Origin of the sequence: Bacillus sp. UMB0728, assembly GCF_002858875.1 — a bacterium.
Lineage (GTDB): Bacteria > Bacillota > Bacilli > Bacillales > Cytobacillaceae > Bacillus_AB > Bacillus_AB infantis.
This window is the reverse complement of sequence record NZ_PKLA01000001.1, coordinates 744,644-797,415: the sequence shown is the minus strand read 5'-3', so window position 1 is coordinate 797,415 and position 52,772 is coordinate 744,644. Positions and strand designations below refer to the sequence as shown.

Below are 52,772 nucleotides of genomic sequence, written 5' to 3'. Positions count from 1 at the left end.
CGGTTCCAGCCCAGAGAGCTAGGACCGCTATTTCTCTGAAAAACCAAAATAACGGTTCCAGCCCAGAGAGCTAAAGACGCTATTTCACTGAAAAACCAAAATAATGGTTCCAGCGGAGAGAGCTAGGACCGCTATTTCTCTGAAAAACCAAAATAACGGTTCCAGCACAGAGAGCTAGAGCCGCTATTTCACTGAAAAACCAATATAGCGGTTCCAGCCCAGAGAGCTAGGACCCCTATTTCACTGAAAAACCAAAATAGCGGTTCCAGCACAGAGAGCTAGGACCACTATTTCACTGAAAAACCAAAATAGCGGTTCCAGCCCAGAGAGCTAGGACCGCTATTTCACTGAAAAACCAAAATAACGGTTCCAGCACAGAGAGCTAGAGCCGCTATTTCACTGAAAAACCAAAATAATGGTTCCAGCGGAGAGAGCTAGGACCGCTATTTTACTGAAAAACCAAAATAATGGTTCCAGCGGAGAGAGCTAGAACCGTTATCTCAATAAATATAATAGCGGCCCCAGGAGAGATTGTTGTTAATTTAAATTTTTTAGCTCCTGGCGTACTTTTTCCCTGAACTTTTCATCCTTCAGCAGCTTCAGCTGGAAGCTGTTCATATTACGTGTGAGTTTTGCCTGCTCTTTGGGACTTAGATTGTTTGAGAGAAAAGCAATTTCAGTCTGATTGTTATCTGTATCTGTCGCATACATGGCCATTGTTAGGACAAAAGCAGTTGAGCCGCCTTTCTGGCCTGCGTGCAAAAGCCATTCCTGATTGCGGGAGTCTTCCATCAGCTGTTCGAGAACCGGGTCAAGATATGTATGTATGTCTTCTGCCAGGTAAGATTTGCTGTTCAGTTTCTCCATAAGAGAAGCATAATCTGCAGCCGTCGATCTTGGGAGCCTGTCAGACCAGACCTGCTGAAAGTCCATATCAAGCTTTTTAAGGAGCTGCGCTTTTTCTTCAGATGTTGGGGGATCGGACTGCCAGGAGCTGTGAATGTCAATTGCCATATCTCTGTATTCACGTAATGGCATTACCTTCAGTTTGGCCAGTGCTTCTTTTTTTGACAGATTATTTTCTTCCATTAATTTTATTGGAATGAATAAGGAACTGGCGAGCGGGTAAAGAGGTTCATGATTTTGTAAATTCAAGCTTTCCAGATTTGAGTTGATTTTGTGGAGTCCAAGCAATTCAATCAAATAATCTGTGTTCGCATTCGAGCTGTACGCGATCATGCCTTTCGCCACCTGCTGCAGTGAAGCACTATTAGCTTTTAATTCAGATAGCCATGCTTTATGGGCGCCGCCGTCTGTTTTGGGTACATAGTATCTTTCAAGCTCCTTCAGGCTGACTTGCTGTTCAGGGTTGATTTTTCCAGCGGCTGCTTGTTTCGCGTATTCTACTGCTACAATGAATTTCACGGTGCTTGCCAAAGGCAGAGCTTCGTCAGGATGAATTTTCGCTAATATTTCTTTATTATGGCTGATTAATAGTGAAACATCTTTTTTATCCTTATTCTCTTTAATGAATTTAATCAGGTAATCCGGTTCGTCTTTCTTTACATCCTTTATGTAGAGCCAGGCTCCTGTAGCAATTACTATACAGGCGGCAAGGAATACGGCGCCGCCGATCCACAGAAATATTTTCAAAAAACTTCCCTCCTCTTATCATTTATACGGAAAAAATAGGAATAAGTTTCAAAAATAGGATTGTTTTATAGAAGGATATGTAAAAAAATAGGGTGAACCTATGATGAAGTTGCGATATGATGGAAATGTCCAGAAAATCTGACAAATTGATTAAAAGAGGCTTATCATATGTTCAATAAGAAATTTGCAATCCAAGCGGCAAAGTATCTATTGCCGGTTATTCTCATTTTGTTCATTTACCATGAGGGGAAAAACGAGCTTAGAAGGATTGACCCCTCCAGTTTGCTGATAGATATAAAAAGTTTGTTGCCTGCACAGCTGCTGTCAATTCTCCTGATAGGGCTGATAGCGGTATCTGCACTGACAGCATATGATGCTATTCTCGCAAAAAAGCTGAACCTGGAGATCTCTTTGCCGGCTTTAGCCAAGGTTTCATGGATAGCCAACTCGATCAATAATGTAGTTGGGTTTGGCGGAGTGGCTGGTGCCAGCCTGCGCGCTTTTCTGCTCAAAGGCTATACAAAAAATTCGAAAAGCCTTCTCGGCGGCATTATTTGGCTGACTCCATTTATGCTGACAGGATTGTCTGTAATGTCTTTGATTTCAATAATTTCTTTCCACGGCAATGGAGCCGTGCTGGAAGCTTATCCATGGCTGAATGCCGGCTTTTGGGGAATGGCTGCTTTTTTGCCAATCTATCTTATCTTCCTTTATGTCAGAAGAAATAATAATACGGCTTGGGAAGGAAAATGGGCAGGGATGGCGGTTCTGGCTTCCGTGCTTGAATGGTTTTCAGCGGCTGCCTTTCTTTGGGGAATAGCTGTTGTTTTAGGCTTTAGCCTTCCTTTTAATCTGGTGCTAGCCATATTTGTCGCTGGTGCAGTCACAGGTTCTTTGAGCCTTGTGCCAGGAGGGGCAGGCGCCTTTGATATCATTGTGATGATCGGCCTTCAGCAGGCCGGGCTTGAAGATGGCAGTGTTCTGCTCGTATTGGTGTTTTACCGGATATTTTATTATATAGTTCCATTTATAATTGGACTGATATTGGCATCTACTGAAGTAGCCGTCCAGACGAAAGAACTGTTTATGGAATCCAGGGCAGGCCGATTCATAAAAAAATACAATTTGATTTCAAATTACTTGGTGGCAAATCTTAGCTATTGGTCAATATCCGTACTGGTGTTCATTAGCGGGGTACTGCTGCTTATATCTGCCGGGGCTCCTGCAGGTTTGGAACAAATGCTGTTTGCAGAAAAACTTTTCTCTGAATCACTGCTGAACCTGTCATTTCAGCTATCCGTTACAGCTGGGATTTCTCTGCTTCTCTTATCAAGGAGCATTTATCTGAAAGTGAGAGCATCTTATATACTTACTTATATGGTACTTGTAAGCGGAGCTGTTTTTACCTTTTTTAAAGGAATCGATCTGGGCGAGGCCTTATTTCTCCTGGGGATGGCTGCACTGCTGCGGGGCTCCAAGAAACAATTTTCCCGGGACAGCTCTCCGTTTTCATGGAAGGCATTTTTTATAACCTGGTGCTTAACCTTGGGAACTGTTGCCTCTTATATTATGATAGGATTTTTTGACCATCCGTATGGGGGAATGGTGATTCCCGCTCCAGTCAGGGATTTACTTGTCAAAAAGCCCAGCGAGCTTTTTGTATCAGCTGTGATAGGCACTTGCCTTGCTGTGGCATTTAATAAAATGGGGTTTCGTTTTATGGCTGAAAAAGAAACACATCCTTATATGTCAAAGACATTTTCAAAGAGACAGAGGAATTCGGCTTCATAATTAATAGCTTGGAGGAAATGGGGGAAAGAAGATAATGATTATGACAAAACCGCTAGTGAAGGAAGATTATGAGCTGATCCAGGCCGCTGAGGAAGTCATAAAGAAAAATTACCGGTATGGCCGCCATCATATCGGTGCTGCTGTCAGGACAACCACTGGGAAAACCTTTGCAGCTGTCCATGTGGAAGCAAATGTAGGAAGGATAACGGTTTGCGGGGAAGCGATAGCGATCGGCAAATCTATTTCTGAAGGAGAGCATGAATTCCAGACGATTGTAGCAGTCGCCCATCCTCATCCGCATGAAGACATGGAGGACTGCTGGGTGGTTGCTCCATGTGGAATGTGCCGGGAGTTGATCAGTGACTATGGAAAAGAAACGGATGTTATTATTACTTATCAGGGAAAACTTGTTAAATGCAATGTGATGGAGCTGCTTCCTGAAAAGTATGGTATGCAGCAGGCTGATTGAATTTTGAAGCATATATTATCGGCTTTCCAGCAATAAAATGATAGAAATAAATGCACCTTCAGTGTAAAATAAAGTTGAAATTCATCAGAGTTTCATAATCGGCTTCCAGTAAGCCAGCATACACTATATCAGCGGTTCCAGGTTTTGATTTATCAAATATTTCAGAAATTTAAAAATTGAATAAGAGGACGATGAAAGTTGAAAATAGATGCAAACGAAACTCATGTAAAAGAACAGACTATTTTTGATCATATTGGTAATAAAATTAAAACGGAAGATAGAGAGATTCATATCATTGCCAAAATAGAGGAACCGCTGATTGTCATTTTGGGTAATGTGCTTAGTGAAGAAGAATGTGATGGATTGATCAGGATGTCCGAGGATAAGCTGAAGCGTTCAAAAATCGGAAACACCCGCACAGTGGATGATATCAGGACGAGCAGCAGCATGTTTTTTGAAGAAGGCGAAAATGAGCTGGTGGCAAGGATTGAAAGAAGGCTGTCGCAAATTATGAACATTCCTGTGGAACATGGTGAGGGTCTGCAGATGCTGAATTATCACATCGGGCAGGAATATAAGGCTCATTTTGACTTTTTCTCTTCCACCAGCAGAGCGGCAAGCAATCCAAGGATCAGCACGCTTGTTATGTATCTGAATGATGTTGAGGAAGGCGGGGAAACATATTTCCCTAAGCTGAATTTTTCAGTGAACCCGCAAAAAGGCTCGGCAGTTTATTTTGAATACTTCTATGATAATCAGGATTTAAATGATCTGACTCTCCATGGCGGGGCGCCCGTAATTAAAGGAAGCAAGTGGGCAGCCACCCAGTGGATGAGAAGGAAGAAGCTATAAAGCGGAATAAATCGATACTGTGAAAAATAAAAAGAATTGCACCAAACATATCATGAAAAAAAGACTTCCTTTTAGAAGTCTTTTTTTCAATATTATCTGTGGACTGCTGCAGTAAAATCCTTACGCCTATATACGCTGAGGGCGATGCCTATGACAAAAGCATTAAGGATTGCGGGTGTTAGTCCATAGCTTATGAACGGCAATGAAATAGAGATGATAGGGAGGACCCCTAATGTCATCCCGATATTATAAAGAAACTGGACAGAATAGAGGGCGATTGCCCCTGTGACAAGCTGTTTGCCGTAAGAGTCCTTAATCTGGCCGCCGACAGATACCATCCTGGCCAAAAGAAGGGCAAGAATGACAATTAACAGGCCAGCCATCAGCCATCCGTAAAAATAGGTGATATTAACAAAGGCATAATCGGAATGCAAATTTGGAATGGATGCTGTTTTTTCCGGATTGCCAAGCCAGCCCCCTTCAGCCAGCATTTCTCTTATCTTAATATACATAAATCCCGAAGTCTCTGAGTATTCACTTGGGTTAAGGAAAGCGAATAAGCGGACTTTTTGATACTCGTTGCTTGTGAACCACGCTAATATGCCCAATAAGACTAGGATGCCTCCGACAGATGATGTGGTTGCGATGATGGTTTTCCGTGTTACAGCGCTTCTGAAAAACAAGATCATGACAAGGAAGCCGTACATCATGGCAATCGGGAAGCCCGGCAAAGATAAGAATAGAAATAAAGTAATAGCAAATATAAGCCAGCCTATCCATAGATTTGGTTTTTCTCTTGAAAAAAAGCTTGCCCAGAAAAGGTAGAATAATGGCAGTATCGACATTCCGCCGAATGCTCCAATTCCAGGGATCATGAAATATGGGAAACCGTTTATTATGGCCCTGATAGAAAATGGAGCTATAAGCAATAAAACCAGGTATAAAACCCCAATTGTAAGCAAGTGCCAGCTCCACTTTTGAAGTTTCCGATAGTCAAAGAACATGAAAGCAAGTGCAGCCAGCAAACCTAGTCCAATATAGACAATTTGATGGGCAACGAAATTACTGTTATACACATTCTGTATACTTATTAAAGGCAGGAGCCCCATCCCAAAAGCTGCAGCCAGCAGTCCGATCAGCAACCAATCCACCCTCGGCTTATGGATTTTATTCAGCTGCATCCCAAGCTCTGCGGGACTGCCCATCTGCAGGACTGCCTTTTCTTCCGCCTCTGTTTCTTCGATTCCCTCTGACATAAGCTCTGTTTTGGTTTCCTGGAGATGGTGCTCCAGCTCTTTATGGATAAAAACCTTGGCTTCTTTGGATTTTATATGCTTTTTGACCTCCGAGAGGAAGCCTTCTTTCTCAGCTGCCATTTTTTCAGCCCTCCCATAATTCCTGCAGGGCTGTACGCCTGCCGGCCGATTTTTTCTCTGACTGCTCCAGGAGCTTCCTGCCCCTGTCATTCAGCTGGTAGTATTTGCGTGAATCCTGCCAGTTGGACTGCAGATAATTTTTACGCTCCAGCCGGTGGAGCAGGGCATAGAGGAAGCCTTCGTTTTTTTCAAAGTTAGAAACTCCCCTTGCGATGATGCTTCTGGTCAATTCAAATCCTGTCTTTTCATTGACAAGCAGCTGCAGGACGGCAAGGATGATATCTTCATCAGTTTTTATCTGAAGATTTCTTGCTTTTGCCTTCACCTCTTCACGGGTTTTGCCGGTAAATGACAGGTCCTGGAAAATGGTATTTTCCATCGCTTTTTTTAATCTCTTCAGGCGCTCTTCCATCATAGCTCCTCCAGTCTTTCTTTTAATAGCTGCTTTGCCCGCTTCAGGCGTGTCTTGATTGTATTTTGGTTGATGCTGGTGACGGCCGCTATTTCCTTCATGCTCATTTCCTCGAAATAATGAAGGTAGATGACTTCGCGGTAATGGTCCGGCAGATCCATGACCGCTGAAGCAAGCTGTGAATCATCATCTTTTCTGATCACGGCTGCTTCGACCTCATCCTTCAGGCTGCCGCCTGACTTTGCCTGTTCTTCCGAAAGGATAATATGACGGTTGTGCCAGCTTCTGAGATAGTCTTTGCAGTGATTGACTGCAATCCGCCAAAGCCAGGTTTTCACCATCGATTTGCGGTTGTATTGATGGAGGTTTTTATAGCATTTAATGAAGATTTCCTGTGTCAGGTCTTCTGCTATATCCCTTTGCTTTACATATGTATAGGAAAGCTGGAGGATATCCTGGCCATATAGCTGCATGATCTGGTCGATGGCAGCTTCCCTGTCCATTGCCAATAATATTTCTGATAAAGTTTCTTCCACGGTCTTTTGCTCCCTTCCAACCATTAGACGGGGCACCCGCTGTTCAGGTTTGTGTTTTTATAAAAAAGTTACATTTCATTTTAGCTTTTAAAAGGTAAATAAGAAAACCCCCCCGGATTATGGAAGGGCAAGACAGTTATTAATCTTTTTCCAGCTTTTTCAGCAATCTGATGATTTCATCCAGCTTGGCATGCAGCTCCTGATCTGAAGAATAGGAGGCCGCTGAACGGGACACCATCCTCCTTATAAACAGGGTAAAAGAGAATACACCCAGCAAAGTCAGCAAAACAATGACTATCATAATCAGCCAATCTCCTATATACATACTATACCTCCAATGCTGTTCAATTCGATATAAGGGAAATTATGGTATAATACTATCAGTCAGCAGGAGGGATTGCAATGTTCAAACATATACAGCCATTTCAGATTATAATAGGCTATTTTATTTCTATTGTTTCTTTTTCACAGGCATACAGCAGCTATTCTGAAGGAAGGACTGCTTCGTTTTATCTGTTTCTAATCAGCGGGGTCCTGATCATAATCCTTTATACGGCAGCCTGGATATCAATTTCATCCAGAAAAAAGGCAAATAATGTAGCAGAATAAAAAGGAATCCTGCTTCCGGATGGAGAATCTCTGTATATACTGAATTTTCCAGGAGGGGTTCTCATGAGCAAAAAGATTTGGAGAGTAGGTACTGCTTATATTCCGGTTAAGGATGTGCAGACATCTGCAGATTGGTATGCCGGGAAACTTGGGGCAGAGCTGAATTATATTGATGAAGACAAAGCCATCCTTAATTTGGCAAACCAGAGTTTTTTTCTTGTTAAAGCAGCAGAATCGCAATCTGCCAATTTCACAGATGCTTCCGGAACGGAAAGATTTTCGCTGACGTTTGAAGTGGACGGTGTGGATGCCCTGGAAGCTGTTCACCAGGAGCTCAGTGAAAATGGAGTCCATACAGGCGAGATCGAAGAGAGGGGACATGCTGGCAGGAACTTTGTCTTTAGAGATCCGAACGGCAATCTGTTCGATGTATGGAGCGAGCTGAGTCCTTCATTTAAAGAGAAATTCATCGTATCGCAGTAAAAAAAAGGGCCTCCTGGTCCTTTTTTTGTCTGATTTCACGAGTGGAGCTGAAACTATGAAACGATTTGTAATCATGACCGTCGGGAAGACGCACAGCGGAAAAAGCACATTTGCAGGAGAATTGAAGAAAGAGCTGAAAGGCTCTTTTGTGATGGACCAGGATAACCACGCGGCATTTATCCATACATATTATGAAGCTCTTCAGCCTGTAAGCGGGCCGAATACCTTAAAGCACGGGCTATCAAAATATATTATCGAGTATGCGAAAGAAAATACCAGCCTGCATATGATCATCTGCAATTCAAATCTCAGCAGGAAAGACAGGGCCTATCTGTTGAATGAATTATTTCCAAGTAAAGATTTCTTCCGGATTATGGTTCATTTCCGAATCCCGGATTCCATTCTGGAAGCAAGGGCTGCAGAAAGCACCAGGAGCACTAATATATTCAGGAGTGCAGCCACCTTTAAAGATGTGCTGGAGCGGCAGCAGGCTTCCCGTAAGGAAGACCCCGTTGAAGATGAAGCAGATTATCTTTTTGTTATAAAAAATAATGAAAAGGCTGGTTCTGTCATTAGAGAAATTGTTAAGCTTACTGAACAATTTTATTGAAGGGGAAGTAGAAAAAAATGAGAATTTGCGGCAGGGCAGTAATTGTTAATGAAGGGAAGCTGGCACTCATTAAGCGGATCCGGGAAAGTGAAGAATATTATGTGTTCCCCGGCGGAGGGGCAGAGCCTGGAGAGCTGCCTGAGGAGGCAGCAGCACGTGAAGTCCTTGAAGAACTGGGAATTAAAGTGAAGGTTGGCAGACTGCTGGTCTGTCATGATTATAATGGACCGCAATTTTTTTATTTTGCAGAGATGATGGCTGGTATTTTTGGGAGCGGGTCAGGAGAAGAATTCGATCTGGCAAGGGGCCGCGGCACATATGAGCCGCTTTGGGTGGATATCGGTTCATTGGCAGATTTGCCTGTAAGACCGGCTGAAGTGGCAAGACTGGTTAGGGAATGGCAGTTTTTTAAAAATTGAAAGCAAGCCGGGTGAACCATCAACCGATCCTCAAACACCTCTAAAATAGCAGACTTAAGGTATAATTGAAACCAAATACAATATAGAGGTGTGCCACTTGGAAGAACTTATAACATTAAAGAAGGGCCATAAAAAGCTTTCCAGGCTCAAGATTATCCAGCGCATGGTATTTATAACGCTTGGTGCTTTGCTGATGGCTACCGGGCTTGAGATTTTCCTGATCCCCAACCAGGTAATCGACGGCGGGATCACAGGTATATCCATTATGCTTTCCCATATAACAGGAATCAAGCTGGGATTATTTTTATTCGTTTTGAACTTGCCTTTCATCTATCTGGGCTACAAGCAGATGGGTAAGACATTTTCGCTTTCTGCCATCTACGGCATCATCATGCTCTCCCTTTTCGCTTCATTCTTTCACCCAATCCCTCCTTTTACAGAGGATATTCTTTTAGCCACAATTTTCGGCGGCATTTTTCTCGGAATTGGCGTAGGGCTTGTCATCCGCAATGGCGGAGCGCTTGACGGGACTGAAGTTCTGTCCATCGTCATCAGCAAGCGTGTCCCTTTTTCTGTAGGGGAAATCGTCATGTTCATCAACTTTTTCATTCTGGGCTCTGCAGGCTTTGTCTACACATGGGACCGGGCCATGTATTCTATACTTGCCTATGTCATCGCTGCAAAAGCGATTGATATTGTCGCTGACGGCCTCGAGGCATCTAAATCAGTCTGGATCATCAGCGAAGAAGCTGATATTATCGGCGATACCATCAATGACAGGCTGGGGCGCGGCGTTACGTATTTGAAAGGGGAAGGCGCTTACACAGGTGACGATAAGAAAGTAATCTTCTGCATCATCAACAGACTTGAAGAATCCAAGCTCACCAGCATCCTTGAGGAACTTGATCCGTCCGCCTTTTTAGCGATTGCTGACATCACAGAAGTTAGGGGCGGACGATTTAAAAAGAGAAGCATACATTAAAAAGCAGAACAGGCCATTTTTTTACCTGCTATGCAAAAAGGCGGACATAAAGTCTGCCTTTTCATTTTGCACGTGCAGAAATACTAATAACCGATAAACAGGAAATGCATGCTGTGGCTGCCACAATCATTCCGAATAAGAAACCAATGGTCCGCATAAAGGGGTCGTCCCCAGGAAATTCAGACTCTGCTGCTGCAAACTGATAAAGAAAGAAAATGAATAAAAATAGATAAAAGCTGCTTCCAATCAGCCCCACTTTTAAACGTCCCTTTTTAGAGCCTTTCCATGCCAGTTTCATATTGAGCCATAAACGGATGCTAAAGGCTGTTGCCAGGAACATGATTACCAGGTGTATATAAGGTATATTAATAAACAGCAGCAAATACAAAATCAGCAGTGTTGCTGAAAACAGCAGCGCATTGGAAATAAATAAAAACAAACCAGCTTTCCATTGGATTTGGTACCAGGAAGTATTACTCAATAAATTTACCATCATCCGATTGGCTGCCCTCCCCTCAAGTGAAGGGTTCTTTTTGAACAAAATAAGCAATAAAGTAATTCCGATGATTCCCAAAAACAAAATAGATGTCATAATGAACCGCCCCTAATATTGATATTTAGTAATAATTTATCGTGAATCAATAAGTAAAGTCAACAGTTTTATATTAAAAAACATTGAATTTTTGCTGAAATGTATTTGATTTTTATTGAAATACGATAAAAACTGTATTACTATTAATATAATAATTCTTAAACCGGAGGTACCTTATGAACAAAGCTATAACGAGTTTTCTGAAAGCCGCCATCCTTGTTATGGGATTGATCGTGGCCATCCTCTGCATTTTTCTTCTGCCTGAACTTGCAGGGGATGCAGCTGCAGAGAACCCTGATTTTGCTTATTTGAAATGGCCGGTCCTTTTGGGCATGTATGGGGCTGCCATTCCATTTTATATAGCCCTGTACGAAGCATGGAATCTACTAAGATATATTGAAGGACAGACTGCTTTTTCCGATCTCTCTGTTCAGTCGCTCCGCCGCATCAGGAACTGCGGCATTGCTTTGGGACTGATTTACGCTGCCGGCATCATCGGAGTCGGAGCTGCCGGTGCTCTTCATCCAGGAGTCCTGCTGATGGGTGCAGCCATTGCTTTCTGTTCTTTTGTCATCAGTGTATTTGCAGCTGTCCTGAAGGAGCTGCTTCGGAGCGCGCTTACTATGAAAAATGAAAATGAACTGACTATCTGAGGTGAAGGAATGGCGATTATCATTAACATAGATGTTATGCTGGCAAAAAGGAAAATGAGTGTTACAGAGCTGTCCGAGCGGGTGGGAATCACCATGGCCAATCTCTCAATACTGAAGAACGGCAAAGCAAAGGCAGTGCGGCTTTCCACACTTGACAGTATCTGCAGGGCGCTGGACTGCCAGCCGGGCGATATTCTCGAATACCGTGGAGAAGAAGAATAGCAGAAGTATGAAGAGACAGGGCGAGCCTGTCTCTTTTTTTGGCAGCACGTATTATCTGAAGATGGAATATATATTTTACACAAAGGAATATATATGTTACATTTTGTTTGGAGGAAGAATATATGAAAAATAATGTGAAGCTGGCCCGGCTGCAGGCAGAGCTGACCCAGCAGGAGCTGGCGGACCGGGTGGGGATTACCAGGCAGACGGTGAGCTTAATTGAAAAGGGTAAGTATAATCCTTCTTTAAAGCTGTGCCTCCAGATCTGCTATGCAGTCCAGTCAAAGCTGGACGAATTATTCTGGGTTGAAGAGGAGGACCTTTAATGAAAAAAATTACGGATGAACGTTTGAAGCAGAGGAATTTAGAGCATGTACGGATAGTCTATATCATCCAGACGCTAGGAATCCTTTGCATTCTTGCATACGATTTATTGCAAGGCGGCATGGAAGCTATGCGTGAAAATCCGCTTTGGTTTGTTTTTATCGGAACCTCGGTTGTATTTGCTTATCTATCCATGAGTGTGAGTGTGGAGCATGAAAGACAGGGAAAAGATCCGAAAAAGCCATTCATTGTAAGCATAACAGCCATCCTGGCAGTGGCTGCCATCATTTCTTATCTGATCAGTATAACACCGGGCTATGGATGGGGTGATGGTCTGCTCTTCGGTTTTATTGCCGCTGTGTGCGGAGGAATACCTTCCTTTTACATTTACAGGCTGCGGCTGAAACAGGCAGATTTGCATGATGAGGAAGACGAATAAAAGGATTTAACATAATCACAGTCCTCCTGAACATATATATACAAAAAATGCGGAGGAATAACGATGGAAAAAAATCAGTTTTTCAGGACGGTAAGGGTTTTTATCGCCAGCCCCTTTTTTAATGAGGAGCAGCTGGAAAGAATCGGGAGGCTGGAGAATGCGCTGAAGAAGAATCCTTATGTGGCTGATTTCTTCTCGGCGAGATTTTATCAGTTCCCGCAGCTGACTTTTGCATCTGATCCCTGGAGGAAGACTGTTTTCCAAAATGATTTAAGGTTTTTGCGGCGTGCTGACGTGGTAGTTGCCATTCACGACTATGAAGAAAACTCTGTGGACAGCGGAACTGCCTTTGAACTGGGCTATGCGTATGCAATGCAAAAGCCGATAATACTGATAAAAGAAAAAGAAGCGAGCATTCCGAATTTAATGCTGGTGGAAAGCCTGCATGCTTACCTGACTAGGGCAGATGAGATTGCCGCATATGACTTTATCAATATGCCTAAAATTCCTTATAAAGGCCCGCTTATTTAAGAAAATGATTCCTTATGTGAATTTATAATCTAAGAGAGGATAGACCGAAGTTCCAAGAAAGCAGAAAAGATATTACAGAATGAGCAGGGAAAGAAAAAAGTTGGCAAAAGAAACCTACAGGGTGCCTAAACTGCTGGGATTTATTTCTTTTGGAGTTATGGTCTTGATAAACTTTACCGCAGGACTTTTCTATTTCCTCGCATCGAGGGGATTTACGGCAAATATTTTAACTGAACTGATCAGCAGCGATCCAAGGTTCCGGCGGGAAATGGCAGGGCAGGATGGAACTGCTGCAGCCCGGGAGATAGCGGGCGGGACTATGAATTTTGTCGAGGCAGTGCTTATTCTATTTCTCGTTTTTTGGCTCCTTATGCTGTTCCTTAACCTGGCAGGCATTTTAACTCTAAAGAAGAATCCGAAAGCTGCAGGGATCATTTTTATTGTTATTGGTGTTTTGAGTCTGCCCGCATTAATTATTCCAGGCCTTCTTATATCCGCCGGAGTTTTGATCCTCTCAGCCAATAAGAGAAAAGGTCCTTCGTATCCGGATTACTAAAAAGGGGCCGGATATCTGGAAATATGGAAAGGAAAATCAGATGTTTATAATCATTCCATTGGCTCTTGGCTTTCTATTGTTCGCAATAGAGCCGCCTTTTAAAATACGCGAAAATCTTTTCGCCAGATTGGGCCCGGTGGCAGCCGGGGCATTGGCAATCATTGTCCCTTTTGCAGTATGGCTGTTTCTTACTGAGCTTGTACCCATAGAAGACGAGAGAATCTATACTTTTTCCTGCATCATGGTCACTGTATTCTATATTGCTGGAGGCGGGAAGAAGTACAGCAAAGGCATAAAGCAGAGAACCAACTATGAGGAATAATAATCTTAACTTGTCCAAGCTGTCCGCCGCTTTTTATTGATGAAAGCGGCATTTTTTATTTATAAAACTTTGTTTAGGTACGCATTTAATACCAATGGATGTATTTATTACTCCTTTGAAGCATGAAAGCAATCACCTTGGATATACAGGCCAGTATCCTGCTCTGCTATGAGCGGATGGCTGGGAAGTTGAAAAATGTGGCCCATAAGGAATTCGTTGTTTGCGAATTTTTTTGGATTTGCTGCAGCTATTGACAGGTCCGATATAGGCTGTAGGCTGCACTTGTGCAATCGTGTCTTTCCATTGGTTTTCATCTATACAGTAGGTGTTTGCCATAATATTGGCAGGTGTAAATTTCAGTATATCAGAACCTAATATGACTTCAGGTGTCGAAGCATTAAAAATGGCTAGAAGATGCGTGTTATCCTGCAGGGCTACTTCATAATGCCACCAGCCATGAGGAACATTGGCAACCTGTCCTGGGCCGATCGTATAATTTTGTATATTTTTTGTAAAAGGATTCAGCAGGGAAACAGTGGCAGATCCGGATATGCAATAGACCAATTCTGCAGCGTTCTGGTGGTAATGGGGTTCTACAGCATTGCCGGTGCTTAGAAAAATATCAAGCAGGGAAACATTTTCAAGGGTATTCAGCTGGGCAATCCCAAGAATATTGATAAAGTTCCGCCTGTCTTTTTTTGTAAGGGGGCTTTTATTTACATCAAAAGCATACGCAAGTGACGGAGAAGTATAATCCAGATAAGCAGTCATGTTCATTTCTCCCTGGGTATATTTTTCCAATAAACTATGCAGTATTGCGATTAATGTGCAGGTGCCACTCTGACAGTATAATGTCGAAATGTATTGAAGCCTGCCAGAAAGGAATTGTTTCCTGCCTGTTGAATATAAAAAAGGGACAGAAGTAAAAGGCAGCGGGGAACATTCGATTAGGGAGGTCGAAGAAATGAACGGAAAGCTGGTTATGAGGGAAGAGGGCAATAACCTTGTAATGGAGTGGAGTTTTGATGCGCCGAGGGAGGCAGTATTCAAAGCATTCTCAGATTCCAAACTGCTGGAAAGCTGGTGGGGTCCAGAGGGCTGGGAAACGAAGAATAAGAAATTCGAATTTGAACCTGGCGGGACGTGGCATTATGCTATGACCTGCAAGGACAAAAGCCAGGGCGAGTTTTATGGGATGGAGTCGTGGGGTCTTGCTGTCTATAAGGAAATTGATGCGCCAGAGAAAATTGTCCATACGGATGCATTCTCAGATGAAGAAGGGAATATAAATGAATCTTTGCCTCAAACATTAATAACGGCAACCTTTAGTGAAGAAGAGGGGAAAACGAAGTATGTGTCCGTCACTGAATTTCCTTCCAAAGCAGCTATCAGGCAGATCATTGATATGGGGGCGGCAGAGGGATTCTCTTCCCAGCTGAAAAAACTGGATGCACTCTTGTCAGGGGATAAAGTTTAAAAGTGAGCGGGGCCGAATCATGGGATTTGGCCTATTTGCATGAATGGCAGCATCAAAATATGAACCTGCCCTCCCTTTATAATCAGATTAATAATTTTTGCAAAAAAGTTAAAAATAAAGAGCCTCCTGCAGCTGCCGATCATGAAGCTTTGGCTAAAGAGTAATATTTCAAGAAGGCAGTATAATGCTTTTGTGCGGCGTTCAGAAAGTTGTCTGGGGCTGGGAAAGATAATTCAAGAACCAGCTCCAAAAGCAAGAAACAGGTTGACTTTTTCAACTGTAAATATTAAAATTACAGTAAGGAATCTGATATCTTTACTTATTTTTTTGTTTTAACTGTAACATTTTATTTTACACTTCAATATAGATAAACTAAAAAATCACCTTATAACAATAAATCTTCTTTAAAGGAGTGCATGAGTAATGGTCAATCTATATGTATCATCCAGCTGTACATCCTGCCGCAAAGCAAAGGCGTGGCTTGAAGAGCATAATATTGAGTATACTGAGAGAAACATCATTAACGAGCCGCTTACAGTTGAAGAAATTAAATCCATTCTGCGCATGACGGAAAACGGGACTGAAGAAATCATTTCAACTAAATCAAAAGCTTATCAGCAGCTGGATATGGAGATCGATTCTCTTCCTCTTAAAGAGCTGTACCAGTTGATTGCTGACAATCCCCAGATGCTGAGAAGGCCGATCATCATGGATGAAAAAAGGCTTCAGGTGGGATATAATGATGAAGAAATCAGGAGTTTCCTTCCGCGGAAACTGCGCACATTCTCATTCATGCAATTGCAGCATATGGCCAACTGATCTGCTGAAATATAAAAGAGCAGCAGGGCCGGGAACACTGCTTAGTTAGGAGGCTATCCATGAACAGCGACTTTACACTAGCCATTCACAGCTTAGCCTATCTTGCACTGCAGCTGGACCGGATGTCTACAAGCGAGGCAATCTCCAAGAGCGCCGGGGTCCATCCTGTACGGATCCGCAAAGTATTGAGCCTGTTAAAAAGGAATGGCTTCATCAAGTCCAAGGAAGGCACCGGAGGCGGATTTATTTTTGCAAGGGAGCTGGATGAGGTCAGCTTATGGGACATCTATAAGATAACCTCTGAGGGCGCATTGCAGCCAAAATGTCCGGAATCAAATGAGCAGTGCATTGTAGGAGCCAACATGCAAAAAGTTCTCTTCAGCATTTTCATCGGTGCAGAAGAGCATCTTGGAGTATATTTGAAAGATTATACTATTAAGGATATAGTCGGACTTGTTAATCAGGAAGATGGTTGCCGATAAACGTTGCGACAGTGGAAGGACCGGATGCTCCAAGGGGCAGCCGGTCTTTTTGTGTACCAATTAGGAGCTGTGGCTCTCATTAAGGCATTTGCGCCGGCAGTTTTAATGCACTATGTTAATGATATTCTCAGGGGCAAACCACCTGCAATTTGGAAAGAGACTGAAGTGCAGGGGAAGCTGACCGGCAGTATCGAAAGGTTCTGGTAATAGTTGGAGGGTGTATTGGCACTTGGAAAAAATAAATAAGCAGAGGGTATTCCTCTGCTTATTTTGCATCTTTCTAATAGTCCATATGCTATTTAGTGTTTGTAAAACCTCCATCAATACGGATCACTTCACCATTGATATATTCTGCTCTTGAAGTTAATAAGAAAACAACTAGCTCTGCAACTTCTTCTGGTGTTCCTAATCTTTTTTGCGGTATGCCGCCGGTGGCATTCGCCTTCATTTCCGGATTTGCAGCGTAAAATTCTTTCACCATGGGAGTTTCCGTGGGTCCTGGAGCAATGGCATTCACTCTCAAACCGTCTTTTGCATACTCTGCGACCATACTCTTCGTAAGGCCGACAATTCCATGCTTGGTAGCCGAATATGTTACAACAGAATCTTGCCCGATCACACCTGCACTTGAAGCTGTATTAACGATTGAACCTCCGCCGTTCCTTAGCATCGCTTCGGCAACATAGCGCACTCCATACAGTGCTCCCATTAAATTGATGCCAACAATTTGCTCAATTTCCTCTACGCTTGTGTTAAGAAAAAATTGTCCGCTTCCGGAAATACCGGCATTATTAAAGAAATAATCTATCCTGTCGAATTCTTCAAGGGTCTTGTCTACATAATTCTTTACTTCTTCTTTCCTGGAGACATCTGCTTTAATAAAGATAGCATTAGCACCCAGCCCTTTAACCATCTCGACTGTTTCATTTCCGCCTTTTTCACTAATATCGACAACTGCTATATCGACACCTTCTTTTGCTAAACGAACGGCAGTGGATTGTCCTATTCCGCTTCCTGCACCTGTTATGATAGCTGCTCTATTGCTGCTCATGAATATTCCTCCTTGCTGTATAAAGAACTTTGACTTTTTATGTGTACTCTCTAATTTTTCTCTAATTAAAAGCATTTAAACATGTCATCTGACTTTTACGGATGCATGGCTTTTTTTCTGCCATAAGAGGGCACTGCTTAACAGGGTGCCCCCATAAGTTTTAATTACTGGATGGCAAACTGCTCGAGGAATATTTTTGAAAATATTGATTGATATTATAGTTATGGTGAACAGATTAATTAATTTTGTAACAGCAATTTAAAAATATTTAGTAAGCATTCATAAGGATGATTTGTGATGGAGAAGAAAAGGGTCGAAGAATTCGATAATATTGTAGAGATGAATGAAAAAGGGCAGGATGCCCTCAATTCGTACTGGATGGATTATTCGCTGTATACATCCTTTGAGTACTGGCTGATGGCGGCATTTTTCTTTGTTCCGCTAATTGTGCTTTATTTCAAAATAGATCGAAGCAAGATTTTTCTGCTTGGTTTTTACGGTTACAGTATCCATGTGTTTTTCAATTATACAGACTGGTACGGTAAAAACAGCGGTTTTTGGAATTACCCGTTTCCGCTGATTCCGGTGACTCCTGGAATATCCATTGATTCGAGCTTAATACCTGTCATTTTTATGCTTGTCTATCAGTGGACTTTGAACAAACGAAAGAACTATTATGTGTATACCATCCTCACAGCAGTATTTTTAGCATTTGTCTTCAAGCCATTCTTAATTGCAATTGGCCTCTTTCGAATGTATGGAAATACTCATTATCTTCATTTGTTTGGAGGATATTTAATTGTCCTCTTGGCAGCAAAGATTATCACGAATGTTTTTTTGTGGATGGAAAAGCGAAACAACAATCGGCTGGAAAGAAAAAAAAGTCCCCGCTCCTAAAAGGGAGGGGACCTTTAACAGTGATGCCGGGAGAATAATACTGTAATCAAGAGGATTGTCTGTTAGTTCAAAACCGTTTCAAGCGTTTCTAAATTGCGCTCCATTATAGAGAAATAGCCTTCATTATTTTTAATATCTTCCTCGGTGACCGCTTCAAGATTATGAAGAGTCAAGCTTTCGGCACCGATTTCATCCTGAATGACTTTTGCAACACGGGATTCAACATTCTGTTCAAACAGGATATAATTCAGTTCATGCTCCCGGGATTCTTCTATAATCTTTGCAAGCTGCTGCTGGCTGGGCTCCTGTGTAGGGGATAGGCCTGCGATCGCGATTTGTTCAAGACCATACCTCTCCTGCCAGTAGCCATAAGCCGCATGGGATACAAGAATATATTTTGTATTGCTTTCTGCTATCGTTTGTTTAAACTCAGCATCCAATGAAGTAAGCTGTTCTTTCAGAACCTTAAAGTTATCCTCAAACTGTTCTTTTGCTTCAGGTTTTAATTCAGTCATACTGTTCTTTATATTTTCCGCTAGTGTTATAGCCTTTAATGGATCAAGCCAAACGTGAGGGTCATGATCGCCGTGGTGGTGCCCGTCATCATGGGAGTGGCCCTCTTCAGAGTGGTCATGGTCTTCTCCTTCATGGGAATGGCCCTCTTCAGAATGCTCATGGTCTTCTCCTTCATGGGATCGGCCCTCTTCAGATTTCTCATGGTCTTCTCCTTCATGGGAATGGCCCTCTTCAGAGTGGTTGTGTTCTTCTCCTTCATGGGAGTGGCCCTCTTCAGAGTGCTTATGGTCTTCCTCATCATGAGAGTGTTCTTCTTCATTATGACTGTGCTTATCCGCCGTTTTTAAAAGTTCGATTCCCTCAGCCGCTTTAATAATTTTCACTTTTTCGCCTTGCAGTGTTTTTTCAGCTTTTTCTGCAAATCCTTCAACACCGGCTCCTGTATAGATGAACAGGTCGGCGTCTGCTATATTTGTCATCGTTTTAATATCCGGCTCATAAGAATGGGCATCAATATTCGGCGGATAAATGCTCTCAATTACAACTTCATCCCCGCCGATTTTTTTTGCAAAATCCTCAAGAGGGAAAATTGTGGTGAAAACTTGAAGTTTTTCTCCGGTATTTTCCTCACCGGACTTGCCTTCATTATCTGCACTTGAACAGGCTGCCAGGAAAGCAGAGGAGACAAGCATAGTTCCGAGCAGGACATTTTTCCATTTTTTCATTTTCATCGTTTTATCTCCTATTCTTTAAACCTATTATGTAATGTAAGTAGAAATCATTACGATTTAACCGACAAAAAAATAGCTGCGCAGCATGGTAAAACGTAATGATTACTATTTGTATTCTAATGCAAGAATTTTAAAATAGCAAACAAACATTTTAAGATTTTTAAAAATTATGTTTGACCTTAAACTAACTTTAAGCTTTAGTATTAGGTATGGAAGAACTTACCGTATTTTAATGGAGGAGGACTGCATAGTGACATTTCGTTGGGATGGCGGCTTTATCATGGTTTCATGGGATGGATTCGAGGAAGGGGTGGAATGGTACACAAAGCATTTTGGCTGGAGCTGCCTGGATAAGGTGATTTCGCCGGTCGGCAAAAAAGCCTTTATGAAGATGCCAAGACTGGGGGTTGTCACACTGAAATCTTTTGAAGGGAATTATGAGCACTTTCAAAAGGGGTGCGGCATTGAAGGTCAATTGAGGCTATGTTTTGAAATATTGGATATTGAGAGGTCCCTTTCTTATTTTAAAAAAGAGGGGATTGAAGCAACTCCGATAGCTGAGCTTCCTGGAGGACTCAAGAGTTTTGATATAATTGCCTATGAAAAGGCGAGAATCACAGCTGTGTATAATCCCGATGAAGCAGGTCATTTTCCGGATGCGAGAATTACAGGATTCGGTCCTGTTAATGCAAGAATTGCCGTGAGAAATCTTGATGATGCAATTTCCTGGTATGAGGAGCACTTAGGATTTAAACTGGCCAAACGCTTTGGCAGCGAGTTTGCTCATATGCAGCTGGAAGATGCCTACGATTGGATTCAGCATAAACAAGTATTCCATGATAGTGTATGGCTGGAAATGGCTGCCGGCGCTGTTTTTGAAAAAGGGAACCCTTCAGTGAGGAATTATTTTGATCTAAGGCCAGATGAGTTTTATCACACATATGAGCTACTGTCGAATAAGGGTTTGAGCCCATCTGAAATTGCGGGCAATCCAGCAACGGGGTGGGGCGGGTTCCACTTCTTTGACCCTGATGGGAACATGATCAATGTCTGGTCATATCCCTCATAAAAGAGAGCAGGTACTTCATTGGAAATGAATATACAGAAGTTTGCTGAGCGGACTGGGCTTGCTCCGAGTACTCTCCGTTTTTATGACCGGAAAAAATTGATTGAGCCAGCAGGCCGCAGCGAAAAAGGCTATCGTATTTATACAGAAGAACAGATACACAAGGCAATGGTCATCCATTCTCTCCGGCAGGCTGATATAAAAATAGAAGAAATACAATCCTATTTGCAGGGTGAAGAAGAAGAGAAGATGAATTGGATATCCGGATGGAAGCGGGAATTAGAGGAAAAGCTTGCGTCCATGAATATCGCTAAGCAGTACTTGAACTCCATGGATGCTGAAGAGCGGCATCTGCACCTCGTTAAATGGGAGGGGGACAGCTCCTTCATCTGGTTCCGGCGCACTGTCCCAAGAACCTTCCATCCCTTTCAGAATGAGATGTCTGAAATAAGCGAAAGAATGAAGATGTTAAGGATTGAAACAAAGCCTGGGGTATATGTAAGAACTTTAGAATCAAAGGGAGATACAATAACCGGTGAAGTGGGCTGCCTTTTACAAAACCAGCCCTGCAAAGAAATTGGCTGTTATAGAGACATGTATACTGAGCGGACTGGCCCAAGTTTATTTGCTGCCGTGGAATGCAATGTGTATGATCCTTTCACCTGCTTCCACTTTATGAGGCAGATTCAGAGGTTTGGATTCAAGGCAGAGGGTATTAAAATGGAAAAATATGAATCCCCGGAAAGCCGGACGTTCAGTTATCTCATTCCGCTAAAAAAATAAATTAAATTTTATGGCGCCCGTATGTTTTTACAATTGAATCCCGTCTTACAGATTAAATAGATAAAAAAGGGGGATTTTTGTGAAGAACCATAATGATTTGTCTTCCATCAGTAAAGATATGGAGGAGCTTGCATCTTCATTTGAATACATCGTACAGCCATACAGGGATCAGCTGTGGCATTATTGCCGGAAGCTGACGGGATCACCGTGGGACGCGGAAGATTTGCTGCAGGACTCACTGTTAAAGGCATTTTCTTCTTTAACAAGGGTCGGGCAGGCAATGAATGCAAAAAGCTACCTGTTCCGGATTGCGACGAATACTTGGATGGACCATTTCAGGAAAAAATCGCCTGAGCTGCTTGGTATGGAGCTGGAAAGAATTCCGGATGGCGATATCGTGTCTTATTCAGAAGTGCTTGAAAGTGTTGAGATACTGATTCATCAATTGCCGGCAAAGCAGGCAGCGGCCATTCTTTTAGCAGAGGTATACCGTTTCACCATCCGGGAAACCGCTGAAATCATCGGTTCAACAGAAGGAGGTGTCCAATCCTTGCTAAGCCGGGCAAGAGCTAATCTCAAAAGGCAGAGAGCTGTGCCAAACCTTCCGTTCCAAGAGGCATTGCTGACAGATGAAAAAAAACAAGTCATCCAACAGTATATGGACTATTTTGTGAGGGGCGATTTCCAGTCTATCGGCCAGCTTCTTGGTGAATATGCGACAAATGAAGTGGTCGGACAAGGCATGGATATCGGGAAAACACAGATACGGAAGAACTCTATGGGTGACTGGGGCGGCAATACAGCTGGTCTTTCCGCAATGCTTGCTGTCTTATGGGGACGGTATACAGTCATCTATACCAGGGATGCCGGTTCAGGCCCTGTTTTATGGGACATTGCCACAGTGGAAATTGAAGAAGGAAAGCTCATCCGGCATAAAAGCTATTATTTTTGCCGGGAATTTCTGGAGGAGGCTGCGGCTGAACTTTCATTAAAGCTTGATACAGAGAAAGACCTGTTTGGACAGGAATGGGAGAGGATCACGGATTATGGAAAGCGTGAAACTTACTAATCAGAAGATCCCTGTTTGATGCAGGTTCAAGGCTGTCTTCCTGGTTCACACAAATTCAGCACAGCCAACCATTAGATCTACACAAAAAAAGCAACCAGCCGGCGAGCTGATTGCTTTTTTGCTTTACTGCTGCCCTGCACCATTCTTCACGGATTCAGCAATCCCGATAACACGTTTTGCCTGATATTTGATCGCGCTCTTATAAGCATCCTTATCGCCAACTATTTCATTGTTTTGGTCGACAGTGACGCTTGCTCCATAAGGATTGCCGCCAGCAGGGAATAAAGACTGATCTGAATATCCTGGTGTTACGACAATCGCACCCCAATGGTACATGGTTGTATAGAGTGAAAGGATGGTTGCCTCCTGCCCGCCATGGGGGTTTTGGGCAGAAGTCATGCCGCTGACAACCTTATTAACTGTTTTTCCCGAGCCCCAGATGCCGCCGGTTGTATCGAGGAACTGCTTCATCTGGGCTGCCATATTCCCGAAACGGGTAGGTGTACTGAAGATAATGGCATCCGCTTCAGCGATATCATCAGGCGTCACTACAGGAACATCCTTTGTGTCTTCCAAATGGGCTTTCCATGCAGGCACACCTTCAATCACGCTTTCTGGAGCAAGCTCCTGAACTTTGTAGATTGTGGCTTCAGCGCCGGCTTCCTTTGCGCCCTCAGCAGCCCACTGAGCCATCTGATAATTTGTTCCGGTTGAGCTGTAATAGACGATTGCAAGTTTGACAGTCATAAAAAAATCCTCCATTCAAAGCTAAATTAAAATAATTATCCTTCATTGTTTACCCGCTCTTTGAGAGATTATACCTTCAATTTTCAATAGGGAAACTTAGGTTTGTGGGTTTGTTTTCTTTTGTTTTCAGGAGGGAAATTTTTGAATAATATCTCACGGAAATTCTTATTTTAATGATATAATTTGAATAATTTAACTATTCTGACGCCTGTTTTATTCCAGCCCTTTCACCTAAAGAGCCAGGATAAGCTGAATGAGGAGCTATTATTTGTAAAATAGTGCCTGGGATGGAATTAAGGCTGTCTATGAAAAAAGGGGTGTAAAAGTGAAAAAATCAGCGGTATTCCGGGTGCCAGAGTCCATTTTTTACGGGAGGGGCTCCTTTGAAAATTTAGGATCGCAAGCGGCTCTTAAAGGGAAGAAGGCATTGATCATTAGTGATAAAATAATGGATCAGCTTGGATATGTGACCGAAGGCAGAGCTTTGCTTAATGATGCAGGTGTTCAAAGCGCAGTCTATCTGGGTATTGCATCTGAACCCACCGATAAATATGTGTCAGAAGCATTGAATCTTTTTAAAAGTGAGCAGTGCGACCTGGTGATATCCATCGGGGGCGGCAGCTGTATCGATACCGCAAAAGCAATTGCAGTCCTTGCTGCAAATGGCGGCTTTATCGGCGATTATATGGGAGGAAAGAAACTGGCTCTTCAAACACCTGTCCCTCATATTGCTATTCCAACTACAGCCGGTACAGGTTCAGAGGCAACAGATGTAACCGTAATCACCAATACATCCAACAATGTTAAAATGATGATCAAGCAGCCCGCTTTTTTGCCGGATGCTGCGATTGTGGATCCCCTGCTGACAGTATCTTCGCCAAAGAATATCACCGCGGCTACAGGAATTGATGCTCTAAGCCATAGCATTGAAGGGATACTTATCTAAAAAAGCACATCCCATGACAGACACATGGCCATCTCAGCCATGAAGCTCATTGCGGAAAATATTTTAACCGCTTACAATGATGGCGGAAATCTAGATGCACGAGAGAGGATGAGTCTTGGCTCACTTCAGGCGGGAATGGCATTCTCAAATGCTTCAGTCTGCCTTGTACATGGGATGAGCCGACCGATCGGCGCCTTATTCCATGTGCCGCATGGCATCTCAAATGCCATGCTTTTGCCTGCTGTATTGGAATTCACACAAGGAGCTTGCGTTGAACGTCTTGCTGATATAGGCAGAATCTTTAGGCCTGATATTAATAAGGGTGCCAATGGGGAGGCAGCTGAAGTAGCTGTTCAATCTGTAAAAGAGTTATGCAGAAAATTAAATATACCCAACCTAAAAGAGTGGGGGATCGACGGGGAAGCCTTCAAGCAGGCCGTTGGGAAAATGGCAGCAGACGCTATTGACAGCGGCAGCCCGGCTAATAATCCCCAAGTGCCCAGCCAGCTGGAACTGGAGGAACTCTATCATATTTGCTATGACTATGATTTTTCCATTGAAACTGAGAAGGTGTAAAGGCAGAATGTCACTAACGTTGAGAGGAGCTTTTTAATGGCAATGACATCCCTAAATGTTTTAAGAAACTTTATCAATGGCGAGTGGGTGGATGCAAAAACAAAAAGGTTTGAAGCTGTCCCCAACCCTGCTACCGGCGAGGAACTGGCGCGCACACCGATTTCCACCAAGGAAGATGTGGAGGATGCCGTACAGGCAGCCAGGGAAGCCTATAAAACATGGAGCAAGACGCCTGTCCCTAAAAGAGCAAGAATTCTATTTAAATATCAGCAGCTTTTAATAGACAATTGGGACGAACTTGCAAAACTGATCACACAGGAAAACGGGAAAAACTATAAAGAAGCGTATGGAGAGGTTCAGCGGGGTATCGAATGTGTGGAGTTTGCTGCTGGAGCCCCATCTCTTATGATGGGCAAGCAGCTGCCAGATATTGCGACAAATATTGAATCCGGCATGTACCGCTATCCTGTAGGCGTCATCGGCGGCATCACGCCTTTCAACTTTCCGATGATGGTCCCTTGCTGGATGTTCCCGCTGGCAATTGCATGCGGAAACACGTTTGTGCTGAAGCCTTCTGAAAGGACTCCGATACTCGCAAACCGGCTGGCAGAGTTATTTACCGAAGCGGGCCTCCCGGGCGGCGTTTTCAATATTGTTCATGGCGCCCATGAAGTCGTAAACAGCCTTATTGACCACCAGGATGTACCGGCCATTTCATTTGTAGGCTCCCAGCCTGTTGCCGAGTATATATATAAATCCGCTTCTGCGAAGGGGAAGCGGGTCCAGGCTCTGGCCGGTGCAAAGAATCATTCGATTGTGATGCCGGATGCGGACCTTGAAGTGGCTGTTAAAGAAATTATTGGTGCTGCATATGGGTCAGCAGGGGAAAGGTGTATGGCCTGCTCTGTTGTGGTGGCCGTAGACTCCATAGCTGACGAACTCGTGGCAAAGCTGCAGGAGGAGGCAGACAGCCTGACAATGGGAAATGGGTTGGATGAAGATATTTTCTTAGGCCCTGTCATCCGCCAGGAAAATAAAGAACGGACAAAAAGCTACATTGAAATCGGCGAAAAAGAAGGAGCAGTCCTTATACGTGATGGGCGGAAGGATGAAGCTCACCATGAAAATGGGTATTTTATCGGACCGACCATCTTTGATCACGTTGATCCATCCATGAAGATTTGGAAAGAAGAAATCTTTGCTCCCGTTCTCTCCATCGTCAGGGTTAAGAGCCTTGAGGAAGCGATTGAGCTGACAAATCTATCGGATTTTGGCAATGGAGCCTGCCTGTTCACCGACAGCGGAACGAATGTCCGCTATTTCAGAGAAAACATTGAAGTTGGAATGCTCGGCGTCAATATCGGCGTACCTGCACCTATGGCCTTTTTCCCTTTCTCCGGCTGGAAAAATTCTTTCTATGGAGACCTTCATGCCAACGGCTCTGACGGAGTCGAGTTTTATACCAGAAGAAAGATGCTGACTGCCCGCTGGTAAACGGAATGATGGCTCTCTTAAGACACCCAGAAAGAAAATGGGTGTCTTTATTTATGCTCTTTATTAATGGAGGCGATCTGCCGATAATGGGAAAAATTATTAAGATGATGTATTGAGCTGGCTTGCCTTTCTTGCTGATACTGATTCATGGAAATTATATGTATATTATAGATAATTCTACGGACAATAAGAGGAAAAGCTCTAAAGATAGGGCTAGAAATTCATGTCATGGAGTGCTGCAGATGAGCTATAACGAGTATTGGGATAAAATTTTTCAGCTGAGTGAAGAGATGACTTCCTTGGTTGATTCTTATTGGAAGAACTATTCCGGTCCTGGTTCATGGCAGTTCTGGGCTGTAGCAGTCCTTCTGGTGCTGCCGCTTGTTTTATTGTATTTTACAGTCGACCGCATGAGGATCTTTGAGGTGTTCTTTTTTGGATTTATTGTCCACGCGCTTTGGACATATACAGACATTGTGCTCGGTAATTATACCTTGCTCGTTCATACATACTATATGTTGCCGATTTTCCCGCATGCTTTTAATGTAACGATGTCAGTGCTGCCTGCAGGATTTATGCTGATTTATCAGTATTGCACGAGGAATGGAAAAAGTTTTATCCTGTATACCGTTATTCTCAGTGCAATGTATTCTTTTGTGTTTGCTTCCATAGAGAAGGCGCTCGGCATGGTCGAGCTGAATAAGGGAATGAACTTGTTTTACTTGTTTTTGATTGATCTTGGCATTGCTTTTATTGCTTATGTTGGCACAAGGCTGGTGAGGAGAGCACAACTGGGTGCCGATGCAGAATAAAAAAAGGAAATGGGCAGCTGCCATTTCCTCTACAAATATTAATTTTCCCCGTAATACTCATCAATGGCCCTCAGCCAATTGGTTCGTGCTACATCCGAAGCTTTATGGGTATTTTTTTCTTCAAAAGCTTTGATGATTTCCTCATGCTCATCAATTGAGCGGGGCTTCAAAATGATTGTTTTATTATAATAAAGCCTCATTACATGGGCCTGCAGGGAAGATACATAGCTGGTGATGTAAGGATTGTCCGCTTTTTCAATAATAAGATTGTGCAATTGTTCATCTTGTTTCAGTGCTGAAAAGGTATCGCCCCTTAAGAGGGAATCCGCAAAGGAACGGTTGATGGACCTTAATTTCTCAATCGTCGCGCTGTCCATGGATGGTGCTGCAAGCTCTGCAGCAAGCGCCTGCAGGGATCCAAGCGGCGGAAGAATCTTTGTGATATCTTCCGGATTGACGGTAGTGACCTGGGTGCCGACGCCTGGGAACATTTCTACGAATCCCTGGACGCTGAGCAGCTGCAGCGCTTCCCTGATCGGTGTGCGGCTGACGCCGAGCGCTTTGGCAAGGTCGGCATCGTTCAATTTTTCCTGCGGCTTTAAGGTGCCGTCAATGATCCATTCCTGGATTTGCAGGAAAGCGCGGTCTTTGGCCGATACGCGTGCAGGAGAAGCAAAATTGGCAGGGATGGGCATCTATCTTCACCTCTAGTATTTTCATAGGTTTCTATAAATTTTTACTGGATTATACAATTAGTATAAAGAATTAGAAAGAAAAATTCAATATATTGCATAATTCGACAATTTTCTTTATGCAATATATTGCATACGGTCGAATCGTGTGTTATCTTGAGTTATGCAATATATTACGTAACTATTAAACTAAACTGCTTTTATCATTTTCAGAAATTTGCAAGTTGAGAAAAAACTGAGCAGCGAGAATCTTTAGCATAAAGGAGAATTTGATGGGATCTAAAATACCGTTTTCTTATGTAGTCGCAGTAGGCTTTATGTTGTTTGCACTTTTCTTTGGGGCAGGTAATCTTATTTTCCCTGCGATGCTCGGACAGTCTGCAGGAACCAGTATCTGGTCAGCCAATGCAGGCTTTATAGTAACTGGGGTAGGGCTGCCGCTATTAGGGATATTGGCGCTTGGCTTTTCCGGCAAAAGCGATCTTCATTCGCTGGCAGGAAGGGTGCATCCAGCATTCAGCGCGGTATTTACGATGCTATTATATCTGTCCATCGGGCCATTGTTTGCCATTCCCCGGACAGCAACCGTTTCATTTGAAATGGGCGTAAAGCCGTTTTTAACTGGTAACAGCACGATTGGACTCATTATCTTTTCTGTACTGTTTTTTGCAGTTACAGGCTTCTTTTCTTTAAAATCTTCAAAAATCGTTGATATTGTCGGTAAATACCTGACGCCGATCCTGCTGATTGTAGTGGGCATTTTGATCATTGCCGCTTTTTTCAATCCTATGGGTTCTTTTCAATCACCAGGTGAAAATTATTTAGCCAACACCTTTTTTAAAGGATTCCAGGAAGGCTATCTGACAATGGATGCACTTGCCGCATTTGTATTTGGGATCATTGTTGTGGATGCAGTAAAAGAAAGAGGGGCTGCATCAAGAAAAGAAATCATGATTTCAATAGCTAAAGCTGGCCTTATTGCGGCAGCACTTCTTGCTATTATCTATACCTCGCTGTCTTATATTGGCGCATCGAGCGTCGGTGAGCTCGGCAGGCTTGATAATGGCGGAGCTGTACTGTCCGGTGCATCAGAATATTACTTTGGTTCATTCGGCGCACTGCTTTTAAGCATCATTGTTCTTGGGGCATGCCTGACAACGAGCATCGGACTAGTGACGGCTTGTTCATCTTATTTCCATAAAGTGTTCCCTTCTGTTTCGTACCCAGTTTTTGTTGTCATACTGTCTGTATTCAGCGCTGTATTCTCCAATATTGGACTTAGCCAGCTGATCAGCATTTCCGTCCCTGTTCTTACAGGAATCTATCCTTTAGCCATCTGCCTGATGTTCCTTACTTTCCTGCATCCTCTATTCAAAGGAAAAAAGGAAGTCTACCAGGTAAGCATGCTGCTCACTTTCATCGTCAGCTTATTCGACGGATTGAAGGCTGCCGGCCTAAGCTTTGGACCGGTTGAAGAGGTATTCAGCGTAATACTTCCATTATATGAAGTCGGACTTGGATGGATTATGCCGGCTGCAGTGGGTGCAGTGATCGGATTCTTTGTTGCTGCCATTCGAAGCGGCGGTGTAACGCAGGCGAAAGAAAGCCTTTGATAGATTGAAAGACCTCCTTCGCAGGAGGTTTTTTGTTTTGAGAAAAGCTGGAACTATTATTTCATGAGGAAGAGAGAATAGTGGTTGCAGAGGAGTGAACTGGAACCACTATTTCAGGAAGAAGAGAGAATAGTGGTTCCAGAGGAGAGAGCTGGAACCACTATTTCAGGAAGAAGAGAGAATAGTGGTTCTAGAGGAGAGAGCTGGAACCACTATTTCAGGAAGAAGAGATAATAGTGGTTCCAGAGGAGAGAGCTGGAACCACTATTTCAGGAAGAAAAGAGAATAATGGTTCCAGAGGAGAGAGCTGGAACCACTATTTCAGGAAGAAAAGAGAATAATGGTTCCAGAGGCGATAGCTGGAACCGCTATTTCAGGAAGAAGAGAGAATAGTGGTTCTAGAGGAGTGAACTGGAACCACTATTTCAGGAAGAAAAGAGAATAATGGTTCCAGAGGCGATAGCTGGAACCGCTATTTCAGGAAGAAGAGAGAATAGTGGTTCTAGAGGAGTGAACTGGAACCACTATTCAAGATAGAGAGAAAATAATGGTTCTAGTAGTGTAAGCTGGGACAGCAGTTTCAGGGAAAAGAGAGAATAGTAGTTTCTGAAACAATGAACAGCAAAGTCCAAACCCCGCAGCATGGTAAAACATCCAAAGTATGGTAAGGTAATAGTATGACAGAAAAAGGAGTGTGGAAAGATGGTTAATGGGATACCTGAAGTAAAGCTTAATGATGGATTGTCCATTCCCGTGATCGGGCTGGGTACATATCAATTAAAGGGGAGTGCCGGTGCCGAGTCGATCCGTAATGCGATTGATGAGGGAGGATACCGCCTGCTGGATTCTGCCTATAATTATGAAAATGAGGGTACAGTCGGAGAAGCTGTAAAAAGAAGCTCTGTTTCGAGGGAGGATTTGCTCATCACTTCAAAGCTCCCAGGACGCTATCATGAATCTGCAAAAGGGATGATTGCGATTGAAGAATCCCTTTTCAGAGCAGGCCTGGATTATTATGATATTTATTTGATCCACTGGCCAAATCCTAAAAAAGAATTGTATGTTGAAGCCTGGCAAACATTAATAGAAGCAAAGAAAAAAGGGTATGTCCGTTCAATCGGTGTCTGTAATTTCCTGCCGGAGCATCTGGACAGGCTGGAGAAGGAGACAGGAGTTAAACCGAGCATAAACCAGGTCGAATTGCATCCTTATTTCAACCAGGAAGAACAGCGTGCCTATCATGAAAAGAACAATATTCTGACAGAGTCTTGGAGCCCGCTTGGCCGCGGCAGCGATCTTCTCGGAAATGAAGAAATCCAGAAGATTGCTGAAAAACATGGGAAATCCATTGCCCAGGTGGTTCTCCGCTGGCATTATCAGCTGGGAGCTGTTTCCATTCCTAAATCATCTTCTGCTGAAAGACAAAAAGAGAATATTTCTATATTTGACTTTGTACTGGACGGGCAGGATATGGCATCCATTTCAAGATTAAGCCACCCTGGCGGCAGGCTGCATGACCAGGATCCGGCCAATTATGAGGAATTTTAATCAAAGATGAGCTGGCTTCAGCTCATTTTTTTATGCCCAAATTTTAGTGAATTGGGGGGAATGCCTGCTTTCCTTGTCGAAATAAGATGTTAAAAGGAAGGAGCTGGCAGAATGCAGGCGAATTTGAAACATAAAAAAAGGATAGTTGAGATGGCGGAGGTTCATCTTATCGGCTTTCGCGTACTTTGTGAGGGGAGCCAATACATAGAAGAAATACCCAAGGCAGCTAAAAGGCTTCTGGAGCGGGTCTCCGAAATCCAAGGTGTCAAGGATGGCGGACGGCAGATTGGGGCATTTGTAGCAGAAGCTGCTTCAGAGCATGAAGATGGTTATTGGATCGGGGTTGAAACGGACCGAAACAATCCGGTACCAGAAGGAATGACGAGTCTGACTGTCCGGCCACAAGGGTATGCTGCCATCCATCATCATGGGCCGAACACCGATATCCGACAAAGCTATGAAATATTGCACAGGTGGATGGAAGCAGAGGGATATGAAAGGGCCAAAGACTGCTGGAATCTGGAGATTTATGAACATAATAGTGATCCTGACAATACTGAAAATGTGGACGTGGAGCTATTGGAATCCATTAAATAAAGAAAGCCCGGATTATTTCCAGGCCATTCCATCTTATCTTTTTATCGGGCGCTGCAGCGTCAGGATTTCTTCTTCCATTGAAGCAAATTGCTGTTCCACAACGGTTTTGGCATCTGAAACGGCACTATTATAAAAATGAGGGGCAAGTGTCTGTTTTATAAAATCGAGCACCCTTTCAGCCGCAAATTCTGATAAATCTTCGTCACGCTCCTGCAGGAAAAACTCCTGTATATCGGAAATCATGGTTTGCTGCTGTTCTTTCGTCAGTTTAATGAACATATTTATCACTCCTTCGGTCTGCACTTACTATAGTACAAGTGACGGAGCAAATCCAAGACTGTTATTTTCCTGAAATTTATGTACAGCAGGTAATTGATAAATGCATGGAATAGAATATTAGAGATTATAAACAGAAGGGGGAGTTGAGGAATGAATTTTAAGCTGATTGAAGCAATGGAAGTGCTGGAGCGGACACCGCGGGTCTTGGAACTTTTTTTGGAAGGGCTGTCTCCAGGATGGCTTGGGGCCAATGAAGGGGAAGGAACCTGGAATCCTGTCGAAGTGGTCGATCACCTGATAGAGGGAGAAAAGCATAACTGGGTGCCTCGCCTTAGGTTTATGCTGGAAAAAGGGGAAGAAGAGCCATTTCCTCCTTTTGACCGTTTTTCCCACTTGGAAAAGGAGGAACAGACTGTCGCCCGGAAGCTTAAAGAATTTAAAGAGATGAGAGCTGAAAACCTTTCTCTTCTGAGGGAACTAATGGGGAATGAAGACATGCTCGAAGCTGCAGGAAAGCATCCGGCATTGGGAACCGTGAAGGCTAGGGAACTGATTTCCACCTGGGCAGTGCATGATCTTACCCATCTTTCACAGATTACAAGGGTTATGGCAGAAAGATATCGTGAGGATGTCGGACCTTGGGTGGAGTATCTGGGTATACTCAGCAGAAATCGAGATGCCGGGTCAGGAGAAGAAAAGTGAGAATCCGAAGATTGTTCTTTTCGTCAAGCCTTCTATTTCTTTTGATTGCAGTATATCCAGGCATTGCTGGGGCGACCAAATGGGCGAGCAGCTTTGTTGTGTGGGAAGGCTATCAGTATACAGTACAGGAAGAATATATAGAAAAAAGTGAAATTGAGTCAGAAATCGGGCAAGTGACAGCTTATTCTGATATGGAGCCTTTGAGCGGTAATTTTTCCAATAAGTTCCGGAAAGGAAGCAAATACTTCTCGATAAAAGGAGTCAGTACCGAAGAATCGATTGCAGTGGAAGCAGGGAGCGGGACATATGCAAGAGCTGACAGAAGTGGAGAATATACATTTGTAAATGAGGAAAAAAATTCAAAGCTGCTGCTTATCCCTGGTCTTGTTGTTATTTTTGTTCTGGTGATGGCGGGTACAGTGATTGCAGAAACAAAGCTTAAGAAATAAGGAGGGACCATGGCTAAATATATCAGCATTTTTTTTCTGGGGATCGGGTCCAGCATCATCTTGTTTTTTATTTTTGCAAGCCTTTTTGCTGACAGTTCACCGGGAGAATTCGCGGCAATGACTTTTGGCTGCATAAACTTGATCTTATGTTCCTTTTTGATTGCACTCTTGTATTATGTTATTGATCTAATTAAAAAACTGAAATAGGCAACCATGCAGCTTAGATTCTGCGGCAGTTGCGATTATTAGGGCTGCTGCCGCAAACGAAATTTTCAAGGATGGTTCTGTCAATGTTTGGTCAACTAAAGCTTATTAAGACATTTTCTGCAATTGAATTGCCTCTTATGCTTAAGAGGCATTATCCAAAATAATGGAAACGAGCAGACCAAGGGAAGCGACAAGCCCTGTAACAGGACCGCTGTCTTCATAGGCTTCAGGCATCATCGTTGAAGCGATCATGCTGATGATGCCTCCCCCTGCAAAAGAAGCAATCCCTGCCATCACTTCAGCAGGGGCCCCGGCAAGAAGGCTGTAGCCTGAGAGTGATGCAATGGCAGAGATAGCGAGGACAGTGAACCAGAGCAGAAATATCTTTGCATAGGAATAGCCGCTTTTTTTCATGCCGGCAGTACTGGAGAGGCCTTCAGGAATATTGCTGATGAATATGGCGACGACTAAAAGGAAGCTGACTGACTGGCCCTCAATCAAACTGGCTCCGATCATGATCGATTCAGGAATTGTGTCAATTACGGTGCCGATAAAAATGGCCATTCCTCCGCTTCGCGCAGCCATATGGCTGGACCGTTTCCGTTTGTCTGCACCTCTCCGGGAAACAATGCTGTCCAGGATGGTAAAAAGGAGGGCGCCCGAGAGAAATCCTATGCTTGTGGCGAGGATTCCGCCTTCAATGACGGCATTTCCAATCAGTTCATAAGATGCTGCACCGATCAGGACGCCTGTCCCGAATGCCATAATCAGCCCGATGACCTTTTGAGGGATTTGCAGCAGCATTGATGCCATTGCCCCCAATAGGACAGCAGATCCTGATATTCCTCCCCACAACAATGCATTCCACATGCCGGCCCCTCCCCGTTATTGCAGCTCTCTTAATTCTCTTTATAGAGTGCACAGTTGAAGGCTAAACATGCCTATTAGAATTTCGTTTAAGATGACTAGGCACCGGCCAGTTTGTTATTGTGTCCCCAGTATCTATGCAAGGAAGTCAATAAAGTCCAAATATCTGTAAAATGAGAGGACGTTTCGGTGTCCAGCTCAAAAAGGATGAAAGCTTTCTTTTCGTATTTAATGATGGCATAGGGAATTTTTTGCTGATTTGAAAGGGTGAGGGTAATTTCGGTCTGCGGGTATCTCTCCAGTAATTCCAGTAGATTTATTAGGTGGCCTTCTTCCAATCTCAGGACTCCTTCATTTGAATGGCTTTAATAAAAAGAATAGCAGAGGTTGAGTGGGGTTTCCTGTTTGGATGTGTTGGGGTATGTTTTTTCTGGTGCGTTCTTCATTATATTGCTCAAAGGCTAACGCAATGCAATAATAGCTATATCGCCACCTTTTTATCAACTCCAGATATGTTTAAGGTGTGATATAGGGAATCGCTATAAGTGCAGCCATTTTATTTTCTGAAATACCTGTCATTTTTTCAATTTATAATATCCGGCAAAAAAGGAGAGCCGTCCGGGCCGCTCCTTATCTTTGCCGGCCACAGCCGTCACATATTCGTTTTAGGATTAGTGTTGATTCTTCCGTTAGTATTTTCTTTTTCATGCCCGTGAACCTGATCTCCGCCATCTCCCTTTTCCTTGGCAATCTTTCCTCCAAGGCTTACATTGGGAAATTCTTTTTCCGCCATACCAATCACCTCCATAAAAATAAAATAACCAATCTGAAAGGTTTTTATTTTGGTGCAATGCTGGCTGCTTTAAGCTGCTGTTCAAGTCGTTGACTTTTTGCTGAATATGATATCTAATAGTATTAGATAAATTAAACTTAAAGGTGCTGGTTATGGATTATAAGGATTTAGTAGATGAATTTTTCCAGAATATAAGCAAATCACCGAAGATGCCTTTCCAAAAGAAGGTCAATGATCTTTCCCATGGGGAAAGGAGTATATTGGGTTACCTGACATTTATTCATAATGACGTTACTTCAGGTGAACTGAGTGAAAAGCTGTGCCTTTCGACTCCAAGAATAGCTGCTGCATTAAAGAACCTGGCAAAGAAGGGATATATCGAGCGAAGCAGGAATGATAAAGACAAGCGGCTTGTCATCGTTTCGATTACACCAATTGGAAGGACTTTTGTGATGGAAGAGCATGAAGAAGCTAAAAGAATTGTCGAAAAAACCTTCAGGAAGCTTGGAGAACATGATGCAAAAGAATTCGTCCGCATTGTGAAACGCATTGAAGAAATCCATAAAGAAATGGAATGATCTTCAGCCGCTCAATGCGGTATATCTGGACTAATATCTAATACTGTTAGATAAAGAAATATCAAGGGGGAATTTGGCGGATGCTTGCTATGTTTAAGCATTTTAAGGGGAAAGATTGGCTGCTTGTCCTGTGCAGCCTCGTATTTATCATTATCCAGGTCTGGCTTGATTTAAAGCTGCCTGAATATATGCATGAAATCACCATGCTGGTCCAGATTGAAGGCAGCAGTATGGGCGATGTCCTTATTCAGGGCGGCTACATGCTATTATGTGCCATCGGCAGTATGGCTGCTGCCATGATTGTCGGCTTTTTTGCCGCCCAGGTTGCTGCCGGGTTTGCCGTACGCTTGCGCGGAATGGTGTTTGAAAAAACAATGTCGTTTTCGATGGAGGAAATCAATGGGTTTTCAACTCCAAGTCTGATTACCCGTTCGACCAATGACATAACACAAATCCAGCTGCTGATTGCTGTTGGATTGCAGGCGATTGTCAAGGCGCCGATACTGGCTGTATGGGCCATTTTAAAAATAATGGGCAAGAGCTGGCAGTGGACTGCAGCGACCGGGATTGCTGTTGCCGTTCTTATGGTGATGCTCGCTGTCATCATTGTCATTGCCCTCCCTAAATTCAAAGTGATCCAGACTTTAACAGACAACCTGAATCGCGTGACAAGGGAAAACCTTACTGGAATCCGGGTAGTCAGGGCCTATAATGCTGAGGAATTCCAGGAAGACAAGTTTGAAAAGGCAAACAGCGAGCTGACGAGGACCAATCTTTTTACAGGCAGGACGATGGCGATCATGATGCCGGTTATGACATTGATCATGTCGGGAATCAATCTTGCCATCTATTGGATCGGTGCCTTTATCATCAACAATGCTGCTTTGCCAGACAAACTGACTCTTTTTTCTGATATGGTCGTGTTCTCTTCTTACAGCATGCAGGTCATAATGGCTTTCATGATGCTTTCCATTATCTTTGTGATGCTGCCTCGTGCGACGGTATCCGCAAAGAGGATCAATGAGGTGCTGCAAACAGATTCCAAAATCCTTGACGGCAGCTTAAGAGGGAATGAAGCAAAAGCTGCAGGGGAGATTGAGTTCCGGAATGTAAGCTTCAAATACCCGGATGCGGCAGATTATATCCTGCAGAATATCAGCTTCACTGCCCATAAAGGGGAGACTGTCGCTTTTATCGGATCAACAGGCAGCGGAAAAAGCACCTTGCTTAACCTGATTCCCCGCTTTTATGATGCCACAGATGGCGAGGTGCTGGTTGACGGCATCAATGTTAAAGAATACAGGCAGGAAGATCTCCGCAATAAGCTTGGATATGTTTCGCAAAAGGCTGTATTGTTCAGCGGCACAGTATCGGAGAATATCGCTTACGGCACCGGGAGGACAGAACCTGAAGAGGAGATAGAAAGAGCGGCAGAAATAGCGCAGGCCTCTGAATTTGTTGAAAAGTTGGAAGACCAGTATAAAGGCGCGATTTCCCAGGGAGGAACCAATCTTTCAGGCGGCCAGAAGCAAAGGCTGTCCATTGCCAGGGCCATTTATAAGCAGCCGGAAATTTATCTGTTTGATGATTCCTTCTCGGCACTTGATTATAAAACAGACAGGCGGCTGCGGTCACTTTTGAAAAAAGAAACCAGTGACAGCACAACCCTGATTGTTGCCCAGCGAATCGGAACCATCAAAGATGCAGACCGCATTGTAGTGCTGGATCAAGGAAAGGTTGCCGGCATCGGTACGCATGAAGAATTGCTGGACAGCTGCAGTGTGTATCAGGAGATTGCATATTCTCAGCTGTCAAAGGAGGAACTGGAAATTGGCTAATAAAAAATCTAACCGCAAAAGGACTGGGCAAAAAGGCAGGGCAGAGGCTATGGGGCCTGCAGGCGGGCAAAAGCCAAAGAATTTCAAAAAGACTATTAAGAAGCTGGTTTCCTATTGCAGGGCCTATCTGCCGTTTATTGTGACTGCCCTTGTTCTTGCAATGGCAGCATCAATCTTCAGTATCATCGGTCCAGACCTTCTCAGCAGGATCACTGACCTGATTGCAGAAGGACTGATGGCGAAAATCGATTTGGACGAAGTAGTAAGTATTGCTTCCATCCTCGCCTTTTTATACGGATTGGGTTTTCTGTTCAATTATATTCAAGGATTCATCATGGCAACAGTCACCCAGCGGGTATCCAAGAACTTAAGGAGTGATTTATCCTCCAAAATGAACCGGATGCCTTTGAAATACTTTGATTCAGGCAGCACCGGAGATGTGCTAAGCCGCGTGACAAATGACGTCGACCTGATCGGACAAACGATGAATCAGAGCTTAAGCACATTGGTATCAGCCATCACAATGTTCCTCGGCTCGCTCGTCATGATGTTCTATACAAACTGGATCATGGCTGTATCTGCCATTCTTTCAACATTAGTCGGTTTTGTGTTTATGAGTTTCTTAATATCCAAGTCTCAGAAATACTTTGCCCAGCAGCAGGCAGAGCTGGGAAGGCTTAACGGCCATATTGAAGAAATATATTCAGGCCACAGCGTTGTAAAGGTATATAATGGAGAGCCGGAAGCAAAGGCAGCCTTCCACGAAATCAATACAAGGCTGTACGAAAGCGCATGGAAGTCGCAGTTCCTTTCAGGACTGATGATGCCGATTATGATGTTTGTCGGCAATTTCGGGTATGTCGTAGTATGTGTGGTCGGCGCAGTGCTAGCGGTAAACGGCTCAATTACATTCGGCGTAATCGTCGCGTTCATGATCTATATCAGACTGTTCACCCAGCCGCTTTCCCAGCTTGCACAGGCAGCCGCAAATCTGCAGTCGACAGCCGCTGCAAGTGAGCGTGTTTTTGAGTTTCTGGCTGAAGATGAGCTGGAAAATGAAGATAATAAGAAAACTGTTCTCACTGATGTCAAAGGGGAAGTTGAATTTAAGAATGTCCGCTTTGGCTACAGTGAAGATAAAATGATCATCCATGATTTTTCTGCTCTTGCAAAAGCAGGGCAGAAAGTTGCAATTGTCGGACCGACAGGGGCAGGAAAAACAACCATCATCAACCTGCTGATGCGCTTTTATGAAGTAAATGGGGGAGAAATCCTGATTGATGGTATACCGAGCAAAGAACTAAGCCGCGAAAAACTGCGCAGCCTGTTCTGCATGGTGCTTCAGGATACATGGCTGTTTGAGGGGACAATCCGTGAAAATATCGTCTATTCCAGAAAAGGTGTAAGTGATCAGGAGGTAGTGGAAGCAGCCAAAGCCGTTGGCCTGCATCATTTTATCCAGACGCTCCCAATGGGATATGATACCATCCTTGACGATAAAGCCAATCTTTCAGCTGGACAGAAGCAGTTAATTACCATAGCACGGGCCATGGTAAAAGATGCGCCGCTCCTCATTCTGGATGAAGCGACAAGCTCTGTCGACACACGCACAGAAGTATTGATCCAGGAGGCGATGGATAAGCTGACAGCAGGCAAAACTTCATTTGTCATCGCCCACAGGCTATCCACCATCAAAAATGCCGACCTGATTCTCGTCATGAAAGACGGCGACATTATCGAAAGCGGAAATCACGAAGAACTGCTGGGGCAGAATGGTTTTTATGCTGATTTGTATAATAGCCAGTTTGAGGATGCTTCTTAAGAGTAGATCAAGTGTGGTTTTGGTTTGTTGAGGATAAACAGTTCATTTGGTGAATCAGTTTAATAAATTTTATATTGGGATTAAGAGTTATGAAGAAGGAACCATTTTTTTAGCCGAAAGACAAAATAGTTTAAACGAGAGAACTGGACAAAAAGTACTTTCCAACTAGTCGGGAAAAAGATACTAATTACCGCACCGGAACTAGAGGGTCTCTCTTATCGGTTAGGGAATCAGGTTTATGTGTCTGTCTGATTTATAGTGGGAAGGATTCCGCTTATTTAGAAATTACCACTAAAAACTGGCCATATAGACGGAGAAATTCCGCTTAAAGACTCAAAAAGCGTGAGAATGTGATGATTTACTTTGCATAAGCGGAAAATCTCACCTTATTTTTCTCAGAACGAGCTCTTTTCTGTATTTAGACGGAAAATCTCCGCTTATTTTTCTTTTGCAGGTTCAACCTGTCTAACATTATGGGGTCACTTCACAATGGCATCCTTTGATATTTGCAGAAAATTGAAGTCATTATTTTAAGGGAAAGCTAAAATAATGAATCCCGCAAGAGATAGAAGAAGTCATTATCTCACCCGAGAGCGAAATAATGTTGCATTGAGAACTATGCGACAAATCCCCATAAAAAAAGAAAAAAACCGGCATCATGCCGGGATTTTTCAATTAATCTGCAATATTTATTGTGACCGAATCCATTTCTTTCTCCATTAATTGTTTGCCTGAGCCTTTGGAATAACTGATCTTCGGTACGAAGGTAAGTGTTTCTGCCTTGGCGTCGAGTGAATATATGGTTGTTTTCCAGTCGAATGAAACACCATTATCATGGCTGACACCGCCATTACCTTGAATTTTATATTCATTCCCAAGATTATCTTTTACATCTGACATTTCGACAGTCACGAAAGGATACTCATCCAGCGTTGATTTTTCAACTATAAAGCCATAAGTGAGAACTGCTCCCAAATCAGTTTTTTTCAAAGAATTAAAGCTTAGGCTGATATCATCGTGCTTAACCGTCCTGGACAGTTTCTGTACATTACCATTAAGCTGTTCGAGCGAGAACTGAAATTTCCAATCACCTTTGAACTGCTCGTTAGTCGCCCTATTTTCAAATACTTTCGGCTCCCACTTCACCAGAATTTCCTCCGGATTGTTACCGCTGAAATGAGGGGTTACTTCTTCAATGCCGGCATAGGTTGTGTCGTTAATTTTTTCTATGGTGCCTGTCCCACCCATGCCAGTAGCATCTTCCACGTCTAACCAACCTTCCGAACGAGGTGTTGCACCAAGTTCTTTGTCCGTTTGGATAGCGTACGTTAGGATGATATTAGTACCGTCATATACAGCATCCTCAATCATGATATCGATACCATTGCTTGATTCAACTTGATTGATAACGGTGGCCAAATCGCTGTAGCTTCCCGGAAGTTCTTTATCCGAAAAATAGGAAAGGATACTTTGGAGAAAGGGAACCTGGTTCGCGACAGCCGGTACGGATACCAGGCTGGCTGAAACAACCGCTGTTACGAGAATGGCTGCTGCGGCCATATGTGCTGGTTTAAATCTCTTTCTAGGACTGCTCTTTGAGAGTATATAATTTCTCATCTCTGCCTTCTGCTTATCGGACAATGGTTCTGGTTCAATATCATCCACATCCATATTTAATAGCAGTTCTACATCTTTATTCAAAGGAATCTCTCCTTCAGCTTATGATTTTTTGCGAGTTTTTTCTTACCCCGATACAGGCGGTTATCTACAGCGGCGACAGACAGGCCGAGCGATTCGGCGATTTCTGAGGCTGACAGGTTCAGGTAGTACTTTTGGATAAATATATCCCTGTCCAATTCAGGGAGGGTGCTAAGGGCAAGGAGCATAGTGTTTCGTTCTTCTTTTCTTACCAATTGCATCTGGACATCCTGCTGCCCCGGGTACTCATAGATCATATGATCATCCTGCTCCCGCACTCCCTGCCGTTCAAGCTGCCGAAACAGGTCAATGCTTTTATATTTGGCGAGCATGCCGATCCATTTCTTGAAATCCTCCGGTTTTCCTTCAAATCTGCTGGCCTGCTCCCAAACCGCCAGGAAAATATCGTTCAAGCATTCCTGGATTGCGCCGTTTCCATAAGCCGATAAAGCTTTCCGGCAGATTGCGTGGACAAGGGGCGAGTATTCATCAATGATATATTCAAGGGCATCTTCTTTTTTCTTCTTTAGCCGCTTGATAAAATTCCGATCATTACATTTCATCTATATTCTCCTTTAATTTTCGAAAAAGCTTTTTCATTAACTATATCGGAATCCGGAAAAGAAAACTCTCAGCTTTTATCATTTTTTTTTTGTTTACAATCAAAGGGATTGAAAGGGAAAATTTTGAAAAATTGAAACCTATCCAGCTTTCAATCGTAAATATAGGAAAACCCTCTGGAAAGGAGCTGTAAATAATGGACAGATTAATTTTCTTATGGGCTGCCGGAATATACCTGCTGCTGTCGCTTATACTTGCTCCAGTTCAATATCGATATATAAAAGAGCTGAAAAAAATGGATCAGGAGCGAAAAGCACAAGGAAAAGCTCAGGATGAGTTTTATGACGACATGACCTTTGAGAATCAGCTGTTGCATTATAATGCTCAAGGGTTCCTCTTTTGGGGAGCGAACCTGATTGCCTCTTTATTTTACAAACTCAAAAAGGGATAAGACTAAGAAGGGCAACCATTATCGGCGGCCCTTTTTTTCTGGAAGCGCCGCAGCCATAGACCCGGCAGCACGCTTTGGGATATAATTCTATTATTCTGAAAAGACAGGAGAATACATATGCATACTAAATCGCTCCAGGAATCATACAGCTTGGCTAAATATCCGCTCGCAGGCCATGGCAAGCGGAATGTAGAGGTATTGAAAAAGGCATTCGAACATATCAGCGGCGACATTGAGAGTGAAATGTATGGGAAGGGGAAGGTAATTGAGGACTTCCAGGATAAAATGGCAAAGCTGCTCGGAAAGGAGGCTGCTGTTTTTTTCCCAAGCGGTACAATGGCCCAGCAGATAGCTCTGCGCATCTGGTGCGACGAAAAGGGGATTGCGAAGGTGGCTTACCATCCTTTAAGCCATCTTGAAATTCATGAAGAAGACGGGTTGAAAAAGCTGCACCATATTGAAACTGTTCTCCTCGCAGACAAAACAAGGGTGATTGAGCTTGAGGATGTCACCAGCATGGAAGAGGAGGTTGCCTGCCTGCTGCTGGAATTGCCTCAGCGGGAAATCGGCGGACAGCTTCCTGATTATGAGACATTGGAGAAGATATCGGCCTATTGCCGGGAAAAAGGGATCAAGCTGCAGCTTGACGGTGCCCGATTACTGGAAGTGCTTCCGTTTTACGAAAAAACAGCCGCAGAAGTGTGTTCACTGTTTGATAGTGTTTATATCTCACTCTACAAAGGGATCGGCGGGATTGCCGGCGCCATTCTTGCTGGAGGCAGAGAGTTCACCGAAAAATCAAAGATATGGAAACGCCGCCATGGAGGCGATTTGATCAGTCTTTATCCTTACATACTTTCTGCAGACTTTTATTTCGACAGGCGTTCAGATAAAATGGCAGATTATTATCAGGATGCTAAGGAGCTTGCAGAAATGTTTAACAGCAGCAAAGGTATTTCTACTTTGCCAACAATACCAGTATCCAATATGTTTCATGTCTATTTACAGCATCGGAAGGAGGAAATCGAGCCGATCCTGACGGAAGTCCAGGAAGAAACAGGCGTAGGGTTTACTGGTAACTTAAGAGATAAAGAGGGTCATTCATGCTATTTTGAGCTCAGCATTGGCGATATGTATAGAGAGGTGCCAAAAAAACAGTTGGAGAAGGCCTTCCAGCTTCTTCATGAGAAGATGGCCAATGTGTTTGCCTGAGTTAGTAAAAGCTTGCTGAGAGGAGGTTAGAGATGACCGAAGAACAAGTTTGTCCTCAGTGCGGTTCAGCAGAAAGTGGAACTGGCGAGTTTAAAGGCTATGGATCAATTTTTAAGAAAAAAACCGTCCTGAAATATTCAGAGGTGGATGCCATTTTTTGTGCGAAATGCGGTTATGTCCACTTTTTCAAAGTAAGAAATCCGGAGAAGATACTTTAAATCAAGGAGAGATTTAGTTTGGTACAGAGCGTTAAAGAGAGATTCTCAATAAGGGAAGCAAAGATAGAAGATGCTAAAAGTCTTTCAGATTTGAGAGTGAAGATCGATGGCGAAACAGAGAATATGGACAGGGAGAGCGGTGAAAATTTCATCGATGAAAAAGGATTCGAGAGAGTCATTGTAAATGACAGCAAGCAGCAGAACCATCTTTTCCTGGTAGCTGAAGCGGAAGGCAAACTTGTCGGATTTTCCCGCTGCGAGGGCTCCAATTTAAGAAGAACTTCCCATAAGGTGGAGTTCGGAGTATGCGTTCTTAAAGATTATTGGGGAAATGGAATCGGTAAACAGCTTCTGATTGATTCCATTCGATGGGCAGAAGGGGCTGATATTAAAAAAATCACCCTTCAGGTTCTGGAAACGAATGAAAATGCCATCCAGCTTTATAAAAGATATGGCTTTGAAATTGAAGGTGTATTGAGAAAGGATAAGCTGCTGTCTGACGGTAAATATTATAGCACGGTGGTTATGGGCAGAATTTTGTAAATTCCCGTGGATGTACCGGTTATGAAGATACCAGGTACGATTTTCCTGGCTTTAGCGTGGGGTCCGCCTCAAGGTGGTCATACAATCAGGATGTTTTTTCAGCCAGCTGCATAGCATCCCTGCAGTAGTCGTACTATATATTTTCTTTTTCATATGTTCATGATAAATGGAACAGCATACAGGAGAATGAAAAAATAACAGCTGTCAGCATTTTAACAGAGGAGAATAAAGATGATACCCATCATTCGAAAAATGGAACCGCACGATATTGAACAGGTACAGAACGTAGCAAAGACCAGCTGGCACACCACCTATGAAGGCATCATTCCAAGGGAAGTGCAGGACCAGTTTCTGGCTGCAGCTTACAGCAGTGAAAGAATGCTGCAAAGGATTGAGCGATCCCATCTTTTTGTCGCCGAGGAAGAAGGGCAGATTGTTGGCTTTGCCAACTTTTCACCTGTAAACAAGGAAGGGAAAGCAGAATTGGGTGCCATCTATCTTTACCCTGAAGCACAGGGCAAAGGGATTGGAACCTCTCTCCTCAACAAAGGTATAGAGGAATTGGCTGGTGTGAAAGAGATTTATATAAATGTAGAAAAAGATAATGAGCTTGGCAGGAACTTTTATCTGGCAAAAGGTTTCGAGCATATCGAAGAGTTTGAGGAGGAGTTTGAGGGCCATTTATTAGTGACGATCCGCATGGTTTTGCGGCCAGGTAATTAAAAAAGCCTTCTAGTCTCAGCTCTATAATCCCAAAAAACGTAAAGAGAGAGGAGTCCATATGGATCGCTTTGATTTTAGCCTGAATAATAAGCTTGTCAGGGCCTGGCTGCTGATCATGCTGCCGGTTATAGCAGTGGCTGTCATATTGTTTTGGGTCGTCCCGGCAGAATTCCATTTTGTTCCCCACTTGCTGCTTATAGTAGCTACTAGCGGATTTTTTTTCTATTTTCTGTTTGGAAAAAAAAGAAAGTGACCGTTTGTATGTGGAATAGGTGCCTGAAAGGGAAAGGACTGTCAACCTTTCCTTTTTAATACCCGGACCGCATGGGCTTAAATGGGTAAAGACGCGTCTATATAATGACAAAGGAGAATCTATGAAAACATACATATACATGGTGAGGCATGGAGAGTCGCCTAAAGAAAATGGAAATGAAAGATTAAGAGGGCTGACGGAAAAGGGAAAAAGAGATGCACAGAAGGTGTGTGAATGCCTTTTGGATGAAGGGGTTGAGGTGTTTTCATCCAGTCCTTATCAGCGTGCGATCCAGACAATTGAAGGGGCCGCAGCACAGCTCAGTAAGGACATCCATGTTTTTGAGAATCTGAAGGAAAGAGTGTTCTTGCCGGATGAAGCTATTATCAATAAAGAGAAATTGCTGCCGCTGCTGGAACGGTCTTTTTCCGACCCTGAATACGCCTTGCCGGGCGGGGAGTCTAACAGAGCTTGTCAAGATAGGGCATCAAGAATACTGCTTAATCTGATTAAAAAAAATCAGGGCAGGAAAATTGCCATCGGTACGCATGGGGCGGTTATGACTCTCATGATGGGTACATTTAATAGAGATTATGGATTGGAATTTTTATTAACTTCCTCAAAGCCCGATTTATATAAATTGGAATTCGATGGCATCAGACTTTTAAGTGTGACAAGGCTTTGGCATGTCTAGTATCATTTGATCGAATGCCCCCGTCAGAAATCATAAGGCCTGGCGCCAGGCTGACGGCTTGCCAGTGAATCTTTTAGTATTTCTTCGTACAGCGAATTCCAGCCTTTGTACAATAGAGAGGCTTTTTCAGGATCTATAAGCATCCTCTCTGCAGATTCATATTTCCCTTCAAAAGGGTGGAGCTGCTCTATTTCCATGATGTAAATAACCTGGAATCCTATCTTGGGATAAGGGCTGCTTTCGTTCCAAAGCGGATTTTCCTCATGGCTGACGGTGATATATCCCAGAAGGGTGCAATTTCCTTCAATATAGCCCTCCTCCCAGGCTTCCCGCTTGCAGCATTCTTCCGTTGTCTCATTTTCTTCCAAATGACCCCCAGGGAAATCCCATCCACGTTCATTCAGATTAACAAGCAGTAATCTATCATTATAAAAACAAAAGCTATGGATGCTCGTAATCCTATTTAATGGCGGCAATGAACTGCTTTTAGTCCAGGATAGCTTAATCCTCGCATCTCCCCAATATACAGATACATCAGACATGTCAATACCTCCTTCATTCTTTTATTATATGATGGATATGATTGGAAGACTATTTTAATTTGTCAAGTTTCTATGTTCTTGACCGGCTGGGTCAAACCAGCCACATTCTTTATGTCCTTTTTCGTTTGATGAACCCCCATACTGGAAAAGTAGGTTACAAGGGAAAAATAACCGTATTCTTCTTCATCAGGATACAAGGAATCTTTATTAGCAGTCTATGAAGAACGGAGAGAAGATTATGGAATTCACCAGAATTATGAGAGAGATAACTCATCGGGCTTTACTGGAAAAGGATTATCAGGATATGCCTTCTGAGTGGAAGAATGTGATCCATCATTGGAGAAATAATCTGGCTGATATGATTGCGGAGGCTTTTCATCCTGACAAGGAATATAGGAAGTCAACGATTGGCTATTGGGAAGAAAACCTTGATCAGCTGTTAGCAGCAGGTGCCCCATCTGAGCTTTTAATAGAGCAGGTCTGTTCCTTTAGGGAGGAAGCAGCTGAAAGCCTCCGGGATATGGCTAAACAAAATGGTTGGGAAGATGAGATTTATGAACAATGGGACCGGCAATTCCACAAAACAACAGATGATATCATCAACTGGACCAGCGAAAAGGCTTCTACAATGATGCGTAGACGATTGCTGGCTGCAGAAGCAAAGGTTAAGATGCTTTCTATACCAATCATCCGGGTCTCAGATGAAATAGCGGTCATCTCGCTTGTCGGCGATCTTGATACGAAAAGGACGAATGACCTGATGGAAAAAGCGTTGCAATATGGCGCAAGCAGATCACTGAATTGCATGGTTATTGATTTGTCTGGTGTCGAATTCATTGACACCCGCATCGCCCATGAACTGCTTAGGACAGTTAAAGCGATTAAGATAACAGGCATGTCAGTGAAGCTGACGGGAATCCGGCCGGAAATTGCCCAGACCTTTGTGAAGCTGGGTGTAAATTTAAACGACATACAAGTTTTTTCTAGTCTTCATCAGGTATTGTAGACCAGAAGCAGGAGAAAGGAGAGGCAGAGACTGCTTCTCTTTTTTTAACGAAAAATGAATCTTTTCTCTCAGTATTTCGTCTATTATACTGAATACATATACTTATCTGGGATTTTAAGTAATTCATAACAGAAAAAGGCTAGCCTTGGAATGAAGAAATTGGGAACTTTTATCGGGAACACAAGATGTTATCCAGCAGTCATTTTTTTGATTGGATGGTTTCATTCATTCTATTTGATGTGCTCAGGGGAGATAGCATTGATTGGCAAAGGAACGTCAGTATAGCAATATGTGTTACTGGAGCCCGGCAATTTTTCACATGTGTTTTTACAGATAAAAAGAGTGATAGCTAGGTAGTATGTACATAAAGTTCAAAGGTTTTTTTGAGTAAATCTGGTGGAAAAGGTGATTGAATTGAATACAATTTTTAAAAATATCATACAAACAAAGAAAGAATTTGAAGAGTTCCGTCCTGTCGTCGGTTCTCCAAGTGAGAGGGCCCAAAGCAAGGTGATACCGATAGTAGATGAACATTGCCGGGAGTTCATCCGAATGTCGCCGTTTCTGACGTTGGCCACCTCCAATCGCGCCGGCGAATGTGATGTTTCCCCAAGGGGGGATATGCCGGGGTTTGTGTCCGTTTTGGATGAAAAACATTTGTTCATCCCGGAAAGGCCCGGCAATAAAAGGCTGGACTCTGTCCAAAATATTTTGGAAAATCCTCATGTTGGACTGGTCTTTTTCATTCCAGGACTGGGAGAGACATTAAGGATCAATGGAAAAGCATTTATCGTGCGTGATCCTGAGCTTCTGGAAGGCAGTGCGGTAAACGGGAAGCTGCCTTTATTCGGCATCGGGGTGCAAGTGAAGGAATGCTATACCCATTGTGCCAAAGCTTTTATCAGATCAGGGCTGTGGAAGCCGGACACATGGGCAGATAAAGAGGATTTGCCATCTGCAGCTAAAATGATCGTCGCTCATACAAAGATACCGAATGTCTCGGCTGAACAGGTTGAACGGGAACTGCATGAAGGCTATGTGCAGCGGCTTTATTGATTTCGGGGAGATTTTCTTATGAATATAGGTGCTGGCATCATACTGCTGTTCATAGCTGCTGGACTCCTGATAACAGGATTTTCGATTATTAAGCAAAACAATAAGGCAGCTGCAGTATTATTGGCTGGGGGCTTTATCATTCTTGGTATTTGTGTGCTTTTATTATCAGGTGTTTTTGATCCTTATAGCAATCATATTCACTAGACGAGTGAAATGGTGACTGTCTGGATGAGGGCTGCTTTGCAGCTCTTTTTTATTGAGAAAACAAAAACTAATGGGAACTTTTTGCACCCTTTATTCCTCTAATTAACAAACAGACAGCAGGAAGGGGCCGGGAGAAGAGTGTGATTAAAGCGATAAAGAATTCGATTATGCTGAAAAAAATCAAGGAAAAGGATATTGATGCTGTCTTAAGCTGGTTTGAGGCACGAAAATCGAAGTTTTACAAAATCGGCTGGGCTTATTTAAAGAATCATCATGATGTGGAGGATGTATTTCATAATACGATCCTTAAGGTCCATGACCATATTGATAAACTGAAGCAGGACCGTTATTTTGAAACATGGGTCACTTCTATTTTCATTAATGAGTGCAGGGACCTTTACAGGAGGAATAAGCGCAGGCAGCAGGAAGCTGCTTTAGAAGGAAATGAGGCCGGACAGCATCCCTCTGACAGGCTGGATGTACTGGATGCACTGGAACAGGTTGATGAGAAATTCAGGGAGCCAATTCTGCTGAAATATATACAAGGATTCTCTCAGGAAGAAATCGCAGGCATTCTCGGGCTTCCGCTTGGCACTGTTAAAAGCCGTATTTATAGAGGATTGCTGATTCTTCGCAAAGAATATGGAGGTGCTGGCAGCCATGACATGCAGTGAAATACAAAACTTGATGCTGGATAGCCTGGAAGGACGACTGCAGCCTGGAGACGAGATAAAATTGATTGAGCACCTGGAAAACTGCAGAAAATGTGAAGATGAAATGATTCAGCTACAGGAAATAACGGCAGCATTGGCCGTAAAATCGCAAGAAATTGAAATGCCGGAAGATTTTATGCTGAATGTGGGAAAGAGGGTCCGGCAGACAGAATCGAAAAGGAAGAAGAAGGGCAAAGCCGGCAGGATCGGCGGTTTGGCTGCCGCTGTCTGTCTTGCCTTATTTGCCGGTACCGCAGCTGCCAATGGCGGATTTACTGCATTTAAGGATTGGTGGCAGAATTTCAGTACCGAGGAAAGCGAGCAGGAGCAGCAATACATCCAGTCCGGACTTGGCGAAAAGCTGGATCTGGAAGCAGAAAGCAGCGGGATTAAAATCAGGATAACAAGTGTGGCGGCTGATGATATCCAGACACTGATTTATTATGAAGTAGAAAATTTGAAGAGTGAAGATCTTTTTATGCTTGATTATGATCGAATTGAAGTCTTGAATGCTGATAAGTATTGGAGCAATCAGGATGAACCCATATTTTCGCCCATCAGAAGCCAGATGAACCTTTATTCCGATAAACAAAATACGTTCAGAGGGAAACTGTCAGTGGCGCCAATGGACCATCCAGAAGGAAACATTGAACTGAAGATCCTGCAGCTGGAGAAATTTAGTGAAGCGTCAGAACAGGATGAGGTACATGAAACTTTGAAAGGTGAATGGTCATTTGAGGTTCCGGTGGTGAAACACCCCAGCATAGAATATCCTTTGTCTGCCGAAACAGAGACAGACGGGAATCCAATCATCTTTGAGAAGCTCGTCATTGCTCCGACAGCGACCATGCTTACCTACAGATATCAAAACACTCATAATGATAAAACCCTTGATTTTATCGCAATCGACAGTATCGAAACAGAGAATGGCCTTGTCAGCAGCCAGCTGTTCGGCCCTGGGGGCGGCTCATCAGGCAATGGGTGGAATACAGTAACATCTTCCTTCGATTCTATATACGGGGAAAAGCCAAAGCATATTAAAATACATCTTGGTGCTTTGCAATATTCAGTAGAAGAACCAAAAAGCATTGATTTAAAGGGGAAGGATCTTCCCATTAAGGCTGAGTATAAAGGAAACAGCCTCTCAATTGACAGCATAGAACCCGGAAAACCGGCTAAAGTAGTCTTAACTGAGGAATTGCCGGAAAACCGTGCATATGAAAAACTGCGATTTTCAATTGCTGCCAATGGCAGGACCTCAACAGGCATCAATTCGGACGGTTATTTTATTGACAAAAACGGCCAAAGATACAAGGCAGATGAATACTTTATGCGTACAGCAGAACTACACGAACCGCGACTTTATACAACAAAGCATACTATTAATCTAAGTGGGGATGGCAGCCGGGAAGTGATTCCTGAGCGTCTGGAGATTGAGGGATTCAGCTATACCACATTCAGCAGCAAAAACATAAAGATTGAACTGGATGGAAAAGCAGGGCACTGACCCTGCTTTTTTGTTTTACATTTTATTACTATTTTAAAGGTTATTTTTAATTCAAGTCGAAGATAAAAAGGAGAAGAACAAATATGGAGGTAAAAATGGAGATTAGGGAGGCAAGATTTGAAGATATTCGGGGGCTGGCTGATTTAATGGAACAGCTCGGGTACCCCACAACCATTAAAAGTATGGAAAAGCGGTTCAAGAAGATTCATCCGCTTGCTGATCATTATACATTAGCTGCAGTATCAGAAGACAAATTAATTGGAATGATCGGCTTTCATACAGGCTATCTATATACATCTGACAATTTATATGCACGTGTGACTGCGCTGGTAACACACTGTGATTTCCGAGGGCTGGGCATAGGAAAAATGCTTCTCGCTAAGATGGAGGAAATGGCCGTCAGTCTAGGCGCAGAAAGCATTGTGCTGAACAGCGGCAACCGGGAAGAACGTGTAATAGCACATCAGTTTTATACAAGCGCAGGTTATGCGGCCAAAAGCACAGGTTTTGTCAAAAGCTTATAAAAGAATAGGAGAATCCATGGACCATATCCAAAAATATATTGACCGGTTTCATATAAGTGCAGAGCAAATCAGCGATGTTCCAGAATCATTCAGTTCAACAGTGTACAAGCTAGTGCTTCAGGGAGGACAAACCGTATATTTGAAAATCCCCTTTTCTAGAGACAAGCTGGAAAGGGAACTGGAAATGCTCCAAAAATTGAGAGGATATGTCCCTGTGCCGGCAGTTCTTGATCAATGGGAAGGGGATGAAGATATTGCAGGTGCACTGCTGCTTGAAGGGATCGAAGGCGAACCATGCACCCGGGGAATGGACACGGAGCTTGCCTTCCAGATCGGCAGGCATCATGCAATGCTTCATAATGCCCCGGTGCCTAAGGAATATTCTAGCTTTGATCCGAAGGCGTGGAGAGAAATGGTCAGGGAGAAATTCGAACATTTCGGAATCCATGCCTCCAAGGTGCTTCCTGAGAGTCTGCTTGAAATGTCTCAAAAGCATTTTTATAAGCGTTTTCAGGAACTGCCCATTCCCGATGGCCCATGTATCATCCACATGGATTTCAGGCCGGGAAATATCCTTGTAAAAGAAAATAAAGTGGCGGGTATAATAGATTTTGAAAGTGCCCGTCCAGGATCTCCTGAAATGGACTTTTCAAAAATAAACCGTGATGTTTGGGAACAGTATGAAGGTGCCAGGGAGGCTTATATAAAAGGGTATGAAACCATTAGGCCGATGATTGATCTCGACAGCATCCTGCCTTTTTATAAGTTTTTCGATGCATTTTGTTCTGTCGGCTGGGGGCAGAAGAGGGGAGCAGAAAAGCATAGGAAATTCATCAGAGAGAATGAGCTGCTGCTTGCCTCGCTGCTTTGAATGCCTACCTCATTCTGCAGCCCTTGTACCTGGAAAACTGATAAAAGAAGGTCTTATGATGTATACCAGAGGACGTACTGTGTATTTTATCCGCTCTATTTTTTGTGTAACATTATTGGGAATTACCGGAATATATTTTCTCATTAGACTGGCCATGATTATTATTTCGGCTGCAGGCTTCGCTCTTATCGGACCAGAAGGGCAGGATCTGCAGATGGCAGCATTGGTTCCCGACTTATTGATGGTCTTTGTGTTCACAATGGCTTCGGGAATATATTATAAGAACAAAAGCATACCTGGGATGGCTGCGGTATTCCTGCTGCTCATCATTCTTGTTTCCATACTGCCAAGGCTTATGCTGGCAGAAAATTATACAATCATTGAGAGTACTGATTTTGCTGTCACCGGATTTAGCTATGAAATTCCACAGAAAGAATATGATGGCGTGACCGTAAAGGTATATAGAAGGATTTTGCCATATGTTTATCAGGAGGGAAAAGAATTCAGGGATGACTCCATACTCGCTGAAAAGAGCCAGAGGGAATTTATAATTATGTCATATGAAGTGGAAGAGGGAAATACACTGATAATTGGCGAGTTAAAGATCCCATTGGAGTACTATGGAAAAGGAGGAGAATCATGATTTGGTTTCTATTTAATTTTATTTTCCTTGTCCTTGGATTTGCCTTTCTGATCGACTGGCGGAGGAAGAAG

The 52,772-nt window shown here is 43.3% G+C and carries 68 protein-coding genes and 1 pseudogene (1 of these 69 cut by a window edge); 51 read left to right on the top strand and 18 right to left on the bottom strand.

All coding sequences use genetic code 11. From position 1 onward, the window contains the following. Window positions 1-537: 537 nt before the first annotated feature. Entirely contained in the window at window positions 538-1,653 is a 1,116-nt protein-coding gene (locus CYJ37_RS04080; RefSeq protein WP_101548036.1) for a serine hydrolase, read from the bottom strand. Between the two features lie 168 nt (window positions 1,654-1,821). On the opposite strand from CYJ37_RS04080, the gene CYJ37_RS04075 reads away from it, so the two are divergent. The 3 genes from CYJ37_RS04075 (at window position 1,822) to CYJ37_RS04065 (ending at window position 4,765) form a co-directional block, all read left to right on the top strand. Further along, window positions 1,822-3,444, top strand: coding sequence for a lysylphosphatidylglycerol synthase domain-containing protein (locus CYJ37_RS04075; RefSeq protein WP_101548034.1), 1,623 nt, complete (start codon window positions 1,822-1,824; stop codon window positions 3,442-3,444). Window positions 3,445-3,478: 34 nt separating this feature from the next. Continuing rightward, on the top strand, window positions 3,479-3,913 hold the full coding sequence (locus CYJ37_RS04070; protein WP_101548032.1) for a cytidine deaminase: 435 nt from the start codon (window positions 3,479-3,481) through the stop codon (window positions 3,911-3,913). A 198-nt stretch (window positions 3,914-4,111) separates the two neighbouring features. Then, entirely contained in the window at window positions 4,112-4,765 is a 654-nt protein-coding gene (locus tag CYJ37_RS04065) for a 2OG-Fe(II) oxygenase (protein WP_101548029.1), read from the top strand. Between the two features lie 92 nt (window positions 4,766-4,857). Here the strand turns inward: CYJ37_RS04065 and CYJ37_RS04060 are convergent, their stop codons facing one another. The 4 genes from CYJ37_RS04060 to CYJ37_RS04045 form a co-directional block, all read right to left on the bottom strand. Beyond that, entirely contained in the window at window positions 4,858-6,141 is a 1,284-nt protein-coding gene (locus tag CYJ37_RS04060; protein WP_180827240.1) for an FtsW/RodA/SpoVE family cell cycle protein, read from the bottom strand. A 4-nt stretch (window positions 6,142-6,145) separates the two neighbouring features. After that, on the bottom strand, window positions 6,146-6,553 hold the full coding sequence (locus tag CYJ37_RS04055) for a PadR family transcriptional regulator (RefSeq protein WP_142385226.1): 408 nt from the start codon (window positions 6,551-6,553) through the stop codon (window positions 6,146-6,148). Beyond that, a complete protein-coding gene (locus CYJ37_RS04050) occupies window positions 6,553-7,089 on the bottom strand; it encodes a sigma-70 family RNA polymerase sigma factor (RefSeq protein WP_101548429.1) in 537 nt (178 codons plus the stop codon). Before CYJ37_RS04050 ends, CYJ37_RS04055 begins: the two co-directional genes overlap by 1 nt. A gap of 139 nt (window positions 7,090-7,228) precedes the next feature. Then, window positions 7,229-7,414: a DUF4083 domain-containing protein gene (locus CYJ37_RS04045; protein ID WP_101548022.1), complete on the bottom strand. Its 186-nt coding sequence runs from the start codon at window positions 7,412-7,414 to the stop codon at window positions 7,229-7,231. Window positions 7,415-7,491: 77 nt separating this feature from the next. On the opposite strand from CYJ37_RS04045, the gene CYJ37_RS04040 reads away from it, so the two are divergent. From CYJ37_RS04040 to CYJ37_RS04020, 5 genes are all read left to right on the top strand, one after another. Beyond that, window positions 7,492-7,698, top strand: a complete 207-nt coding sequence (locus CYJ37_RS04040; RefSeq protein WP_101548020.1) for a hypothetical protein — start codon at window positions 7,492-7,494, stop codon at window positions 7,696-7,698. 63 nt (window positions 7,699-7,761) lie between these two features. Further along, a complete protein-coding gene (locus CYJ37_RS04035) occupies window positions 7,762-8,181 on the top strand; it encodes a VOC family protein (RefSeq protein WP_101548018.1) in 420 nt (139 codons plus the stop codon). Window positions 8,182-8,236: 55 nt separating this feature from the next. Next, window positions 8,237-8,791, top strand: coding sequence for an AAA family ATPase (locus tag CYJ37_RS04030; RefSeq protein WP_142385218.1), 555 nt, complete (start codon window positions 8,237-8,239; stop codon window positions 8,789-8,791). 17 nt (window positions 8,792-8,808) lie between these two features. Beyond that, complete coding sequence (locus CYJ37_RS04025) at window positions 8,809-9,210, top strand: NUDIX hydrolase (RefSeq protein WP_101548016.1); 402 nt, start codon at window positions 8,809-8,811, stop codon at window positions 9,208-9,210. Window positions 9,211-9,307: 97 nt separating this feature from the next. Continuing rightward, window positions 9,308-10,192 (top strand): YitT family protein, encoded by an 885-nt coding sequence (locus tag CYJ37_RS04020; protein ID WP_257964162.1) that lies wholly within the window; start codon window positions 9,308-9,310, stop codon window positions 10,190-10,192. A 61-nt stretch (window positions 10,193-10,253) separates the two neighbouring features. On the opposite strand, the gene CYJ37_RS04015 is transcribed toward CYJ37_RS04020, so the two are convergent. Further along, window positions 10,254-10,784 carry a hypothetical protein gene (locus CYJ37_RS04015; RefSeq protein WP_101548014.1) on the bottom strand — a complete coding sequence of 177 codons (531 nt, stop codon included), beginning with the start codon at window positions 10,782-10,784 and terminating at the stop codon, window positions 10,254-10,256. 176 nt (window positions 10,785-10,960) lie between these two features. Here CYJ37_RS04015 and CYJ37_RS04010 point away from each other — a divergent pair, with 176 nt between their 5' ends. The 7 genes from CYJ37_RS04010 (at window position 10,961) to CYJ37_RS03980 (ending at window position 13,831) form a co-directional block, all read left to right on the top strand. Next, entirely contained in the window at window positions 10,961-11,437 is a 477-nt protein-coding gene (locus CYJ37_RS04010) for a DUF2975 domain-containing protein (RefSeq protein ID WP_101548013.1), read from the top strand. A gap of 9 nt (window positions 11,438-11,446) precedes the next feature. Next, window positions 11,447-11,659, top strand: coding sequence for a helix-turn-helix domain-containing protein (locus CYJ37_RS04005; RefSeq protein WP_101548011.1), 213 nt, complete (start codon window positions 11,447-11,449; stop codon window positions 11,657-11,659). Between the two features lie 122 nt (window positions 11,660-11,781). Further along, entirely contained in the window at window positions 11,782-11,985 is a 204-nt protein-coding gene (locus CYJ37_RS04000) for a helix-turn-helix transcriptional regulator (protein ID WP_101548009.1), read from the top strand. After that, window positions 11,985-12,422 (top strand): hypothetical protein, encoded by a 438-nt coding sequence (locus tag CYJ37_RS03995; RefSeq protein WP_101548007.1) that lies wholly within the window; start codon window positions 11,985-11,987, stop codon window positions 12,420-12,422. Before CYJ37_RS04000 ends, CYJ37_RS03995 begins: the two co-directional genes overlap by 1 nt. Before the next feature lie 63 nt (window positions 12,423-12,485). After that, window positions 12,486-12,953, top strand: coding sequence for a nucleoside 2-deoxyribosyltransferase (locus CYJ37_RS03990; protein WP_101548005.1), 468 nt, complete (start codon window positions 12,486-12,488; stop codon window positions 12,951-12,953). A 79-nt stretch (window positions 12,954-13,032) separates the two neighbouring features. Further along, entirely contained in the window at window positions 13,033-13,509 is a 477-nt protein-coding gene (locus CYJ37_RS03985) for a DUF4064 domain-containing protein (protein ID WP_101548003.1), read from the top strand. 40 nt (window positions 13,510-13,549) lie between these two features. Next, a complete protein-coding gene (locus CYJ37_RS03980) occupies window positions 13,550-13,831 on the top strand; it encodes a hypothetical protein (RefSeq protein ID WP_101548002.1) in 282 nt (93 codons plus the stop codon). A 132-nt stretch (window positions 13,832-13,963) separates the two neighbouring features. On the opposite strand, the gene CYJ37_RS03975 is transcribed toward CYJ37_RS03980, so the two are convergent. Continuing rightward, entirely contained in the window at window positions 13,964-14,602 is a 639-nt protein-coding gene (locus CYJ37_RS03975; protein ID WP_101548001.1) for a cupin domain-containing protein, read from the bottom strand. A 193-nt stretch (window positions 14,603-14,795) separates the two neighbouring features. On the opposite strand from CYJ37_RS03975, the gene CYJ37_RS03970 reads away from it, so the two are divergent. The 3 genes from CYJ37_RS03970 to CYJ37_RS03960 all read left to right on the top strand — a co-directional run bounded on the left by CYJ37_RS03970 (window position 14,796) and on the right by CYJ37_RS03960 (window position 16,609). Continuing rightward, a complete protein-coding gene (locus CYJ37_RS03970; RefSeq protein WP_101548000.1) occupies window positions 14,796-15,308 on the top strand; it encodes an SRPBCC domain-containing protein in 513 nt (170 codons plus the stop codon). A gap of 423 nt (window positions 15,309-15,731) precedes the next feature. Next, window positions 15,732-16,127: a transcriptional regulator SpxA gene (gene spxA, locus CYJ37_RS03965; RefSeq protein ID WP_101547995.1), complete on the top strand. Its 396-nt coding sequence runs from the start codon at window positions 15,732-15,734 to the stop codon at window positions 16,125-16,127. A gap of 59 nt (window positions 16,128-16,186) precedes the next feature. Then, complete coding sequence (locus CYJ37_RS03960) at window positions 16,187-16,609, top strand: RrF2 family transcriptional regulator (RefSeq protein WP_101547994.1); 423 nt, start codon at window positions 16,187-16,189, stop codon at window positions 16,607-16,609. A 295-nt stretch (window positions 16,610-16,904) separates the two neighbouring features. Here CYJ37_RS03960 and CYJ37_RS03950 read toward each other — a convergent pair whose 3' ends face one another. Further along, on the bottom strand, window positions 16,905-17,660 hold the full coding sequence (locus tag CYJ37_RS03950) for an SDR family NAD(P)-dependent oxidoreductase (protein WP_101547990.1): 756 nt from the start codon (window positions 17,658-17,660) through the stop codon (window positions 16,905-16,907). A 297-nt stretch (window positions 17,661-17,957) separates the two neighbouring features. Between CYJ37_RS03950 and CYJ37_RS03945 the strand changes: the two genes are divergently transcribed. After that, window positions 17,958-18,557, top strand: a complete 600-nt coding sequence (locus CYJ37_RS03945) for a hypothetical protein (protein WP_101547989.1) — start codon at window positions 17,958-17,960, stop codon at window positions 18,555-18,557. 62 nt (window positions 18,558-18,619) lie between these two features. Here CYJ37_RS03945 and CYJ37_RS03940 read toward each other — a convergent pair whose 3' ends face one another. Then, the gene (locus CYJ37_RS03940) at window positions 18,620-19,804 is read right to left on the bottom strand and encodes a metal ABC transporter solute-binding protein, Zn/Mn family (protein ID WP_101547988.1); all 1,185 of its coding nucleotides are present in this window, start codon (window positions 19,802-19,804) and stop codon (window positions 18,620-18,622) included. A gap of 250 nt (window positions 19,805-20,054) precedes the next feature. Here CYJ37_RS03940 and CYJ37_RS03935 point away from each other — a divergent pair, with 250 nt between their 5' ends. The 3 genes from CYJ37_RS03935 (at window position 20,055) to CYJ37_RS03925 (ending at window position 22,722) form a co-directional block, all read left to right on the top strand. Next, complete coding sequence (locus CYJ37_RS03935) at window positions 20,055-20,873, top strand: VOC family protein (RefSeq protein WP_101547986.1); 819 nt, start codon at window positions 20,055-20,057, stop codon at window positions 20,871-20,873. A gap of 24 nt (window positions 20,874-20,897) precedes the next feature. After that, window positions 20,898-21,653: a MerR family transcriptional regulator gene (locus CYJ37_RS03930; protein ID WP_101548423.1), complete on the top strand. Its 756-nt coding sequence runs from the start codon at window positions 20,898-20,900 to the stop codon at window positions 21,651-21,653. 79 nt (window positions 21,654-21,732) lie between these two features. After that, entirely contained in the window at window positions 21,733-22,722 is a 990-nt protein-coding gene (locus CYJ37_RS03925; protein ID WP_101547985.1) for an RNA polymerase sigma factor, read from the top strand. 123 nt (window positions 22,723-22,845) lie between these two features. Here the strand turns inward: CYJ37_RS03925 and wrbA are convergent, their stop codons facing one another. Further along, window positions 22,846-23,469: an NAD(P)H:quinone oxidoreductase type IV gene (gene wrbA, locus CYJ37_RS03920; protein ID WP_101547984.1), complete on the bottom strand. Its 624-nt coding sequence runs from the start codon at window positions 23,467-23,469 to the stop codon at window positions 22,846-22,848. A gap of 325 nt (window positions 23,470-23,794) precedes the next feature. Between wrbA and CYJ37_RS03915 the strand changes: the two are divergent. The 3 genes and pseudogenes from CYJ37_RS03915 to CYJ37_RS03905 all read left to right on the top strand — a co-directional run bounded on the left by CYJ37_RS03915 (window position 23,795) and on the right by CYJ37_RS03905 (window position 27,297). After that, window positions 23,795-24,991 (top strand): annotated as a pseudogene (locus CYJ37_RS03915) (iron-containing alcohol dehydrogenase). Between the two features lie 36 nt (window positions 24,992-25,027). Continuing rightward, window positions 25,028-26,485, top strand: a complete 1,458-nt coding sequence (locus CYJ37_RS03910) for a CoA-acylating methylmalonate-semialdehyde dehydrogenase (protein ID WP_101547982.1) — start codon at window positions 25,028-25,030, stop codon at window positions 26,483-26,485. Between the two features lie 242 nt (window positions 26,486-26,727). Next, window positions 26,728-27,297 (top strand): hypothetical protein, encoded by a 570-nt coding sequence (locus CYJ37_RS03905; RefSeq protein ID WP_101547981.1) that lies wholly within the window; start codon window positions 26,728-26,730, stop codon window positions 27,295-27,297. Between the two features lie 38 nt (window positions 27,298-27,335). On the opposite strand, the gene CYJ37_RS03900 is transcribed toward CYJ37_RS03905, so the two are convergent. Further along, window positions 27,336-27,992, bottom strand: a complete 657-nt coding sequence (locus CYJ37_RS03900; RefSeq protein WP_101547980.1) for a GntR family transcriptional regulator — start codon at window positions 27,990-27,992, stop codon at window positions 27,336-27,338. A 269-nt stretch (window positions 27,993-28,261) separates the two neighbouring features. Here CYJ37_RS03900 and brnQ point away from each other — a divergent pair, with 269 nt between their 5' ends. The 4 genes from brnQ to CYJ37_RS03885 all read left to right on the top strand — a co-directional run bounded on the left by brnQ (window position 28,262) and on the right by CYJ37_RS03885 (window position 31,747). Next, window positions 28,262-29,602: a branched-chain amino acid transport system II carrier protein gene (gene brnQ / locus CYJ37_RS03895; protein ID WP_101547978.1), complete on the top strand. Its 1,341-nt coding sequence runs from the start codon at window positions 28,262-28,264 to the stop codon at window positions 29,600-29,602. 84 nt (window positions 29,603-29,686) lie between these two features. Continuing rightward, a complete protein-coding gene (locus CYJ37_RS27030) occupies window positions 29,687-29,836 on the top strand; it encodes a hypothetical protein (RefSeq protein ID WP_180827238.1) in 150 nt (49 codons plus the stop codon). Window positions 29,837-30,304: 468 nt separating this feature from the next. Further along, window positions 30,305-31,150 (top strand): aldo/keto reductase, encoded by an 846-nt coding sequence (locus CYJ37_RS03890; protein ID WP_101547976.1) that lies wholly within the window; start codon window positions 30,305-30,307, stop codon window positions 31,148-31,150. A gap of 111 nt (window positions 31,151-31,261) precedes the next feature. Further along, entirely contained in the window at window positions 31,262-31,747 is a 486-nt protein-coding gene (locus CYJ37_RS03885; protein ID WP_101547974.1) for a GyrI-like domain-containing protein, read from the top strand. A gap of 33 nt (window positions 31,748-31,780) precedes the next feature. On the opposite strand, the gene CYJ37_RS03880 is transcribed toward CYJ37_RS03885, so the two are convergent. After that, window positions 31,781-32,026, bottom strand: a complete 246-nt coding sequence (locus CYJ37_RS03880; protein ID WP_101547972.1) for a DUF2164 domain-containing protein — start codon at window positions 32,024-32,026, stop codon at window positions 31,781-31,783. 150 nt (window positions 32,027-32,176) lie between these two features. Here CYJ37_RS03880 and CYJ37_RS03875 point away from each other — a divergent pair, with 150 nt between their 5' ends. Genes CYJ37_RS03875 through CYJ37_RS03865 form a run of 3 tightly spaced genes read left to right on the top strand, consistent with a single transcriptional unit; the run spans window position 32,177 to window position 33,384 of the window. Then, the gene (locus tag CYJ37_RS03875; RefSeq protein WP_101547970.1) at window positions 32,177-32,728 is read left to right on the top strand and encodes a DinB family protein; all 552 of its coding nucleotides are present in this window, start codon (window positions 32,177-32,179) and stop codon (window positions 32,726-32,728) included. Continuing rightward, entirely contained in the window at window positions 32,725-33,177 is a 453-nt protein-coding gene (locus CYJ37_RS03870) for a hypothetical protein (protein ID WP_101547967.1), read from the top strand. The genes CYJ37_RS03875 and CYJ37_RS03870 overlap by 4 nt, the downstream gene beginning before the upstream one ends. A 9-nt stretch (window positions 33,178-33,186) precedes the next feature. Then, window positions 33,187-33,384 carry a hypothetical protein gene (locus CYJ37_RS03865; RefSeq protein WP_101547965.1) on the top strand — a complete coding sequence of 66 codons (198 nt, stop codon included), beginning with the start codon at window positions 33,187-33,189 and terminating at the stop codon, window positions 33,382-33,384. A gap of 141 nt (window positions 33,385-33,525) precedes the next feature. Here CYJ37_RS03865 and CYJ37_RS03860 read toward each other — a convergent pair whose 3' ends face one another. The 3 genes from CYJ37_RS03860 to CYJ37_RS27025 all read right to left on the bottom strand — a co-directional run bounded on the left by CYJ37_RS03860 (window position 33,526) and on the right by CYJ37_RS27025 (window position 35,044). Continuing rightward, complete coding sequence (locus tag CYJ37_RS03860) at window positions 33,526-34,254, bottom strand: ZIP family metal transporter (RefSeq protein WP_101547963.1); 729 nt, start codon at window positions 34,252-34,254, stop codon at window positions 33,526-33,528. Between the two features lie 95 nt (window positions 34,255-34,349). Further along, window positions 34,350-34,589, bottom strand: coding sequence for a hypothetical protein (locus CYJ37_RS03855; protein WP_101547961.1), 240 nt, complete (start codon window positions 34,587-34,589; stop codon window positions 34,350-34,352). Window positions 34,590-34,903: 314 nt separating this feature from the next. Beyond that, window positions 34,904-35,044, bottom strand: a complete 141-nt coding sequence (locus tag CYJ37_RS27025) for a hypothetical protein (protein ID WP_180827263.1) — start codon at window positions 35,042-35,044, stop codon at window positions 34,904-34,906. A 152-nt stretch (window positions 35,045-35,196) separates the two neighbouring features. On the opposite strand from CYJ37_RS27025, the gene CYJ37_RS03850 reads away from it, so the two are divergent. The 3 genes from CYJ37_RS03850 (at window position 35,197) to CYJ37_RS03840 (ending at window position 39,282) form a co-directional block, all read left to right on the top strand. Then, window positions 35,197-35,622: a MarR family winged helix-turn-helix transcriptional regulator gene (locus CYJ37_RS03850; protein WP_101547960.1), complete on the top strand. Its 426-nt coding sequence runs from the start codon at window positions 35,197-35,199 to the stop codon at window positions 35,620-35,622. A gap of 80 nt (window positions 35,623-35,702) precedes the next feature. Next, window positions 35,703-37,460 (top strand): ABC transporter ATP-binding protein, encoded by a 1,758-nt coding sequence (locus tag CYJ37_RS03845; protein ID WP_101547958.1) that lies wholly within the window; start codon window positions 35,703-35,705, stop codon window positions 37,458-37,460. Window positions 37,461-37,509: 49 nt separating this feature from the next. After that, the gene (locus tag CYJ37_RS03840; protein WP_257964184.1) at window positions 37,510-39,282 is read left to right on the top strand and encodes an ABC transporter ATP-binding protein; all 1,773 of its coding nucleotides are present in this window, start codon (window positions 37,510-37,512) and stop codon (window positions 39,280-39,282) included. A 675-nt stretch (window positions 39,283-39,957) separates the two neighbouring features. On the opposite strand, the gene CYJ37_RS03835 is transcribed toward CYJ37_RS03840, so the two are convergent. Together CYJ37_RS03835 and CYJ37_RS03830 are read right to left on the bottom strand one after the other, a co-directional pair. Next, a complete protein-coding gene (locus tag CYJ37_RS03835) occupies window positions 39,958-40,983 on the bottom strand; it encodes a DUF4179 domain-containing protein (protein WP_101547954.1) in 1,026 nt (341 codons plus the stop codon). Then, entirely contained in the window at window positions 40,980-41,543 is a 564-nt protein-coding gene (locus tag CYJ37_RS03830) for a sigma-70 family RNA polymerase sigma factor (RefSeq protein WP_101547952.1), read from the bottom strand. The genes CYJ37_RS03835 and CYJ37_RS03830 overlap by 4 nt, the downstream gene beginning before the upstream one ends. A 194-nt stretch (window positions 41,544-41,737) precedes the next feature. Between CYJ37_RS03830 and CYJ37_RS03825 the strand changes: the two genes are divergently transcribed. The 7 genes from CYJ37_RS03825 (at window position 41,738) to CYJ37_RS03795 (ending at window position 45,635) form a co-directional block, all read left to right on the top strand. Next, window positions 41,738-41,992, top strand: a complete 255-nt coding sequence (locus tag CYJ37_RS03825; RefSeq protein WP_101547950.1) for a DUF3949 domain-containing protein — start codon at window positions 41,738-41,740, stop codon at window positions 41,990-41,992. A gap of 117 nt (window positions 41,993-42,109) precedes the next feature. Further along, the gene (locus CYJ37_RS03820; RefSeq protein WP_101547948.1) at window positions 42,110-43,204 is read left to right on the top strand and encodes a threonine aldolase family protein; all 1,095 of its coding nucleotides are present in this window, start codon (window positions 42,110-42,112) and stop codon (window positions 43,202-43,204) included. A gap of 32 nt (window positions 43,205-43,236) precedes the next feature. Then, window positions 43,237-43,422, top strand: coding sequence for a zinc ribbon domain-containing protein (locus CYJ37_RS03815; RefSeq protein WP_101547946.1), 186 nt, complete (start codon window positions 43,237-43,239; stop codon window positions 43,420-43,422). 18 nt (window positions 43,423-43,440) lie between these two features. Continuing rightward, a complete protein-coding gene (locus tag CYJ37_RS03810; RefSeq protein WP_101547945.1) occupies window positions 43,441-43,965 on the top strand; it encodes a GNAT family N-acetyltransferase in 525 nt (174 codons plus the stop codon). Window positions 43,966-44,196: 231 nt separating this feature from the next. Continuing rightward, window positions 44,197-44,688: a GNAT family N-acetyltransferase gene (locus tag CYJ37_RS03805; RefSeq protein WP_101547943.1), complete on the top strand. Its 492-nt coding sequence runs from the start codon at window positions 44,197-44,199 to the stop codon at window positions 44,686-44,688. Window positions 44,689-44,746: 58 nt separating this feature from the next. Then, entirely contained in the window at window positions 44,747-44,941 is a 195-nt protein-coding gene (locus tag CYJ37_RS03800) for a hypothetical protein (protein WP_101547941.1), read from the top strand. A gap of 121 nt (window positions 44,942-45,062) precedes the next feature. Next, window positions 45,063-45,635: a histidine phosphatase family protein gene (locus tag CYJ37_RS03795; protein WP_101547939.1), complete on the top strand. Its 573-nt coding sequence runs from the start codon at window positions 45,063-45,065 to the stop codon at window positions 45,633-45,635. Between the two features lie 23 nt (window positions 45,636-45,658). Here the strand turns inward: CYJ37_RS03795 and CYJ37_RS03790 are convergent, their stop codons facing one another. Further along, a complete protein-coding gene (locus CYJ37_RS03790) occupies window positions 45,659-46,177 on the bottom strand; it encodes an NUDIX domain-containing protein (protein ID WP_101547937.1) in 519 nt (172 codons plus the stop codon). Between the two features lie 238 nt (window positions 46,178-46,415). On the opposite strand from CYJ37_RS03790, the gene CYJ37_RS03785 reads away from it, so the two are divergent. The 9 genes from CYJ37_RS03785 to CYJ37_RS03745 form a co-directional block, all read left to right on the top strand. After that, window positions 46,416-47,183, top strand: coding sequence for an STAS domain-containing protein (locus CYJ37_RS03785; RefSeq protein WP_180827237.1), 768 nt, complete (start codon window positions 46,416-46,418; stop codon window positions 47,181-47,183). Window positions 47,184-47,597: 414 nt separating this feature from the next. Then, window positions 47,598-48,239: a pyridoxamine 5'-phosphate oxidase family protein gene (locus tag CYJ37_RS03780; RefSeq protein WP_142385217.1), complete on the top strand. Its 642-nt coding sequence runs from the start codon at window positions 47,598-47,600 to the stop codon at window positions 48,237-48,239. Between the two features lie 18 nt (window positions 48,240-48,257). After that, window positions 48,258-48,443: a hypothetical protein gene (locus CYJ37_RS03775; protein WP_101547930.1), complete on the top strand. Its 186-nt coding sequence runs from the start codon at window positions 48,258-48,260 to the stop codon at window positions 48,441-48,443. 140 nt (window positions 48,444-48,583) lie between these two features. Further along, window positions 48,584-49,117, top strand: coding sequence for an RNA polymerase sigma factor (locus CYJ37_RS03770; protein ID WP_101547928.1), 534 nt, complete (start codon window positions 48,584-48,586; stop codon window positions 49,115-49,117). Beyond that, entirely contained in the window at window positions 49,104-50,663 is a 1,560-nt protein-coding gene (locus tag CYJ37_RS03765; RefSeq protein WP_180827236.1) for a DUF4179 domain-containing protein, read from the top strand. Before CYJ37_RS03770 ends, CYJ37_RS03765 begins: the two co-directional genes overlap by 14 nt. A gap of 83 nt (window positions 50,664-50,746) precedes the next feature. After that, complete coding sequence (locus CYJ37_RS03760; protein ID WP_101547925.1) at window positions 50,747-51,187, top strand: GNAT family N-acetyltransferase; 441 nt, start codon at window positions 50,747-50,749, stop codon at window positions 51,185-51,187. A gap of 16 nt (window positions 51,188-51,203) precedes the next feature. Beyond that, window positions 51,204-52,058, top strand: coding sequence for a phosphotransferase family protein (locus CYJ37_RS03755; protein ID WP_101547922.1), 855 nt, complete (start codon window positions 51,204-51,206; stop codon window positions 52,056-52,058). A gap of 55 nt (window positions 52,059-52,113) precedes the next feature. After that, window positions 52,114-52,701 (top strand): hypothetical protein, encoded by a 588-nt coding sequence (locus CYJ37_RS03750; RefSeq protein WP_142385216.1) that lies wholly within the window; start codon window positions 52,114-52,116, stop codon window positions 52,699-52,701. Beyond that, window positions 52,698-52,772, top strand: partial view of a hypothetical protein gene (locus CYJ37_RS03745; RefSeq protein WP_101547918.1) — the start only. It continues 105 nt past the right edge of the window; 75 of the gene's 180 nt are visible here — the first part of the coding sequence; the start codon lies at window positions 52,698-52,700; its stop codon lies off the right edge, out of view. Before CYJ37_RS03750 ends, CYJ37_RS03745 begins: the two co-directional genes overlap by 4 nt.

Bases quoted from the DNA above. Each gene is read 5' to 3' on its own strand.
- CYJ37_RS03975 (WP_101548001.1), bottom strand. From the start codon at position 14,602: ATGACTGCTTATCTGGATTATACTTCTCCGTCACTTGCGTATGCTTTT.
- CYJ37_RS04010 (WP_101548013.1), top strand. From the start codon at position 10,961: ATGAACAAAGCTATAACGAGTTTTCTGAAAGCCGCCATCCTTGTTATG.
- CYJ37_RS03865 (WP_101547965.1), top strand. From the start codon at position 33,187: ATGGCTAAATATATCAGCATTTTTTTTCTGGGGATCGGGTCCAGCATC.
- CYJ37_RS03930 (WP_101548423.1), top strand. From the start codon at position 20,898: ATGAATATACAGAAGTTTGCTGAGCGGACTGGGCTTGCTCCGAGTACT.
- CYJ37_RS03805 (WP_101547943.1), top strand. From the start codon at position 44,197: ATGATACCCATCATTCGAAAAATGGAACCGCACGATATTGAACAGGTA.
- CYJ37_RS03900 (WP_101547980.1), bottom strand. From the start codon at position 27,992: ATGCCCATCCCTGCCAATTTTGCTTCTCCTGCACGCGTATCGGCCAAA.
- CYJ37_RS03800 (WP_101547941.1), top strand. From the start codon at position 44,747: ATGGATCGCTTTGATTTTAGCCTGAATAATAAGCTTGTCAGGGCCTGG.
- CYJ37_RS03885 (WP_101547974.1), top strand. From the start codon at position 31,262: ATGCAGGCGAATTTGAAACATAAAAAAAGGATAGTTGAGATGGCGGAG.
- CYJ37_RS03910 (WP_101547982.1), top strand. From the start codon at position 25,028: ATGGCAATGACATCCCTAAATGTTTTAAGAAACTTTATCAATGGCGAG.
- CYJ37_RS03850 (WP_101547960.1), top strand. From the start codon at position 35,197: ATGGATTATAAGGATTTAGTAGATGAATTTTTCCAGAATATAAGCAAA.
- CYJ37_RS04005 (WP_101548011.1), top strand. From the start codon at position 11,447: ATGGCGATTATCATTAACATAGATGTTATGCTGGCAAAAAGGAAAATG.
- CYJ37_RS03905 (WP_101547981.1), top strand. From the start codon at position 26,728: ATGAGCTATAACGAGTATTGGGATAAAATTTTTCAGCTGAGTGAAGAG.
- wrbA (WP_101547984.1), bottom strand. From the start codon at position 23,469: ATGACTGTCAAACTTGCAATCGTCTATTACAGCTCAACCGGAACAAAT.
- CYJ37_RS04015 (WP_101548014.1), bottom strand. From the start codon at position 10,784: ATGACATCTATTTTGTTTTTGGGAATCATCGGAATTACTTTATTGCTT.
- CYJ37_RS03830 (WP_101547952.1), bottom strand. From the start codon at position 41,543: ATGAAATGTAATGATCGGAATTTTATCAAGCGGCTAAAGAAGAAAAAA.
- CYJ37_RS03795 (WP_101547939.1), top strand. From the start codon at position 45,063: ATGAAAACATACATATACATGGTGAGGCATGGAGAGTCGCCTAAAGAA.
- CYJ37_RS04000 (WP_101548009.1), top strand. From the start codon at position 11,782: ATGAAAAATAATGTGAAGCTGGCCCGGCTGCAGGCAGAGCTGACCCAG.
- CYJ37_RS03825 (WP_101547950.1), top strand. From the start codon at position 41,738: ATGGACAGATTAATTTTCTTATGGGCTGCCGGAATATACCTGCTGCTG.
- CYJ37_RS03950 (WP_101547990.1), bottom strand. From the start codon at position 17,660: ATGAGCAGCAATAGAGCAGCTATCATAACAGGTGCAGGAAGCGGAATA.
- CYJ37_RS03785 (WP_180827237.1), top strand. From the start codon at position 46,416: ATGGAATTCACCAGAATTATGAGAGAGATAACTCATCGGGCTTTACTG.
- CYJ37_RS03750 (WP_142385216.1), top strand. From the start codon at position 52,114: ATGATGTATACCAGAGGACGTACTGTGTATTTTATCCGCTCTATTTTT.
- CYJ37_RS03820 (WP_101547948.1), top strand. From the start codon at position 42,110: ATGCATACTAAATCGCTCCAGGAATCATACAGCTTGGCTAAATATCCG.
- CYJ37_RS03980 (WP_101548002.1), top strand. From the start codon at position 13,550: ATGTTTATAATCATTCCATTGGCTCTTGGCTTTCTATTGTTCGCAATA.
- CYJ37_RS04075 (WP_101548034.1), top strand. From the start codon at position 1,822: ATGTTCAATAAGAAATTTGCAATCCAAGCGGCAAAGTATCTATTGCCG.
- CYJ37_RS03985 (WP_101548003.1), top strand. From the start codon at position 13,033: ATGAGCAGGGAAAGAAAAAAGTTGGCAAAAGAAACCTACAGGGTGCCT.
- CYJ37_RS03880 (WP_101547972.1), bottom strand. From the start codon at position 32,026: ATGTTCATTAAACTGACGAAAGAACAGCAGCAAACCATGATTTCCGAT.
- brnQ (WP_101547978.1), top strand. From the start codon at position 28,262: ATGGGATCTAAAATACCGTTTTCTTATGTAGTCGCAGTAGGCTTTATG.
- CYJ37_RS04060 (WP_180827240.1), bottom strand. From the start codon at position 6,141: ATGGCAGCTGAGAAAGAAGGCTTCCTCTCGGAGGTCAAAAAGCATATA.
- CYJ37_RS03815 (WP_101547946.1), top strand. From the start codon at position 43,237: ATGACCGAAGAACAAGTTTGTCCTCAGTGCGGTTCAGCAGAAAGTGGA.
- CYJ37_RS27025 (WP_180827263.1), bottom strand. From the start codon at position 35,044: ATGGCGGAAAAAGAATTTCCCAATGTAAGCCTTGGAGGAAAGATTGCC.
- CYJ37_RS03890 (WP_101547976.1), top strand. From the start codon at position 30,305: ATGGTTAATGGGATACCTGAAGTAAAGCTTAATGATGGATTGTCCATT.
- CYJ37_RS04035 (WP_101548018.1), top strand. From the start codon at position 7,762: ATGAGCAAAAAGATTTGGAGAGTAGGTACTGCTTATATTCCGGTTAAG.
- CYJ37_RS04045 (WP_101548022.1), bottom strand. From the start codon at position 7,414: ATGTATATAGGAGATTGGCTGATTATGATAGTCATTGTTTTGCTGACT.
- CYJ37_RS03760 (WP_101547925.1), top strand. From the start codon at position 50,747: ATGGAGGTAAAAATGGAGATTAGGGAGGCAAGATTTGAAGATATTCGG.
- CYJ37_RS03755 (WP_101547922.1), top strand. From the start codon at position 51,204: ATGGACCATATCCAAAAATATATTGACCGGTTTCATATAAGTGCAGAG.
- CYJ37_RS03875 (WP_101547970.1), top strand. From the start codon at position 32,177: ATGAATTTTAAGCTGATTGAAGCAATGGAAGTGCTGGAGCGGACACCG.
- CYJ37_RS04040 (WP_101548020.1), top strand. From the start codon at position 7,492: ATGTTCAAACATATACAGCCATTTCAGATTATAATAGGCTATTTTATT.
- CYJ37_RS03790 (WP_101547937.1), bottom strand. From the start codon at position 46,177: ATGTCTGATGTATCTGTATATTGGGGAGATGCGAGGATTAAGCTATCC.
- CYJ37_RS03775 (WP_101547930.1), top strand. From the start codon at position 48,258: ATGAATATAGGTGCTGGCATCATACTGCTGTTCATAGCTGCTGGACTC.
- spxA (WP_101547995.1), top strand. From the start codon at position 15,732: ATGGTCAATCTATATGTATCATCCAGCTGTACATCCTGCCGCAAAGCA.
- CYJ37_RS03765 (WP_180827236.1), top strand. From the start codon at position 49,104: ATGACATGCAGTGAAATACAAAACTTGATGCTGGATAGCCTGGAAGGA.
- CYJ37_RS03945 (WP_101547989.1), top strand. From the start codon at position 17,958: ATGGAGAAGAAAAGGGTCGAAGAATTCGATAATATTGTAGAGATGAAT.
- CYJ37_RS04055 (WP_142385226.1), bottom strand. From the start codon at position 6,553: ATGGAAGAGCGCCTGAAGAGATTAAAAAAAGCGATGGAAAATACCATT.
- CYJ37_RS04030 (WP_142385218.1), top strand. From the start codon at position 8,237: ATGAAACGATTTGTAATCATGACCGTCGGGAAGACGCACAGCGGAAAA.
- CYJ37_RS03960 (WP_101547994.1), top strand. From the start codon at position 16,187: ATGAACAGCGACTTTACACTAGCCATTCACAGCTTAGCCTATCTTGCA.
- CYJ37_RS03995 (WP_101548007.1), top strand. From the start codon at position 11,985: ATGAAAAAAATTACGGATGAACGTTTGAAGCAGAGGAATTTAGAGCAT.
- CYJ37_RS03940 (WP_101547988.1), bottom strand. From the start codon at position 19,804: ATGAAAATGAAAAAATGGAAAAATGTCCTGCTCGGAACTATGCTTGTC.
- CYJ37_RS03970 (WP_101548000.1), top strand. From the start codon at position 14,796: ATGAACGGAAAGCTGGTTATGAGGGAAGAGGGCAATAACCTTGTAATG.
- CYJ37_RS03845 (WP_101547958.1), top strand. From the start codon at position 35,703: ATGCTTGCTATGTTTAAGCATTTTAAGGGGAAAGATTGGCTGCTTGTC.
- CYJ37_RS03990 (WP_101548005.1), top strand. From the start codon at position 12,486: ATGGAAAAAAATCAGTTTTTCAGGACGGTAAGGGTTTTTATCGCCAGC.
- CYJ37_RS03860 (WP_101547963.1), bottom strand. From the start codon at position 34,254: ATGTGGAATGCATTGTTGTGGGGAGGAATATCAGGATCTGCTGTCCTA.
- CYJ37_RS04070 (WP_101548032.1), top strand. From the start codon at position 3,479: ATGATTATGACAAAACCGCTAGTGAAGGAAGATTATGAGCTGATCCAG.
- CYJ37_RS03840 (WP_257964184.1), top strand. From the start codon at position 37,510: ATGGGGCCTGCAGGCGGGCAAAAGCCAAAGAATTTCAAAAAGACTATT.
- CYJ37_RS04025 (WP_101548016.1), top strand. From the start codon at position 8,809: ATGAGAATTTGCGGCAGGGCAGTAATTGTTAATGAAGGGAAGCTGGCA.